Origin of the sequence: Micromonospora sp. NPDC005215 (assembly GCF_040607915.1) — a bacterium.
Taxonomy (GTDB): Bacteria; Actinomycetota; Actinomycetes; order Mycobacteriales; family Micromonosporaceae; genus Micromonospora.
Genome location: NZ_JBEXHQ010000010.1, coordinates 1 through 55,516, shown reverse-complemented (window position 1 = coordinate 55,516; position 55,516 = coordinate 1). Strand labels below are relative to the sequence as shown.

The following is a 55,516-nucleotide window of genomic DNA, read 5'->3' as shown; positions in this document are numbered from 1 at the left end:
CCGCGGCGGCGGCAGGCTGGTCAGCGTCGCGCTGGAGAAGGTCCAGGTGTCCCTGCTCGCCGAGAAGCTTGAGGAGCTGCTCACCGAGGCGCAGCGTCGCTTCGGGGTGGATCTGCCCGAGCTGGCGCCGGTGATCGGCGACAACGAGCCGCTGGACACTCCGGTCGACGAGGAGTTCCGGGTCGGGACCCTCGGGCTGGCCTTCGACGTGGACACCGCGACAGTGGTGATCGAGGCGATCGCCGCGGGCGAGGTGGAGCCCGAGGTCGAGCTGGGCGACGAGGACGACGAGGACGAAGACGACGACGAGGACGACGAGCCGGACGAGGACCTGGACCGGCTCCGGGTCCGGCTCACCCCGCAGGCGACCCGCCAGTTCATCGAGCGGGCCCGGCGAGTGGTCAACGCGGGCCGGCCGCCGTGCCCGCTCTGCGGCCAACCGTTGGACCCCGCCGGGCACCTGTGCCCGCGGCACAACGGTTATCACCGGTGACCTCGTCCGGCCTCCAGCCTCGCCAGGACGGCGACGCCGCGCTGCGGCTGCTGCGTGACGGTGTGCTCGACCTGGAGGGTCGGCTGGTCGACGCGTCCAACACGACGTTGCGCGGCATCCTGACCCTGGACGGGGCCACCGCCCGCTGCGTCTACAAGCCGGTCCGGGGCGAGCGTCCGCTCTGGGACTTTCCCGACGGCACCCTGGCCGGACGGGAGGTCTCGGCGTACCTGGTCTCCCGGGCGACGGGTTGGGACCTGGTGCCGCCGACCGTGCTGCGCGACGGCCCGTTCGGCCCTGGCTCCTGCCAGTTGTGGATCGACGAGCCGGAGGACGCCGAGCCGCTGGTCGGCTTTCTGCCGGCCGGGGAGCTGCCGCCACGCTGGTTCCCGATCGCCGCGGCCCGCGACGACGACGGCGCCGCGTACGCCCTCGCCCACGCCGACGACCCTCGGCTGGCCCGCCTCGCGGTGCTCGACGCGGTGATCAACAACGCGGACCGCAAGGGCGCTCACGTGCTGGTCGGTGCCGACGACCGGATCTACGGCGTGGACCACGGGGTGAGCTTCCACGTGGAGGACAAGCTGCGGACGGTGCTCTGGGGCTGGGCCGGTAAGCAGCTGCCCACGGACGCCGTGGAGATGCTCGACGGGCTCGCCGGGCAGGTCGCCGGCACGCTCGGCGCGGAGTTGGCCGACCACCTCACCATCAGCGAGGTGACCGAGGTGGCCTCCCGGATCGACAGGTTGCGCGAGACCGGCCGCTTCCCGCAGCCGCCGGAGGACTGGCCGGCGATCCCCTGGCCGCCCATGTGAACCCGTTGTCATCTTGATCACCCGTGGGGCGCTCCGGCGTCGCCGTCGGGCTGGCTAGGCTGATCCCATGGAGTCTTGGGCGGGACACGAGGTGCCACGACTGCCGGGCAGGGGCGAGCCGCTGGCGTTGTACGACTCGGCGCGGCAGGGCGTCCACCCGAGCGAGCCGGCCGACGCGGGGAGCATGTACGTCTGCGGCATCACCCCGTACGACGCCACCCACCTCGGTCACGCCGCCACCATGATCACGTTTGACCTGGTGCAGCGGATGTGGCGGGACGCCGGGCGCCCGGTGCGCTACGTGCAGAACGTCACCGACATCGACGACCCACTGCTGGAGCGGGCCGCCCGCGACGGCGAGGACTGGGTGGTCCTGGCGATGCGGGAGACGGCGCTGTTCCGGGAGGACATGGAGGCGCTGCGGATCATCCCGCCGGCGCACTACGTGGGCGCTGTCGAGTCGATCCCGGACATCGCCGACAAGGTCGAGGTGCTGGTCAAGGACGGCGCCGCGTACCGCCTCGACGACGGCAGCGGCGACGTCTACTTCGACATCTCCGCCACCGGCCGGTACGGCTACGAGTCCAACCTGACCCGCGAGCAGATGCTGGAGATCTTCCCGGAGCGCGGCGGCGACCCCGACCGGGCCGGTAAGCGTGACCCACTGGACCCGCTGCTGTGGCGGGGCGCCCGCGAGGGGGAGCCGTCCTGGCCGGGCGGGGAGCTGGGCTCGGGCCGCCCGGGTTGGCACATCGAGTGCGCGGTCATCGCGCTGAACCTGCTCGGTGACCGGATCGACGTGCAGGGCGGCGGCAACGACCTGCTGTTCCCGCACCACGAGGCGTCCGCCGCACACGCCGAGCGGCTCACCGGCCAGGCGCCGTTCGCCGAGCACTACGTGCACGCCGGGATGATCGGCCTGAACGGCGAGAAGATGTCCAAGTCCCGGGGCAACCTGGTCTTCGTGTCCCGGCTGCGCGCCGACAAGGTGGATCCGATGGCGATCCGGCTGGCGTTGATCTCCGGGCACTACCGCGGTGACCGCACCTGGACCGACGCGCTGCTGGTCGACGCGCAGGAGCGGCTGGACCGCTGGCGGCGGGCCGCCGCCGCGCCCGCCGGGCCGTCCGGGGCTGAGCTGCTGGCCGGGGTACGCGAACGCCTGGCCGACGACCTGGACACCCCGGGCGCCCTGGCGGTAGCCGACCGCTGGGCCGAGGCGACCCTGGCCGGCGCGACGGACGACTCCGCAGCCCCCGCCCTCTTCGCGAACACCGTGGACGCCCTCCTGGGAGTCCGCCTCTAGGGCCTGCCCTCCCAGCGGACACCCGGGTGGGAGTCAGCCCAGGACCAGGCCGGGGTCGGGTTCCGGGTCCGGGGTCGGGGTCGGGGCGGGGATCTTGTACTCCTCGGTGAGGGTGGTCATCGGGCCCGGCCAGGTGGCCTGAGCTACCTCGATGGGCTTGCGGCGGGCGTCGTACGCGACGTGCAGCAGGTGCAGCACCGGGGTGTCCGGCCGGATCTGGAGCGTCTCGGCCTCCTCCCGGCTGGGCTGGCGGGCGCTGATCGTGTCGGTGGCCGAGACGTACCGCCGCCCGGTGACCTCCTCGGCCTCCTGGTAGAGGGGGCGGCCGAACGCCTCGGCGCGCTCCAGCGAGGTGCCCGCCGTGTCGGTGGGCAGGAACCAGGAGGCGCCCACCTCGACGGGGGAGTCGTCGGTGCGCACGAGGTGTCGGCGGCAGAGCAGGTCGGTGCCGTCGGGCACCCCGAACGCGTCGGCGACCTCGGCGGGGGCCGGGGCGCGACCGACCGAGACGAGTTGCTGACGGTACCGGGCGGCCAGGTCGGTGTGGTAGCCGCGGAAGCCGCCGTACCGGCCTCGGGAGAGGCGGTTGAGTCGGCGTCGGGTGCCCCGGACGTACGTACCGGAGCCGGGTTTGGTGATCAGGATGCCCTCGACCCGCAGTTGGTCGACGGCGCGTTGCGCTGTCTGTTTGGCGACGCCGAACATCTCGGCGATGGCCGGGATGGACGGCAGCCGCTCGCCGGGTCCCCAGTCGCCGCGGCGGACCTGGGCCTTGAGCTGTGCGGCGATCTGTCGGTGCGGGAACTCGGCGGCCCCGGGGTTGATCTGCACACCCACCTCCTTGATCACATCTAGGTTCCTAGGATGCCCTAGAGGGTGTGACGGCGCTACCCCGGACACGCGAAAACGGGCCCTCGGACCACAAAGGTCCAAGGGCCCGCAGCGAGCGGTGTTACCAGGAGCCGGCGGTGGGGCCGGCCGAACCGCCCCGGCGGCGCAGGTACTTCTCGAACTCCTGAGCGATCTCGTCACCGGTCAGCGGGGTGATGCCCTCGTCGCCGACCCGTTCCTCCAGCTCGCGGACGTACTCGCCGAGCTCGGCGTCCTGCTCGGCGGCGCTCCGCACCCGCTGCTCCCACTCGGCGGACTCCTCGGCCAGGTCGGCCATCGGCACCGGCAGGTCGACGACCTCCTCCACCCGGTGCAGCAGGGCGAGGGTGGCCTTGGGGCAGGGCGGGTTGTTGGCGTAGTGCGGCACGTGCACCCAGAACGAGACGGCATCCACGTCGGCGCGGGTGCAGGCGTCGTGCAGCACGCCGACGATCCCGGTCGGCCCGTCGTAGCGGGTGGGGGTGAGCTGGTAGCGCTCGGCGGCCTGCGCGTCGGAGGCGCTGCCGCTGATCGGCAACGGCCGAGTGTACGGAACATCGGCCAGCAGCGCGCCGAGCAGCACCACCCGTTCCACCTCGAGGCTGTGGCAGATCTCCAGCACCTGCTCACAGAAGGTCCGCCAGCGCATGCTCGGCTCGATGCCGCGGATCAGCACCACGTCGCGGTCGGTGCCCTCCGGGCTGGCCACCATGAACCGGGTCGTCGGCCATTCCACCCGGCGGGTCTCCCCGTCGGCCATGGTGATGGTGGGCCGGCTGACCTGGAAGTCGTAGAAGTCCTCCGGATCCAACTCGGCGATCGGCCGGGCGTTCCAGACCTGCTCGAGGTGCTCGACGGCTGCGGTGGACGCGTCGGCGGCGTCATTCCAGCCCTCGAACGCGGCGATGGCCACCGGGGACCGCAGCACCGGCAGCCCGTCGAACTCGGTCACGCCGTCACCTCACCCTGCTCGTCGCGGCCGGCGCCGGGATGGCGCCCGGTCGTCATACCGTGGGGCACAGCGGCGTCCCTGTTGTCCTTCACGTCCGTCAGCCTACGTCCCGAGCGGAGGTACGGCCCGCCGGCCGCGCCGGTCGGCCGCTTCCAGGCCCGGTCATACACGAACGGACCGGACAGCGTGATCCCGCTGACACAATCTGGGATCGGGTGCCGAGGGTCGGTGGGCGGGGCGGCTGCCGCACTAACCTGGACGGGTGCGGACTTCGTTGATGGATGTGCTGGCCGACCGGATTCTCATCGCCGACGGGGCGATGGGCACGATGTTGCACGCCGCAGACCTCACACTCGACGACTTCGACGGGCTGGAGGGGTGCAACGAGATCCTCAACGTCACCCGACCGGACGTGGTGCGCGGGGTGCACGACGCCTACCTGTCCGCCGGCGCGGACTGCGTGGAGACCAACACCTTCGGTGCCAACCTCGCCAACCTCGCCGAGTACGACATCCCGCAGCGCATCCGGGAGCTGTCCGAGGCGGGCGCACGCATCGCCCGGGAGGCCGCCGACGCGGCCAGCACCCCGCAGCGGCCCCGCTTCGTGCTCGGCTCGATCGGGCCGGGCACCAAACTTCCCACCCTCGGGCACACCGGCTACGCGACCCTGCGCGACGCGTACCAGGAGAACGCCGCCGGTCTGATCGTCGGTGGCGCGGACGCGTTGATCATCGAGACCTGTCAGGACCTGCTCCAGGTCAAGGCGGCGGTGGTCGGGTCGAAGCGGGCGATGGTCGAGCTGGGCCAGTCGGTGCCGATCATCTGCCAAGTCTCCGTGGAGACCACCGGCACCATGCTGGTGGGCAGCGAGATCGGTGCGGCCCTGGCGGCGATCGAGCCGCTCGGGGTCGATCTGATCGGGCTCAACTGCTCCACCGGCCCGGCCGAGATGAGCGAGCACCTGCGCTACCTGTCGCAGCACTCCCGCATCCCGCTGTCGGTGATGCCGAACGCCGGCCTGCCGGTGCTGACCGCCGACGGGGCGTATTTTCCGCTGACTCCGGTGGAACTGGTCGAGGCCCTGGAGCGGTTCATCACCGAGTACGGCGTGGGGCTGATCGGTGGCTGTTGCGGCACCACCCCGGAGCACATCCGGGTGCTGTCCGAGCGGCTGCACGGCGTCTCCGCCCCGGCCCGCGAGCCCCGCCACGAGGCGGGCGTCTCCTCGGTCTACCACCCGGTGCCGTTCGCCCAGGACGCGTCGGTGCTGATGGTGGGGGAGCGCACCAACGCCAACGGCTCGAAGGCGTTCCGCGACGCGATGCTCGCCGGCGACTGGCGGGCCTGTGTGGAGATCGCCCGCAGTCAGGCCCGCGACGGCTCGCACCTGCTCGACCTGTGCGTGGACTACGTCGGCCGCGACGGCACACAGGACATGCGCGAGCTGGCCGGCCGGTTCGCCACCGCGTCGACGCTGCCGATCATGTTGGACTCTACCGAGCCGCCCGTCGTCGAGGCGGGGCTGGAGATGCTCGGCGGGCGGTGCGTGGTCAACTCGGTGAACTTCGAGGACGGTGACGGCCCCGACTCCCGGTACGCGCGGGTGATGCCGATCGTCCGTGAGCACGGCGCGGCGGTGGTGGCGCTGCTCATCGACGAGGAGGGGCAGGCGCGTACCCAGGAGTGGAAGGTGCGGGTCGCGGCGCGGCTGATCGACGACCTGACCGGCCGGTGGGGCCTGGACCGAGCCGACATCCTGATCGACGCGTTGACGTTCCCGATCGCCACCGGGCAGGAGGAGACCCGCCGCGACGGCATCGAGACGATCGAGGCGATTCGGGAGATCACCCGCCGCTACCCGGGGGTCAACTTCACGCTCGGCATCTCGAACATCTCGTTCGGTCTCAACCCGGCGGCCCGGCAGGTGCTCAACTCGGTGTTCCTGCACGAGTGCGTGCAGGCCGGTCTGACGTCGGCCATCGTGCACGCCAGCAAGATCCTGCCGATGTCGAAGATCCCCGACGAGCAGCGCGAGGTCGCGCTCGACCTGGTCTACGACCGGCGGCGCGAGGGGTACGACCCGGTGCAGCGCTTCCTGGAGCTGTTCGAGGGCGTCGACGTGACAAGCGCCCGCGCCAGCCGAGCCCAGGAGTTGGCCGCGCTGCCGCTTGACGAGCGGCTCAAGCGGCGGATCATCGACGGTGAGCGCAACGGCCTGGAGGCCGACCTGGACGAGGCGATGGCCGGTGGCCGGTCCCCGCTGTCGATCATCAACGACATCCTGCTGGACGGCATGAAGGTGGTCGGTGAGCTGTTCGGCTCGGGCCAGATGCAGCTGCCGTTCGTGCTCCAGTCCGCCGAGGTGATGAAGACCGCGGTGGCCTACCTGGAGCCGCACATGGAGACCGCCGAGGACGGCGGCAAGGGTCGCATCGTGCTCGCCACAGTGCGCGGCGACGTGCACGACATCGGCAAGAACCTTGTCGACATCATCCTGTCCAACAACGGCTACGAGGTGGTGAACATCGGCATCAAGCAGCCGATCAACGCCATCCTGGAGGCCGCCGAGCAGCACCGCGCCGACGCGATCGGCATGTCCGGGCTGCTGGTCAAGAGCACTGTCATCATGAAGGAAAACCTGGCCGAGATGGCCACGCGCGGGGTCGCGGAGCGGTGGCCCGTCCTGCTGGGCGGGGCGGCGCTGACCCGCGCGTACGTCGAGGACGACCTGCGGTCGATGTTCCCCGGGCAGGTGCACTACGCGCGGGACGCCTTCGAGGGGCTGTCCCTGATGGACAAGGTGATGACCGCCAAGCGTGGTGGCGCGCCGGTGATCGACCCGGAGCGGGAGGCCGCCCTGGCGGCCCGGCGGGCCCGGCGGGAACGGCAGCGGTCGATGGTCAGCGAGTCGCTGCCGGAGCTGCACGACTCCTCGGTCCGCTCCGACGTGGCCGTCGACGTGGAGGTGCCCACTCCACCGTTCTTGGGCACGCGGGTGGTCAAGGGTGTGCCGATGGCCGACTACGCGGCGCTGCTCGACGAGCGGGCCACGTTCCGCGGGCAGTGGGGGCTCAACGGCGCCCGGGGCGGCAACGGCCCCTCCTACGACGAACTGGTGGAGACCGAAGGTCGACCGCGCCTGCGGTACTGGTTGGACCGGCTGATCGCCGACCAGGTGTTGGAGGCAGCAGTGGTGTACGGCTACTTCCCCGCGTACTCCGAAGGCAATGACCTGGTGGTGCTCGACGAGAACGGGCACGCGGAGCGCGCCCGGTTCTCCTTCCCCCGCCAGCGCCAGGAGCGGCGGCTCTGCCTGGCGGACTTCTTCAAGCCCAGGGGCGACCAGCTCGACGTGGTCGCGCTGCAACTGGTCACCGTCGGCCAACCCGTGAGCGAGTACGCGGCGAAGCTGTTCGCCCGCAACGAGTACCGCGACTACCTGGAGGTGCACGGGCTGTCCGTGCAGCTCACCGAGGCGCTCGCCGAGTACTGGCACCGGCGCGTCCGGGCCGAGATGACCCTGCCCGACGGCCGTCCGCTGGGCCACGACGACCCGACGGACCTGGCCGGAATCCTGCGCAACGACTACCGGGGCTGCCGGTACGCGTTCGGCTACCCGGCCTGCCCGGACCTGGAGGACCGGGCGAAGATCGTGGACCTGCTCGGGTCGGAGCGGATCGGCGTGGAGTTGTCCGAGGAGTTCCAGTTGATGCCGGAGCAGGCCACCGACGCGATAGTGGTCCACCACCCGGAGGCAAGCTACTTCAACGCCAAGTAACCGGCGCAGTTGCGCTGACCTGCACCTGAGGTCGCTCGGAAGGCCGCTGATCCGTGACTCATGCCGTCAGCGGCTTCCGGGCCGTCATTGGCGGCCTGGTCCCCACCGAACGCGGTGTCGATGGCGCGCCGCGTTCGGTCCTCGCGGGTCGGCAGGAGATGCGTGTAGGTCCGCAGGGTGAATCCGGGGTCGGCGTGGCCGAGGTAGGTCGACAGGGCCTTGACGCTCTCGCCGGCGTCCAGGAGGACCGAGGCGTAGGTGTGCCGCAGGACGTGCATGCCGTTGTGACGGTCGGCGGGGATGCCGGCGGCCCGGATGGCGCGCTTCCAGACTCCGGGGTTGAACTTCGAGCGGCTGAGCGGCAGGCCGTCGGCGGTGGTCAGGTAGAGCGTGACAGTCGTGGGGTCGCCGACGCCAGCGCGAGCCAATGGGTCCAGATCGCCGACCTCGCGGCGTGGACCGGGTATCGGTCTCTACGCCCTGCCGGTCAAAGAGACAAGAGCACCGCGTGGTACGGCCAAATCCTGCGGCCCCTTGACAGAGACGGAGGGCCGGTTGAACTCTGAACGCTCGGCAACCTATCGCGGCATCCATGAGTGGGCGGTTGGCGCCCACAGCTGGTCGGCGTCACCGGCGGCGAGCCGGCCTCGGTAGACGTCGATCTTGTGATGGATGATCTTGAGGTTTTCCTGTAGGTCAGCGAGCTTGGCGCTAACGTCGGCACGGTGGGCCTCCATGAGGGCAAGGCGTTCCTGCTCGTTGCCGCGCCCGGCCGCGACGAGCTGGGCGTAGCGCCGGATGGTCTTGATGGGCATGCCGGTGGCGCGCAGCCTGGTGCAGACGGTGATCCAGTCGAGGTCCAGCTGGTGGTAGCGCCGTGTGCCTCCGGCGGTGCGGTTGACAGGGGTGACGACCAGGCCGGCGCGTTCGTAGTAGCGAAGGGTGTATGCACTGACCCCGGTGCGACGAGCGGCCTCGGCGATGCTCACACCTGCCTCGGCGGCAGAGCGAGTGAGCCCGGATGCCGGCTGCGGCTTGACTTGGAGCACGCTCTAAATCCTAGCGTGGTGGTCATGAGTGCTTTAACACTGTTGAAGACCGCGGTCGAGGACCGCAGGCTGGCCGTTGGTGGGACGGGAGTATCCCGATGAAGGTGTTGGTGACCGGAGGGACGAGCGGGCTGGGACTCGCCATGGCCTCCGCCCTGGCCACCGCGGGAGCGACGGTCGCGTTGACCGGCCGATCCGGCGAGCATGCGAGCTCGGTTGCCGGTGAACTTCCCGGGGCGTTCGGCATCGAACTGGACGTGCGAGACGAGTCGTCGGTAACAAGGGCGGTCGACCAGGCGTGGTCGCGGCTCGGTGGCATCGACATGCTGGTGAACAATGCCGGGATCGGCATGCGCACGGTCAACCCGCGCTTCATGACGCACCCGCAGGCATTCTGGGAGGTTCCCGCCGACGGCTTCCGCGCGGTGGTTGAGACAAACCTGACCGGCTACTTCCTGGTGGCGCGCGAGGTGACGCCGCGGATGCTGGCCGCTGGCGGCGGACGGATCGTCAACATCTCGGTGAGTGAATCGACCATGCAGCGGGCTGGATTCGTCCCCTACGGGCCGTCGCGCGCCGGCAGCGAGTCGCTTTCCCGGATCATGGCGGCCGACCTGCGGGACACGGGCGTCACCGTCAACCTGCTGCTGCCCGGGGGCGCGACCGTCACGGGCATGTTGCCGCCCGGCACCGTGTCCGAGGGACGGCGATTCTTGGAGTCGGCGGTGATGGGTCCGCCCATCGTCTGGCTGGCGTCCGACGACGCAGCCGGCGTGCACGACGAGCGGATCGTCGCCGTCGAATTCGAGCGTTGGCTGCGCGACAGGAACGGCAGGAGGTAAGGCGGGACTGACGGCCCCCTTCGACCGGTCAGGCGCCATCGCTGAGCCCAGAAGGTCGGGCAGGCCGCTAACGATGACACGTACCTGCCCGACCAGGCGACGTTCGTGAGGCGTCAGCCGTACCCAAACGTCGCGCGGCTTGGAATGATTCCTCATTTCCAGCGGGCGCCCGGCGACCGTGACCAGGTTGCTGGGCGTCTACCCGGTATCCGGCAGCTACCGCCGCGGCACGGTCAGTCCACGCAACCGCCCAGGATCGACGGTGGCTGCTTTCCTGCCCGGACCGCATTGGGCCCCAACCTGGATTCCGGTGACTCGTCGAGGATTCGCCATGGCGATACTCACACTCGCTGCACGATGGGCCGTAACTCGTCACGCACATGCGAGCATCGATGCACGTTACGTAAGTACGGGCGTTGGGTGGTGGGGGGAGCATGCCCAAGAGTCAGGTGCGGCGTGACCAGTTCGGGGGCCTCCTCAGGACCCTCCGCTTGGAGCGGCGGCTGACCCAGGAGGAGCTTGCCGAGGCGTCCGGTTCCAGTGTCCGCGGCATCCGGGAGATGGAGCGCGGCCGGGTGCGCAGCCCGCAACGGCGGACGGTGGTGCTGCTCGCCGACGCCCTGCGGCTGGCCGGGGCGGACCGCGACCGTTTCGTCGCCCTGGCCCGGGTCGAGCGGCAGCCGCACGACCGAGCGGCGGTGCCGGACGACCGCGTCGCGGTGCCGGACGACCTCGCGGAGGTGCCGGACGACCGCCAGGCGGTGGTCGTACCCGGGGAACTGCCCGCCGCCGTTCCGGACCTGGCCGGCCGGGCGGAGATCCTGGAACGGCTTTCGGCGCTGGCCGCCGACGTCACCGCGGGGCGGCCGGACACCGCCTCGGTGGTGGTGCTGCACGGGCCGCCGGGGATCGGCAAGACCAGCCTCGCCGTCGCCGCTGGACATCGACTCAGCCCGGCCTTCGCCGGCGGACAGCTCTTCGTCGACCTGCAGGGCGCCTCGCCAGACGGCCCGGTCGACCCGGCCGAGGCGCTGGCCGGATTGCTGCGGTCGCTCGGGGTGCCGGACAGCCGGGTGCCGGTGTCGCCGGCCGAGCGGGGTGGTCTGTTCCGCACCCTCACCCGGGACCGGCCGCTGCTGGTGGTCCTGGACAACGCCGCAAGCGAGGCACAGGTACGCCCACTGCTGCCGGCCGGGCGGGGATGCCTCGCGCTGGTCACCTGCCGGCGTCCACTGACGGGTCTTGCCGGTGCGGTCCGCCTGCCGCTCGACGTGCTCGCCCCGGCAGCCGGTCGACTGCTGCTCGCGGCGATCGTCGGTGCCGACCGGATCGCCGCCGAGCCGGTCGCGGCCGACCAACTCGTCAAACTCTGCGGCCGGCTGCCGCTGGCCGTCCGCATCGCCGGCAACCGCCTGGCCAGCCGACCGCAATGGTCGGTCGGTTGGCTGGTGGATCTGCTCCGCGACCAGCGTCGGCGGCTGACCGTGCTGACCGCTGGAGACCTGGACGTCCGATCCGCGTTCGAGGTCTCCTACCGGCAACTGGACCCGATGACCGCGCGAGTGTTCCGGCGGGCCTCGCTGATTCCCGGCACCGACTTCGAACCCGCGCTGGTCGCCGCCGTGGCCGGCACCGGCGAGGAGACCGCGGCGGCGGCCCTGGAGGAGTTGGTCGAGGCCGGTGTCCTTCTGACCGTGGGGGACCGGTACCAGTTCCACGACCTGGTCCGGCTCTACGCCCAGGAACGCCTCGACGCCGAGGAACAACAGGCCTGCCGGACGGCGGCGCACGATCAGATGGTCGGCTGGCTGCTGCGGCGTACCCGGCAGGCCGGCTTGATGTTCGAACCGGTCGCCTGTCGGGTCGACTCCCCGTTCGACGACGATCGGACGGCGGCGTACTGGTTGGATCGGGAGTCCGGCAACTGGCTGGCGGCGCTGCGCGACGCGGCCCGGCGCGGTCGGCACGCCGACGTGGTCGCGGTCACCAGGGCTCTGCACTGGTACTCGGACGCCAACAGTCACCGGCACTCCTGGGACGAGATCTTCTCGCTGGGAGTGGCCGCGGCCCGGGCCGCCGGCAGCCCCCGCGACGAGGCCGTACTGCTGAACTTCCTGGGCTGGGCCCGGTACTTCTGCCGGGACCGCAACACCGACGGGCTGGCCGCCCTGGCCCGGGCGCTGGAACTGGCCCGGCGGATCGAGGACCGCCGGGAGGAGGCGTGGGCGCTGACCTACACCGCCGCCATCCTTATCCGGATCGGCCGCGGCGGGCCGGCCATCGACCATTGCCGCCGGGCCGTGGGCCTGTTCCGCGAGATCGGGTACGCCCTCGGCGAGCACAGCGCGGCGAGCGCGCTGGGCGGAGCGCTGGCCGCGCTCGGCCGGTTCTCCGAAGCGGCCGAGTTGCACCGCGACGTGCTGGCGTTCTACGTCCAGGGCAACGGTCTCAGCCGTACCGGCGCGGCGGTGGCCCGGGCCGGCGCGATGATGAGTCTCGGCGCGGATCTGGCCGGGATGGGCCGTTGGCGGAACGCCGCTGACGAGTACGCCCGCGCCCGGCGGGTGTTCAACCTGTGCGGCGCGACGTTCAGCGAGGCCATCGCCATCCATCGCTACGGGCTCGCGCTTCAGGCGTTGGGCGAGGTCGCCGCGGCGGCCGAGGCGCTGCGGGCGGCGCTGGCCCTGTATGCCGCGCTGTCCTGCCCGTGGTGGGAGGCGCAGACTCTGTCCGCGCTCGCGGCGCTGGCCGGCTCGGCTCCAGGCCGGGCCGCCGACGCCCGCCTGCTGCGCCAGCGGGCGCTCGACCGGTGCGGCGAACTGGACGCCCCGGAGGTGCGGACCCTGCGCGCCACCCTGCGACGCGAACTGGCCGAGTCCTGATCCCGGACACGCACCGGGCCCCGCCGACGATGCGGCGGGGCCCGGCGTGCAGGGACAGGGGTCAGTTGCAGGTGGTGCCGTTGAGGGTGAACGGTGCCGGGGTGGCGGGCGAGCCGTTCGCGGTGAAGCCGAAGTTGACGGCGCCGCCGGTCGGGATGGTGGCGTTGTGGTTCTCGTTGGTGACGGTCACCGCCGAGCCGGCCTGCTGGAAGACGCCGTTCCAGTGGCCCTGAACGAGTTGTCCACCCGGGAAGGCAAAGCCCAGCGACCAGCCGTTGGTGGCCGGGCCGTCGTTGTAGACGGTGACGCTGGCGCTGTAGCCGGTGCCCCACGAGTTGGTGACGACGAAGGAGACCCGGCAGGTGCTGGCGATCGGCGTCGCCGGCACGAGGTTGCCGTAGTCGTCGCGGGCGGTGGCGAAGTCCTGGAACCCGAAGCCCGGACCGGCCGATCGGGTGGTGGTGCCGGCGGCGAGCACGGTGCCGTTGGCGTTGACGGCGTAGACCGGGCCGCCACTGTCGCCGCCCCGTGCGGACTCGTCGCCGTCGAGCTGGGTGGCCTCGACGAGGTCCTCAATGTCGTCGTAGTGGTAATCGACCCGCAGGTTGCAGACCGGACCGCCGATCTCACCCGCGGAGGTGTACCCGGACTGGCACAGCAGTTGGCCGGGGAAGACCTCGGTCCAGCCGACCACCTGGGCGCGGACCTCGTCATGCTGACCGCCGACGTAGAGGTGACCGCCGGGCGTCGACGTCGAAATGATCATCGTGTCGTGGTCGTCATTGCTGTCGACCGCGTAGCCGACCAGGGTGCCGGTGCCGGTGGTGGTGTTCCAGCCGACGTGCCAGGGCGAGCCGATGGCTCCGCAGTGTTCGGCGGTGAGGATGTAACCGGCGTTGGTGTCCGCGTTGCGGACGCCGAAGCCTGCGGTACACCCGGGCGTGGTGAACCCGATGCCCGCCCCGCCGTCGAACGGCGCGGAGTCGTTGGCCCGTGACCGTTCGACCATCCGGTCGCGTTCGACGAAGCTGGTACGGACGCCGGTGACCGGTAGCTTCGGCAGCTTGGCGCCCGCGGTGTGGTCGACGGCGATCTCGATGCCGGTACCGTCTGTGCGCAGCCTGACCGAGTGGCTGGCGTCCGCCGGGTCGGCTTCCACCACCGGTGTGAGTCTGGCGGCCGCCTTGCGCAGTTCGGCGCGGGAGTAGGTGGCGTTGGCCACCTCGACCGGCGCGGTGCGGCGGGCGGCGGTGACGGCTGCGGCGATGTCGGTGGGCGGCGCACCCTTCCACCACAGGGTGACGTGGTCGTCGACCAGGCCGATGCCGGCATAGCCGCGTGCCGGACCGCGATCCACCGCGGTACGGATGACATTGGCCGCGTCGACAAGTGGGGCCTGGGCGACCATCTGGTCCAGGGTCTGTGCCGGGATGATGTCGAGGAGGGACTTGGCGGCCCCGGCTGCCCCCGGTTGGCCGGACTCCGCGTACGCGGAGGTGGGACCGGTGAGCGCCGTCGCGCCGACCAGTGCCCCGACGACCACCGTACGGGTGATCGCTTTCCGTATTGATGTCATGCCGCTGAGTCAAGCAACGTCCGCTACCGGGAGACAGGCAGGACGCCCGGCAGGAGTCAACATGCCGGCGGTCCTGCCGGCAGGTGTCCGTGGGTTGCCTCCCACACGTGCTCAGCGTGCCCGGATTGGTGCTCGGGCTGAACGCCGCTGATTTGTGTGGCTACGCTGACCTGCACCGCGTTGACGAGCCGGTCGACCTCGACCGGGGTGCGGGCCTGGATGGGGCCGGTGGTGCTGGACGGTGGCCCGGCGGGGTGCCGTCGTCGGCGCCATATCGGACCGTGGTGGGCCTTCGTCGCCGGTCTGGGCAGGATGAGGCAACGGTCTACGGAGACGGCTGTGGTGGCCGGATGAACTGGCGATCGTGGTCACTGACTGTGGTCCGAGGGCCGGCGGCGCGCAGGACGACGTCGAGCACCAGGTCAGGGTCGGCTTGGTAGGCTCCGCTGGCCCAGGCCGCGTTTGGCTCGATCACGGCCCAGTGGCCGTCGATGACCCCCACATCCACGACGATGGCGGTGGGAAGCGTGTGACCGAATCCGGCCAACAGGTCAGCGCCGAAAGCGAGCGCGTCGGCTGTTGCGGGGCCGAGGCGCAGCCTCCCCTGCTCGGCGTACTGACTGCCGGCATGGACCGCGCCGTCGAGCAGGTGCAGCCGGTACTCGGCGGCAAAGTCGACGATGTCGCTGACGAGGACGGGAGTCTGTCGGTCGACGGCATCGGGACCCGGCAGGCGGGAGCCGTCCGTATAGATCATGGCCCGGATGGTCTTGTCGTTCGGTGACTTGACGAATGCGGGTCGACGGAGTTCGTACGCCTCGCCGATCGTGACCACTGTGATCTCCCGGTGCGTGAAGTCCCGGGGCAGTCCAGCGAGCCAGTCGTGTGGGGCCTCCAGCGGGGCGATCCCGAGCAGTGGGGCGACGGCGTCGGCGAAGGTCGGCCCGGCGTGCAGGTGGTCGGCCTGCAGACCGGCGGGCACCTCGAAGGTGGCGAGCTGCACAGTGGGCAGCCCTCGTCGATGGGCGGCATCGCGCAACCGCTGGGCGGACGCGGTCAGTCGCGGTGGCAGGACGAGTGTCACGGACGAGGATCCTGCCGTATCGGGTGGCGCGGCCACAGTCGTTATCCGTGGCTTGTGCCGTCGCGCTGCTGGGGCTGGCCCTGTTCGCATGCGAGGATCCGTGGCCATGGGCCTAGACGAGTGAGTCCGAAGTCGGGTCAGTGGTCGTAGGCGATCAGGGACCTCGTCACGGGTTGGCCGGTGGTCCGGTTGTGCCAGATGGCGGCGGTCATCGCGAGGAGTCGCTGGGCGACCCGGGCGGCTACCCCTTCGATAGTTCGACCGCCGTGTAACTCAAGGTCGCGTTGGCCCTTCAACGTGTCGTTCGCCGACTCGATGAGCTGGCGGACCGGCTTCAGCAAGTGCTCGTCCGGGGCGTGGGGTGCGGTTGCGATACGACGGTCGCAGCAACCGCACCCCACGTTCGGCCAGCCACCGGTCCAACTCGGCGAAGACGTATCCCTTGTCCGCCACGATCAGCAGGCCCGGACGGTCGGTGACAAGGTCCGGGTCATGTTCGAGGACCGCGGTCAGCACCTGCCGCTCGTCGAGCTTCGGCGTCGCGAGCGCCCAGGCGATCGGCAGACCGGACGGGGTGCAGACGAGATGCGGGCGCAGGCCCCAAAACCTCGAGTGCGAGGCGCAGTACCCGTCCCGGCCCACCCCGCCAGATCCGAGCGTTTCACCGTCGGCCTGGACCGGCCGCATTCCACCGGTGTCGAGTCGATGACCCAGGTCGGATCGGACCACAGGTCGGTGTCCGCAGCGACCACCCGGATGGCACGCTTGAGTAGCGGCAACGCCGCCCGCAATCGCTTGTTGTAACCGGACTGCCCGGGCAGGTACGGGCACGCCCCGGGCAGATGCCCGGGGACGAACCGCAGCCAACGGGCCTCGGAACGCACCCCGAGCAGCGCCTGCGCGACAGCCAGGGTCAGCAACTTCGCGTCGGACAGCTTTGGTGGCCTACCGGTCCGGCGAGGACGCCCGAGCCAGTCATCGATCTTCACGTACAGTGCGGTCAGAAGGGTGTTGAGGTCTGTCGTCACAAACGGATCATCAACACCCTTCGTCTATGCCCACAGCCCCGGGGCCGTCAGGACTTACTCGTCTAGACGAGTAAGTCCTGACTCAGGACGGGGCTGCGGGCGCAGCGAAGGGCGCTCGCCAACCGCTGTGGCTGGCCGACCATGTGATGTGCTGTTGAGCGGTATACCTCTGAGGTATGAATATGACTCAGAGGTATACCGCTCACTACCGCATCCGCCCCCACCGAGGTGACCGACGGTTACCGCCGGCCGCCGGCTGCGTCCACAGCCCGAGCCAGGGTTAGGAATTACTCGTCAGCACCGCCGGCTCTCGCTGAGTGGACGGACGTGGACGGCGCCCAGTATGAGTTGGGCAGGACGGTGGGCCTGTTCACGGATCGCACGTTTTTGCAGGTCAAGTGGGTTTTCTGGTCGGACATTCCGGTCGGTGAGGCGCTCTTCGAGATGCTGCACGCGTTGGTGAAGGCGGGCGTTCTGGAGCACCGCGACGAGCCTGACCACCAGTTTCCATGGAAGACGGCGGCACCGCTCGCGTGAGGTCGTGCGTGTACGGGCACAGTGCGCCGCGAATCACGGCCAACCGCCACCGCGCCGCCACCGCGAGTGGCCAATGCGTTAGACCATTTCGGCGCACACGGTCTGCTGATTCCCGGAATTTCTGGTACGGCCAGCCGGTGGACGTCGACAATCGGGCTACGACCGTGATCCTGCGGTAGCCCGCCCCTTGTGTCGTTGGGGTTCCAACTGTCCCCGTTCAGTGGTGTCTGCGCACAATCCCCTCCCGCAGACTCCGGGGGGTGACCACCTACCCTGCGAAGAAGAAGATCGGGAATCTCGGTGCCGTCGGTATCGCCGCCGCCATTTCCGTCTTGTTGTGCTGCGGCGTCGGCACCATTGGGGCGCTCACCGACAATGACAGCGACAAGAAATCCGTCGCGGTAGCTACTGCGACCGCTTCGACTGTCGGCGACCGTATTGTCGACAACGCGACCGCCACCGCCAGTCCTGCTCCGGGTGCCCAGGCGTCCGCCACCCCGTCGCCTTCGCTGAGCCCGGCACCCGGTCCGCAGCGCACCACTGGTACGCCGACGTCGCGTCCGGTCGCCAAGCCGACGACCACCAAGCCGAAGCCCAAATCGACGACGGCGGCACCGAAGCCGAAGTCGACGACGGCGGCGCCGAAGCCGAAGCCGACCACCGCGAAACCGAAACCGCCTCCGGTGTCGACGGTGCATCCCGGCTCGTTCTGCTCGAAGCAGGGGGCGCGTGGGGTGACGAAAACTGGTAAGCCGATGGTGTGCACGACCACCGCGACGGATGCCAAGAAGCGGTGGCGGGCAGCCTAATCCACCATCACGACAAGCCCGGCAACCTGGAATGGCGCCGGGCTTCGTTGTCGCTGCGGAACCGGGGCATGAACCGCCGGTCCGCACGACAGGTGGATGCCGCGCGGTGTGTGCGTGGGAAAATGCCTGCGATCCGGTGTCGCATGCGGATGTCGAGAACGGCGGGGCGGCTCCGTCCCAGGGGCGGATGCGGCAACAGCACCGCACCAGACCCAGGGAGTTCCAGCATGGCGATCCAGCGGATGGACAACGTCCTCATCGTGGTCGACGACCTTGACGCGGTCATCGCGTTCTTCGTCGAACTCGGCATGGAGGTGGAGGGCAGGGGGCCCGTCGAGGGGCGGTGGGTGGAGCAGGTAATCGGGATCGATGACGTTCGGCAGGAGGTCGCGATGCTGCGGACGCCGGACGGCCACGGCAAGGTCGAGCTGGCGATGTTCCACACGCCGGAGGCGATCAGGGCCGAGCCGAAGGACGCCCCGGCGAACACGCTGGGCATTCGTCGCATCATGTTCGCCGTCGACGACGTCGAGGACGTCATCGCCCGCCTGCGTACGCATGGGGCCGAACTCGTCGGTGAGCTGACGCAGTACGAGAACATCTACCGGCTCTGCTATGTCCGCGGCCCGGAGGGCATCATCGTCGGACTGGCCGAACAGCTCAGTTGAGGGCCAGCGCAGCGCGGGTCAGGCCCGCATTTCGGCGATCATCGTGTCCGCGTTCTCGAACGACTCGACTGTGCGGAACCCTTCGGCGGCGTAGAACCCCGCGGCGAAGTTCGCCCGCTCCACGCTCAGCGACACCCGATGGATGCCGCGTGCGCGCGCGGCGTCCAGGACGGCGCGCAGCAGCATCCGGCCCACACCCCGGCTGCGCCACGACTCCACCACGCCGATGGTCAGCTCCGGCACTTCGTCGCTCACATACCCGTAACCCGGATCAGCGGCGCTCAGGTGCCGCAACCAGGCCGCGCCGACCGGCTGACCGACCGGCTCCACCGCGACCACCCCGATGTCGTCGGGCCGCATCCACCCGGTGACATAGTGCGCCAGCGCGCGGTCAGCCAGGATCCGCTCGCGAGACCAGTTGCGTTCCGGCAGCCAGTTCACGGCCTCCATCAGCATGTCGACCAGGAACGGGTGATCGGTCGCGGTGGCGGCACGGATGTCGACGTGATGCACCGCCACACCCTGCCACACGTCCAGACCCCGCCGCCGCTGACAGACTGCCCTGTCGGCGGACGGGCTCAGGCGACCAGGGTGCCCCCGTCGACGGTCACCATGGTGTGTCGCGGTGTGAGACGCGGCTACCGTTAGCGGCGCAGGCCGCGCGGAGGCAGCGCCTGGCTTCCTGGTTACGCTCAGGGCATGTTCCGTGCGGCCCGGCCTGATGACTTCGCGCAGATCATCCGCCTCTACCGGCAACTGAACCCGGACGATCCGGTGCTCGACGACGGCTCCGACGAGGCGGCCTTCCAGCAGATCATGGGCACACCAGGGCTGCGTCTGTTCGTCCTCGAACTGGACGGGGTCGTCGTCGCCACAACGTACCTCAACCTGATCCCCAACATCAGCCGGTCCGCATCGCCCTACGCGGTCATCGAGAACGTGGTCGTCGACGAATCGCGGCGCGGCACCGGGCTCGGCCGGCAGATCATGGCCGGCACACTCCAGGCGGCCTGGGACGCGGGCTGCTACAAGGCGATGCTGATGACCGGGTCGCGCAACCCCGCGACGCACGCCTTCTACCGCGCCTGCGGGTTCTCGGCCGACGCCAAGACGGCGTACCTCGCGCGACCACCGGCATCCGGAAGCTAGCTAGGCGGGGAAGGTCTCGCGCAGCGCGGAGTCCAGTGGCCGGCCGGTCGTCGGCTCGACGAACAGGTCGGTGAGCAGCAGTTCGGCGAGGTAGGTGGGGTTGATGCCGGACTCCTTGCCCCCGAGGCCCTGCAACGCGCCGCCGAGTCGCAGGGCGGCCCTTGCCGCGCCGGCCGGCAGTCGGGTGACCCGGCGGCGTCGGCCGACCGCCTCCGCGATGCGCCCGATCATGTCGGGCCAGGTGAGGTTCTCGTCGGCGACCGGAATGTCCGCGCCGCTGGCCTGCTCCAGAGCGTCCGCCGCGACCTCGGCCACGCTGCGCGCCGAGGCCGCGGCGCTCCCGCCGGTCGGCGCGACCAGCGGGGTACGCGACCGCGCCCACCGGTCCAGCGGCCCGGCCCAGTTCGGCAGCCGGTCACCGGCCCGACCGAAGACGAAGGGCAGTTCGAGGACGGCGACCGGCAGGTCCGGACCGGCTGCTGCCCGCCCCTCCCGGGCCTGCTCGATGCGGCACCGGATGTACGTGTGCCGCTCGGCGAGCCGCCACTGCGGATGCAGCCTGTCGAAATAGGTGTAGTACGACCCCAGCACGACCGCGCGGGTGAGACCCTCCAGGCGGGCGGCGGTGCACAGGCGTACCACCGGTTCGACGTTGTCGCGGCGGAACGCCGGGTAGATCGGCTTGGGCAGCGGCCGCTGCTCGTCGGTGCGGGTGGCGTACACGACACCGTCGTGGCCGGCGAGCAACGACCGCAGCTCGTCGATCGAGGCGGACCCGACATCGAGCCGGTGATCGACCCCCGGCTGGGCGGTCCGCGCCACAGTGGTGGTGGCATGGCCGCGCTCGCGCAGCACGTCCACGACATGAGCGCCGATCAGGCCACTGCCACCCACCACGAGAATCCGCACGGCACATCGTCCATTCCGGAGCCCTGCCCTTGTCAACCCACGACCACCGCCGGGCCGGTCACTGCTTGTTCTTCGCCACGTTGTAGATGTCCAGGACGTCGTCGTCGAAGTAGGGGCCGGGCCGTACATGTTGCCGGCGAACGTGTACGACATCACCGAGTTGACGTATCCGAACCGCAGGTTGTTGTTCCAGGCCCGCAGGAAGGGCCCCCCCGCTGGCACCACGGTTGAGCGGGCAGTCCGTCAACTTGCCCCGCTGCACCCCGGTGGCCTTGATGTTGCCCTGGGCGAAGAACTGCGACTTGCCGTCGAACGGTGGCTCCGCCGGGTAGCCGAGCAGCATCGCCAGCAGGGACTCGGACTTGTTGACGCTGAGCCACTGCCCGCCGGTGACGTGCACGAGCCGGTTGCCGTTGAGCGGGTGCATGCTGACGAACGCGAAGTCCCACCAGAGGTAACTTCAGTCGACCCACCCCTCGACAGAGGTGAACTCCTTGGCGAACCAGAGGCCGTGCGATGCCACGCCGTTGGTGAACTCCGACGCGTACGCCCAATTGTCGAACCAGACGGACCCGCCGTCACCGGGATGCAAACAGTGCCCGGCGGTGGACACCAGGTTCGCCTGCGGGTTGTTGATGGTCGCGCCGGAGCAGAAGAAGTCCTCGTCGTTGTGGGTGAAGAAGACCGGCCCTACCCCGGGTGGGGCGTTCACCGCCCGGTCGGCAACCTCCCGTCGGGGGCGTCGACCCCGTCCGGCATGGGAGCGGGTCGTGCCGCCCGCATACGCCCAGGCGTCCAGTAGGCGTTGCCCGCCAACGCCGCGGTGGCCGCGTCGGTCGACGGCCGTCCGTTGATGGTGGCGCGCCCTGCGGCCACCGTCGCGGATCCGCGCGCCGCGGTGGTGCCGGCCCGGGCCGGGGCCTGCGCGACGGTGACACTGGCCAGCAGCATGATGCCCAACGAGGCGATTCCGATGTTCCTGCGCACGAGACCTCCCGGAGGCGGTCCGCTCCGCCGTCGCGCCGCCCACGCCAGGTGGCCCCCTTCGATCCGTAGTGGTCGTGTCGCTTGCGTTACCTGACGGGTGCCTGACTGCGCGACGCACCGGTGTGGACGCGGGGCGCGAGGTGCGACCGGAGCGAGGTGCGGCGACAATGGGCAGCCGGAGGTGGATCGAGGATGGCTGATCAGGAGAGCGTCCCCCGACTGGGTTCGGTGGTGCTGGACGGCACCGACGCGCGGGTGTTGGCAGAGTTCTACCGCCACCTGCTCGGCTACGTCTACCGGCCCGGCGACGAGCCCTCGGCGGCCGGTCAGGACGACGAGCGTGGACGTGACTGGCTGGTGCTGAGGTCCCCCGACGGCGGCGCCCAGCTCGCGTTCCGGCAGGTGGATCACCTACCGGAGGCGACCTGGCCGAGCGACGACGTGCCTGCGCAACTGCACCTCGACCTCACCGTCGAGTCCGTCGAGGAGCTGTTGGTCCAACACGTTCGCGTCCTGCGCCTCGGTGGCCGGCTGCGCTACGACCGCGTCGAGGATCCCGTCGAACCGCTGCGCGTGTACGCCGACCCGGCGGGTCACCCGTTCTGCATCCTGGTGGGGTAGGGGCGGCGAGGGGACCCTCCGCGCCGGCACCTGGCATAGGTTCGAGGTGCTGGACATCATCGTCGGGAAACGGGGACTAGCATGCCGGAACCACGGGCCTTCTGGCTGGACGAACAGTTCGACCGCGAGCACGGCAGCGACGGACGCGGCCGGTACGAGGCCGAGGTGTACAGGCGGATCGACGACTTCGCCGACAGCTGGGGGGACATCTCGCCGGTCGGGTTCGCGGCGACAGCCTGGCGGGTCGCCATCGAGCTGTCGCCCGGCTTCGTCCGCTGGCATCGGCGCATCGTCTCGGCGACCTGCGCGAGAAGCCCGTGGGACGGCAGCATGGTCGGCGCGGTGACAGTGATCTCCCGCTGGCCGGCCGAACTCACCTGGACCAGACAGTGGCAGCGCGACCGCGGCTGGCGAGACTGGCCCCAGCTGTTCGGCCAGTACACGACCCCGACGGAGCAGGATCAGACGCGCAGCCCGCACCTGCGGGCGATGCTCCAGGTCGAGGCGCCCGTGCCGCTCGACGATCTGCCGCCGGCCCCGCCGGGCCCGGATGACGACGTCGCGACCACGGCCCGCCGAGCCACCGTGGTGCTGGCTCGGGAGCTCAACGACCTGCTCGCACCGATGATCGGTCAACTCGAGGCAGGGGTGCCCGCGGAATCCTAGGCCGTCCGTCATAAGGGCTTTTCGACGTTGCGCGGGTTGAGGTGCCCACGGTGGCGGCGGAGGGTCGTCGGGCAGTGCCAGCGGCCCAGCAGCCGAGTCGTATCGTCGACCATGCCCGCAGCTGTTTATCTGTGACTATCCGACCCAGACACTCAGATGACCACGATGGGCCACAGAACCCTTCACACTCGGGTCGGCTTCAGCCACGAACCCTGCTCCACTTCGACGAGCCAACAATTGACCCCATCGCCGATAGTGGAATTCACGATATTCTGGCGACGACCGTTGAGATGGTGTGGGGGGATATGGGGTGAACGAGGAAGAGGCCCAGGAGAGTACTCCACCTGGCAGCTCAGATGATGTCTCCGACAAAGACGCGTCGCCCCCGGCCATAGGAGGTGGCGAAGGGCGGCAACCCCGCTCTCCGTCGCGGCTGTGGGAAGCCGTGGTCGGAGTCTCTACCGCTGCCGGGGTGATCGTGGCGCTCGCCGTCGGCCTGCCGAATCTTCTGTCGGACAGGTCTGCCGAGTCCGACCGCCTCCCGGCGTCCGCGCCCCCGGCGTCGGCGCCGTCGCCCAGCCCTCCACCGCCTGTCATGATCCTCACGCCAACGTCAACAGGTGGCGCAACCGTGGAGTGCGTGAAAGACGCCTGCGCCATCGAGGTGCGCGGCAGGACGCGCGCTGCGACCGGGCTGCATTCGTATGTGTTGATCGCGCGCGAATGCTGCCCCGGAGACGCGCCGCGGTACTACGTCCAGTGGGATTCCACGAAAGAGGTCCCGGGTGGAGACTGGGTCGCTCTGGCGTACGTTCAAAAGCCGCCCGTCAATGCTACGTTTCAGATCAAGGCGATTCTCACGACGTCCGCCATCCGGGCGACGCCCGGACCCGATGACCTCATTGTCTGGTCCGACGACATGGCGAAGGCCGTCGGACTCGTCGCGGAGACGCCGACGGTCACCGTGAAAGTCGCGGGCATCGTCCAGGCGACCGCGTTCTGCGACTGCTCATAGCGAGGGTTCCGTGCTCGATCCGGCCGACGCCCACGGCTTTCGCAACCCGGAGAATCAGCGCCTACGGACCCGCACGCGGATCGACCTGGGTGTGGCTGTCGCGGCGACACACCGACCTGACAACGCACTACTAGGTCCACGGGCTCAACGGCCACGAGAACCGGGGCGGGCGATTTTCACCGCCCGCCCCGGACTCCCTCCGTTCGGCGGCCCGGCCGCCGACCAGGCCGGGCACCACCGCTCAGCCGGTGGTCAGGATGAACCTCTCCCAAGCCCCCACCGACGTACGGTTGGCGATCAGGGAACCGGCCCCGGCGTTCTCGGCGCACACGATCTGGTTGTTGACCGTGGCGCGCAGGCTCACCGTCCCATCCGTGTTGGTGATGAGTTGGAACGTCTCCCACGATCCGATCGACGTGGCGTTGGCGACCAACGGGTTGGCGCCCGCGTTCGCGGCCGAGACATAGAGCCCGTTGGCGCGCGACCGCAGCGCGATGTTGCCGTTGCCGGCGTCCACCCGGTCGAACTGCTCGGTGCTGCCGACGCTGGCCTTGTTGGCGATCAACGCGGTGCTGCCGACCGCCGACACGTACTGGCTGTTGATCTGCGCCCGCAGGGTGCTCACCGGCGTGCTGCCACCGGTGCCGGTGGTGAAGGTGAACGCGTCGACATCGAACAGGTAGCCCGACCCGCCCTTGAACACCAGGTACAGCGTGGTCGACGCGCTCGGCGGGTTGCTGATCGTGGCGGACGAATCGACGAAGGTTTCCCAGTTGCCGGTGACCGGCACCGTGACGGTGCCCAGCAGGCTGCCGGTGGCCGAACCGGCCCGGACCTCGATCGTGCCACCGGCGCCGGCCGACGACGCCCGCACGGTGATGCGGTTGGCATTGGCCAGGTTGTACGGCTGGTACGAGATCCAGTCGTTGTTCTCGATGAACCCGGCGGTACGACCACCCTCGGCGCTGGTGTGGTCGGTGGCCTGGACGCCGGACTGGGCGCCGAAGTGCTCACCCTGGCGGTGCTTCGGTTGCAGGGTCTTGATGCTGTGCGTGGTCAGTCCGCCGTTGTCGGTGTAGGCGGCGTCGAAGACCCCGTAGATGTTGGCCGCCGAGTCGTGCTCACCGTCGGTCGGGACGGTGATCGAGCCGCTGCACCCGGTCTTCGAGGTGATCTGGTGGGCGTGGCTGTCGTGGCCCAGCGCGTACGTCAGGCTCACCTTGGAGCAGTCGATAGTGCCGTCCTGCGGGTCGCTCACCGAGATCTGGTACGACACTGTGTCACCGAAGCTGAACAGCTGTCCGTCGGTGGGCGAGGTGAGCGTCACCGTCGGTGCCGTGTTGCCCACTGTGATGACCAGGCTCGCCGTGCCGGACAGGCCGGTCGGGTCGGTGACCTTCAGGGTGGGGGAGAAGGTGCCGTTGGTGGTGTACGTCTTCGTGGGGTTGGCCGCCGTCGACGTGGTGCCGTCGCCGAACGTCCACAGGTAGCTCAGCGCCCCGCCCTCCGGGTCGGAGCTGCCGGACGACGAGAAGTTGACAGTCAGCGGGTTGGCACCCGAGGTGGGGTTGGCCGAGGCGACAGCGATCGGGTTGCGGTTGCCTCCACCGATGTACTCGATCCGGAACAGCGCCTGGTTGTTCGAGCCGGTGCCGTAGTCCAGCACGTAGAGCGCGCCGTCCGGGCCGAAGGCCATGTCCATGACCTGCGTGCCGCTCCACGGGAAGCTGGAGATCTCCCCGCGGGAGCCGTCGGAGTTGATCGCGATGGGCTTGATCCAGCGGCGGCCGTACTCGCCGGCGAAGAACTGGCCGTTGAGCGACTGCGGGAACTTGATGCTGGAGTTCAGCGAGGCGTCGTACCGATAGACCGGCCCCGCCATCGGCGACTCGGAGCCGCTGCCGAACTCCGACGGTGAACCGGAGTCGCCGGCGTACTTGATCCAGGCCGGCTTCGCCGCGGGCAGCGTGCCGAGCCCGGTGTTGCGGAACGAGTTGTTTGTCGGCCCGCCGGCGCAGTTGTACTTCGACTGCGACGGCCCGGACGGGAAGGTGTATTCATTGTATGTTTCGGTGCTCGTGTTGCTGCCGGTGCAGTACGGCCAGCCGAAGTTGCCGGGCGCCGTGATGCGGTTGAACTCGACCTGACCGGAGGGGCCACGGCTGGAGTTCGTGGACCCGGAGTCGGGGCCGTAGTCGCCGAGGTAGACGACGCCGGTTGCCTTGTCGACGCTCATCCGGAACGGGTTGCGCAGACCCATCGCGTAGATCTCGGGACGGGTGTTCGCCGTGCCGGACGCGAACAGGTTGCCCGACGGGATCGTGTACGTCCCGTCCGCCTGCGGCTTGATCCGCAGCAGCTTGCCCCGCAGGTCGTTGGTGTTGCCCGCTGAGCGCTGGGCGTCGAACTGCGGGTTGCGGTTGGTCCGCTCGTCGATCGGCGCGTAGCCGGACGACTCGAACGGGTTGCTGTCGTCGCCGGTGGTCAGGTACAGGTTGCCAGCGGCGTCGAAGTCCAGGTCACCGCCGACGTGGCAGCACTGCCCACGGTCGTTGGCGACCTGGAGCACGATCTTCTCAGTGCTCAGGTTGAGCGTGTCGTCGCTGTTGAGGGTGAACCGGGACAGCCGCAGGTGTCCCTTCCACCGGTCCCAGTCGGACTGTGAGCCGGTGGTGGGGGCGTCCCCGGACGGGGTGCTCAACGTGGGCGAGTAGTACAGGTAGATCCACCGGTTGGTGGCGAAGTTGGGGTCGACGGCGACGCCCTGCAACCCCTCCTCGTCGTGCGTGTAGACCGACAGGGTGCCGGAGACCTTGGTGTTGCCGGCCACGTCGGTGACCCGCAGGACGCCGTTGCGCGCGGTGTGCAGCACCGAACGGTTGGGCAGCACGGCCAGGGACATGGCCTCACCCAGCTCAGCCGAGCCGGTGGCAAGTTTGACCTGCTGGTAATCGCTGGCGGGGATCACCACCGCCTGGGCGGCGGTGGAGGGTGCGGCCACGGCCAGGGCCACACTCGCGACGGTGGTGACCGCCGCGACGAGTGCCCGGGACCAGCGCCGGGGGTTCGAAAGCATGATCGTCCTTTCTCGACGACCGGGGGACGGGCGCGCGGGGGCGCACCACGACCAGGTGGGGGTGGTGACGAGCGAGCCGCGGCGCGCTCAGTTGGTGACGAGGTCGAACTTCTCCCACTGACCGATGGAGGTCCGGTTGGCGATCAGCGGCGAGGCGCCCCCGTTGTCGGCGGCCACGTACCGGCTGTTCACGTTGGCCCGCAGGCTCACCGTGCCGTCGGAGTTGCGGATGAGCTGGAACGTCTCCCAGGCACCGGCGGTGGCCCGGTTGGCGATCAGTGCGGCGGCCCCGGCGTTCTCCGCCGCGACGAACTGCCCGTTGCTCTTGGCGCGCAGCGCGACGTTGCCGTTGGCGAGGTTGACCAGTTCGAACCGCTCGCTGGTCCCGGCGGAGCTCTTGTTGGCGATCAGCGCGGTGGTGGCGTTGGGCGCGCTCACGTACTGGTTGTTGGCGCGGGCCCGCAGGGTGGAGCCGGTGGCGGCGGGCGGCGGGGTGGTCGGCGGCGCGGTGGTCGGCGGGGCCGTCGTCGGCGGCGCGGTGGTCGGCGGCGCGGTGGTCGGCGGGGCCGTCGTCGGCGGCGCGGTGGTCGGCGACGTCCCCGGCGAGCAGTTGGCGCTCACCGAACCCGCGGCGACCTGGAGGCCACCGAGCAGCATCCGGGTGAAGTTCGGGTCGGTGTACGACGCCTCGGTGTGCCCGAGACCCGTGTACCAGGCCCGACCGCCGCCGAACGCCTTGCACCACGTGATCGGGTGGTCGCCGTTCATGTTGCCGCCGCTGTAGGACGACTCGTCGAGGCTGGCGAGGACCCGTGCGCTGGACCGGGGGTTGGTGCGGTAGTTGTACCACTCGTCGGAGCGGACCCAGGTGGCGCCGAGGTGCGCGGTCGACGGGTTGCTCCGGTCCTCGATCTTCACGGTCGCGGTCTGGATCGCCGGGTGCGAGTCGAACCACGCGCCGACCAACTGGCCGTACCACGGCCAGCTGTACTCGGTGTCGGCCGCGGCGTGCACGCCGACGTAGCCGCCGCCGGCGGCGATGTACGACTCGAAGGCCGTCTGCTGGCTGGAGTTGAGGACGTCGCCGGTCGTCGACATGAAGACCACCGCCTGGTACTGGGCCAGGTTGGAGGTGGTGAACTGACCGGAATCCTCGGTCGCGGTGACGGTGAAGCCGTTGGCCGAGCCGAGCTGCTGGATCGCGGCGATGCCGTTGGGGATGGCCGAGTGGCGGAAGCCGGCGGTCTTGCTGAACACCAGGACCTTGGTCAGCGCTGCGGCCGAGGATGGTGTGGGAAGGACCAGCAGGCTGGCCATCAACACGGCCAGGCCGATGACGAAGGCCAACAAACGGGGACGGGAACGCATGGTCTTGCTCCTCTGCTGAGCGTCGACCTCAGGCTGTGCACGGGGGCAGGCCGGGGCCGCAGTGGCGGTGGTGCGGAAGCCGGGCCGCCGATGCTCGGCTGAGGTGGTGCGGGGGTGGTGGGGGATGGGGCGCTGCGCCAGTCGGTCACCCCGACCGACACTGTGGACGATCAGATTGTATCGACTGGTATCGCTGACGCAGTAAACCTCCGATGTCTGGCCCTCGTCAAGCCCACCTGCTCTGGGCCGGGTGCCCGGTGGCGCGGCCGGCGCAGGCGGTGCGGCACGCCGCGTGCCCGGCGGCAGGTCCACCCACTAAGACGGGAACGTCGCGCGGTACAACGCGCGGCGCTGCTGGTTTACCCACCAACCCCGCTGCGGCTCGGGCGGTCAGCCTCGGCCGTTGGACGTGCGATCACGAGTTCCCCGGGTCGCCATAAGGATGAGATCGGCGATCGTCTCGGGATGGGTGACCATGGCAAGATGCGATGATTCGACCTCGATCGTCGTCGCGTTCATCCGATCGGCGAGGAACCGTTCCAGCTCCGGAGCGCTCGTGCGATCCTGCGTGGAGATCGAGTAGTAGCAGGGCCGGTCCCGCCAGGCGGCTGCCGTCGTGCGGCCCTGGAACAGGTCCCCGGCGATGGGCCCCTGCACCGCGTAGAGGGCGCGGGCGCGGGTCTCCTCCACCCCACCGGCGAAGTCGGCCAGGAAAGCGCTCTCGCTGAGTTGTGCGTACCCGTCGTAATGCACGAGACCGGCGTTCGCCGGCGGCGTGGGGTACTTCGCCGCGAGCGCGGTGAAGTCCTCACCGGCGTCCGGCGCGCGAGCCGCCACGTAGACCAGGGCGGTGACCCTCGGATGGTTGCCGGCGTCGCTGATGACCGTGCCGGCCCAGGAGTGGCCCACCAGCACCGTCGGCCCGTCCTGGCGGTCGAGGGCACGGTTGGTGGCGGCGACGTCGTCGGCCAGGGAGGTCAGCGGATTCTGCACCGCGGTGACGGTCAGCCCGGCCCGCTGCAGGAGGGGGATGACGTCGGACCAGGAGGAGCCGTCGGCGTACGCGCCGTGGACCAGCACGACGTTGCGCGCGGGCGTGGCCGGGGACATGTCGCTCATCTGAAACCTCCGCGGGCGGGGCGACGCCGGGCCACCGCTGGGTCGTCGACGACAGCTCTCGCCTGCCACTCTTCCGCACGCCGGTGCGCCCGGTGGGCAAAACGCCGACGGCGCACCGGGTCCGGTTCGACCGCCCGCCAGTCGAGGCGGTCGCGGTCCAGCGGAGCCCCGAGCGCCAGCCGTCAGCGACCGAGGACGAGGTAGGCGAGGCCGAGGATGCCCCGGTAGCCGCCGACGTACTGGCGCAACCGGTCGTCGAGCTGCGTGCGGACGTCGGCCGCGCGGGGATCCTCCGGGTACGCCAGCAGCCACTCCTGGCGGCCCGCGAGCCAGGTGGACTCGAAGTCGTCCCACTCCCGTTGGTCGGCGGTACTCAGGTGCAGCACCCGCCAGCCGCGCTCCCGGGCGGCCTCGACCAGCTCCGGAAGGGACACCACCGCCCGGCCGAAGATCTGCTCGACCTCCGGTGTCGGGGGGCGGTCCCAGTACGCGTCACCGAACAGGAGCCGGCCACCGGGTCGGACCACGGTGGCGAGCGCGTCGAGCGCGGCCCGGGTGCCGCCGAAGGCGTGCGCCGATCCGATGCAGAGGACCCGGTCGGCCGGCTCCTGCCAGGCCGCCACCTCGCCCTTGACGAAGGCGACGTGTCGGTTCAGCGACCGATCCGCTGCCAGCCGCCGCCCCCGGTCGAGGGCGGCGCCGTCGGTGTCGACGCCGACGCCCCGCGTCGCGACCGGGCCGGACACGCCCCCGGCGGCGACCGCCCGCAGCAGCAGCTCACCCCAACCGCAACCGAGATCGAGTACGCGCGCGCCGGGGCGGACATCGAGTCGCTGCAGCAGCAACGCCGCGTGCTCCGGTGCCAGTGGCGTGTTCCAGCGCATCCGGGCGTAGCGGCTGGCGGCGAGGTGGTCGGCTGACTGCATCCGTTGAGGGTGCCAAGTCGTGATCGTCGGCGTGCGCCGGGTCCGGTGCCCGCGCGTACGGCAGGATTGATGGGGTGGACGCGCAGCGGTCGGGGCCGTTTCGGCGGCCGACCCCGCAGGAGGTGGCGGCAGCGGCCGGGCGGGGCCTGGCCGACGTGATCGGCCCCGGCCTGCGGGTGCTGTTCTGTGGCTTCAATCCGGGTCTCTACTCCGCCGCCGTGGGGCTGCCCTTCGCCCGCAGGGGCAGCCGGTTCTGGCCGGCTCTGCACGGCGGCGGTTTCACCGACCGGGAGTTGCACCCGTGGGAATCCGACGAGTTGCTGCGCCAGGGCTTGGGCATCACCAGCCTGAGCAACCGCGCCACCGCCCGCGCGGACGAGCTGACCTCGGCGGAGTTGGTGGCCGGGGTCACCGGGTTGGCGGTGAAGGCCGAGCGCTACCGGCCGCGCTGGGTGGCGATTCTCGGGGTGACCGCGTACCGGATCGCCTTTGTCCGACCGAAGGCCGGGCTGGGTCCGCAGCCGGATCGGCTGGGCCCGGCCCGGGTGTGGGTGCTGCCCAACCCCAGCGGCCTGAACGCGCACTTTCCGCTGCCGGCGTTGACCGCCGAGTTCGCCAAGCTGCGGCGCGAGACCGGCCCCTAGGGCCTGGCCTCGTCGGTCGCCAGCCCCTGGTAGTAGGGCTGCATGGCGGGGCGTCGCCGGGGCTCGCACGCGTCGATGTGGACCTCACACCAGGGCTGCTCCTCCTCGTACGCCGTCTGGACCCGGATGGTCCGTCCGGGCGTGGCGTCGCCCTCCCACGGGCCGAACCAGCGGGCCGTGCGTTCCGACTCGGTCAGGCTGGCCCAGACGTCGGCCGCCGGGGCGCGGAAGGTCCGGGTGAGGACGAGATCGTGGCCGGTGGCGGTGCGAAACAGGCGTCCGGCGGGTGTGCGGGTCATGCCGTGTGCTCCCTTCGGTGCTCCACCGGGCCGCGAGCGCGGCGCTCACGGCGGGTGCGGTAGATCTCGGTTTCCAGCGCGTCGAGGTGCCGCTCCCACCGGTCGGCGGTGGCGAGCCCGGCCAGCCAGTCGGCCAGCGGGGCGAGCGGGCCGGGGTCGAGGCGGTAGATAGGGTGGCCCGGCTGCGTCGATGGTGGGCACATGATCAGCTGGCCTGGCACTCTGTACGGCATGGCCACCCTGCTTCGCTCCCGGATGACCGACTGGACCGTCGCCGTACCCGTGCTCGCCGTGCTGGTGCTGATCGTCACCTGGGGGCGGAACCTGCCCGGCCCGATCATCGTGGTGGTCGCGGTGCTGCTGGGAGGTGCGGTGCTGGCGGCCGTGCACCACGCGGAGGTGGTCGCCCACCGGGTGGGGGAGCCGTACGGGTCGCTGGTGCTCGCCGTCGCGGTCACCGTGATCGAGGTCGCCCTCATCGTCACGCTGATGATCAGCGGGCCGGAGAAGACCCAGTCGCTCGCCCGCGACACAGTGTTCGCCGCTGTCATGATCACCTGTAACGGCATCCTCGGCCTGTCGCTGCTGCTCGGGGCGCTGCGCCGGCGCGTCGCCGTGTTCAACCCGGAGGGCACCGGCGGTGCGCTGGCCACCGTGGTCACCCTGGCCACGCTGAGTCTGGTCATCCCGACCTTCACCACGGCCCGGCCCGGCCCGGAGTTCAGCCCGGCCCAGCTCACCTTCGCCGCCGTCGCCTCGCTGGCCCTGTACGGGCTGTTCGTGCTCGTGCAGACCGGCCGGCACCGCGACTACTTCCTGCCGGTCGACAGCCAGGGCCGGGTGATCGACGCCGAGGAGCACGCCAAACCGCCGACGACCCGCGCGGCGCTGATCAGCCTGGGGCTGCTGCTGGTGGCGTTGGTCGCCGTGGTGGGCGACGCGAAGACCGTCTCGCCGACCATTGAGGCCGGTGTCGCGGCCGCGAACCTGCCGCACGCGTTCGTCGGTGTGATCATCGCCCTGCTGGTGCTGCTGCCGGAGACCCTCGCCGCCGCCCGCGCCGCGCGCCGCGACCGCGTCCAGATCAGCCTGAACCTCGCCCTCGGCTCCGCGATGGCCAGCATCGGCCTGACCATCCCGGCCATCGCCATCGCCTCGATCTGGTTGGACGGCCCCCTGCTGCTCGGCCTCGGCGGCACCCAGCTCGCCCTGCTCGCGCTGACCGCGGTGACAGCGGTGCTGACCGTCGTGCCGGGCCGGGCCAACGTCCTCCAGGGTGGCGTACACCTGGTGTTGCTGGCCGCCTTCGTCTTCCTGGCCGCCACCCCCTGACCCCGCCGTCACCGACTCTCGTCACCCCGGGGTGTCCGCCAGGCGGTCCGCGCGGGCGTTCAGGTAGCGCTGCTGTGCCAGGTTCGTCGAGCACGTCGCCGCCATCCGGTACGCCTCCCGCGCCGCGACCCGTTCACCGACCTGCTTCCACAGGTGGGCGCGAACGGCGGGCAGTCGGGGATCGTCGGCGAGCCGGGCGTCGTCGGCCAGGACGGCGAGCAGAGCCAGACCCGCCAACGCGCCGGCCTACGCGTTGCCTGGTCCGGCAGCGACCCACTCGGCGACAACGCCAGCACCACCCGCGCGGCCCTCACCGAATACGCCGTCACGAACGGAATGTGACCATGCTTCGCCGCACCCACCCGTCCGCGCCTGGATCGCCCTACCGGCACCGCCGCGCGCCCCAGGCGCAACGTTGGAACGGCCGCCTGATCAAACACAGCTCGCGACCAGGTGCAGTTCGCGACCAGGTGTCGGTGGAGCCCAGCTTGTACTCCCGCCTGCGGCCGCTTGGCGCGTGCTCGGCGTTGCTCCTCGGCCACCCTGCCCGCCGCCGTGGCAACCGCAGCGACCGGCACGGCGCCGAGCCGGTGCCGGGGGTCGTCTCAGGAGAAGACGCGACAGCGCGACGTGTGCTGGCCCAGCACCTCGGCCAGCTCGTGCAGCGCCGTGAACCGCTCGACCGGCAGCGCGTCACCACATTCGCCGCACTCGATCCGGTCGGTCCGGACCGGCCACCGCCACACATCGACATTGACTGGTACCTGCATCGGCTTTTCTTCGGACAGCATCGGCAACCACCTCCGTACGGCAAGGGGCGGGGCGCCCCGCCCCTTGCCAGGGGTCGGGACGCCCCATCAATCGGCAGCGGCTCGCACCGACTCGCTGTCCACCACGGGCCACGCCTTGCCCCTCGCAATCTAGTGCCAGTAGTGCAATCAGGGCAACCAGTGCCAGGCGTGTCAACAGTGCCCGTCCGGGTAGACGGCACCATGGCGCCCGTGCCCATCCCGCACTCTGCGCGAGAGATCACAGACGACCTGGCCCGCCGCATCGGTACCGGGGAGTTTCCGCGCGGGTCGCGCTTGCCGACCTACGATGCGCTGGCCGAGGAGTACGGGTCGGCAAGGCGGACGGTCGCCCGAGCAGTCGACACACTCAAGGCGCGCGGTCTGGTCGTAGGCGTGCCCGGCTCTGGTGTCTACGTAGCGGAGTAGCTCCGACCAGCGGTCACCCCACCCCACCCCACCCCACCCGATTCGATCTCACCCGATTCGATCCGTTGATCATGAAGTTATTGCCCCGACACGCTGGGTGGTTTCTAGGCTTCAGTGCAACTGATCAGTGTTGGGCTGGAGGTGCTGGCGTCGAAGGCGATAACTTCATGATCAACGGGGAGGTGTGGGGGTTGGGAGAGGAAGGGGGTGGGTGGTGGGGGGTGGTTAGGTTGGCTGGTATGACGGTGGTTTGGGTCGTGGTTGGAGTTTTTGCGGCGGTGGCTGCTGCCGCGTTCGGGGTTGTGGCTCGGCGGGGGCGCGGGGTGCGCGAGGTCGGCGGCGACGAAGGGGCGGCCGGTCGGGATGCCCGCGGCCGGCAACAGCGCTACGAGGCCGAGCGACACGGCGACCAGGGCGACACCTGGCAGCGCGGCCGTGAGTCCAGCGGCTGACGGGTCACTGGCCGTAGGAGCGGCGGAGCCGGTCGTTGATCAGGTAGTTGAGCCGGTGCCGGAGGTACCCGAGTGTGCTCTCGCTCGGCACCTCTCCGTCGGTGGTGAGCGTCCACCGCAGCGCGCATTCCGGGCCGGGTGGGTGGGCGGCCAGGTCGAAACGGATCCGGTCCAGCGGCCGGTGCGGCCACAGCGACGACCAGATCAGCAGTACCGGCGCGTAGCCCGCCACCACCCGCGGCGGCACCTCGTCGTCACGTAGCTCCAGCCAGGGCCGGCTACCGACCTCGTACGGGTCGCGCAGCGAACGCCACACGACGTGCGGCGGGGCCGGCTGACGCCGAAGGCGACTGCCCAGCTCGTGCACGACGACCCTCCTCGCCGGACGGATGCACCCGCCCCGGGTCATTCTGGCCGCACGACACCGGTGCGGTGAACCATCCGCGGCCCGCGCACGTGAAACGGGTGCGTGGGCGTGGCGGTCGTATCGTCGGGGTACTGCGCAGCGCAGCACCGGCGCCAGCAGCGCGGCACCGACGCCAGGGGAGGGCACAGTGGGGGCACGGTCGGGACGTGACGCCCGAGGCCCGTTGGCGGGCCTGCTGATCGCCGCACTGGTGTCGCTCGCCTGCTCCGCAGGTGGGCTGACCGAGCCGGAGGGCGAACGCCCGGCGCCGGAGGTGTCGCAGGCGCCTGCGGGGCCGAGCACCACCCGGGCTGACAGCACCACCAGCGTCGCGGAGTTCGAGCAGGACGTCGCCGACGCGCAGACCATCGCCGAGCGGTACTGGGCGGCCCAGTTCAAGGAGTCCGGGCAGCGGTTCCAACAGATCCGGCGGATCACCCCGTACCAACGGGCGGGCGAGGTGTCCTGCGGGGGCCAGCCGCTGCCCCGCAACAACGCCGTCTACTGCTCGCAGGGCGATTTCATCGCGTACGACGTCGCCTGGTCGGTGGCGGCGTTCCGCCAGGTCGGTGACGCGTTCGTGTTCTACCTGCTCGGCCACGAGTACGCCCACGGCATCCAGGTGCGCCTCGGTATCAACTACAGCTTCACCATCCAACAGGAGTTGCAGGCCGACTGCATGGCCGGTGCGTTCCTCGGCGACTCGGTGCGCGCCAAGGCCCTGACCCTGGCCGAAGGTGACCTCGACGAGTTCCGCGAGGGGCTGGCGGCCGTCGGCGACGACCCGGACCAGCCGTGGTTCGCGGAGGGCTCGCACGGCACCGCCGAGCAGCGCACCGACTCGTTCTTCCGCGGCTACGAGCGCTCGCTGGAGGCCTGCGACCTGGGCTGAGCGGGTTGCCCGGATCACGTCGGCGCCCATCGCGGTCACCGGTGGTGTTCCGGCCTGGCAGGATCGCCGGTGTCGGCCACGACCCTGGAGGATCCGCTGAGCAGCCACCACCCCGCCGCCGTGCTCTTCGACATGGACGGCACGCTCGTCGACAGCGAGAAGCTGTGGGACGTCGCGCTGGAGGAACTCGCCCGGGAGTACGGCGGGGAGCTCTCCGCCGCCGCTCGCGGGTCGATCATCGGCACCAGCATGGCGGAGTCGATGCGGATCCTGCACGACGACCTGGGGCAGCCCGAGCGGGACCCGCAGCTCAGCGCGGCGTGGATCAACGCCAGGATCCTGGAGCTGTTCCGCAGCGGCCTGCGCTGGCGGCCGGGCGCGTTCGCCCTGCTCGGTGCGGTCCGGGCGGCGGGAATCCCCACCGCGCTGGTGACCTCCAGTGGCCGGGCCCTGGTCGAGATCGCCCTGGACACCCTGGGCCGGGACAACTTCGACGTGGTGGTCGCCGGCGACGAGGTCGTCGCGGCCAAACCGCACCCCGAGCCCTACCTGACCGCGGCGCGGCTGCTGGGCGTGCCGATCGAGCGGTGCGTGGCGATCGAGGACTCGCCGACCGGGGTGGCCAGCGCGCTCGCCTCCGGCGCGGCGGTGCTGGCCGTACCGGCGGAGGTGGCGCTCGCGCGCACTGCCGGCGTACACCAGGTGGAGAGCCTGACCGGCGTGGACCTGGCGCTGCTCGCGGCGCTGCTGGCCGACCGGGCCGCGGCGACCGGCTGACGGGTTGGCGCGGGTCAGGCGCGTTCGGCGAAGAACGCCCCGGCCCCGCAACCTGTCGAACGCCCTCGCCGCCGACGCGTAGCCGGCCCAATCGGCCAGCCCGGGACGGCCGATGCCCCCGATCGCGCTGGGCGACCGGGGGCATCGGTGGCGCCGATCAGTCGTGGGCGATCGCGCCCAGGACGTTGATCCGGGCCGCGCGGATGGCCGGCAGCACAGCGGCCACCACCCCGATGATCGCGGCGAGACCGAGGAAGACACCCATCTGCCCCCAGGGCAGGATCAGGTCGGTGATGCCCTCGTCCTTGAGTGCCTCGACCACGGCGGCGCCGAGGCCGGTGCCGACCGCCACGCCGAGCAGCGCGCCGAACACGGAGATCACCACCGCCTCCACGGTGATCATGCCCATCGTCTGGCCCCGGCGCAGGCCGATCGCCCGCAGCAGACCCAACTCGCGGGTCCGCTCCAGCACCGACAGCGCCAGGGTGTTGATGATGCCGAGCACGGCGATCACGATGGCCAGGGCCAACAGGATCTGGATCATCGTGAGCAGCCCGTCGAGCTGACCGGTCTGCTGCTTGATGAACGCGTCCCGGTCGGCCACCGACACCTCGGGGCTGTCCGCCAGCAACGTCTCCACCTGGGGCTGCACGTCGGCGACCCGGGCACCGGGGGCGAGCTGGATGAAGCCCTGGATGGGCTGCGGGATGGTGAAGTCCTTCGCGGCCTGCGCCGGCAACGTCACCGGGTTGGTCAGCTGGGACGACTCGTAGATGCCGCTGACGGTGTACGCCCGTGCCTCACCCCGGGTCAGCTGCACCTTGACCGTGGAACCCACCGACCAGCCACGCGAGGTGGCCGTGTCCGAGCTGGCCAGCATCTGGGTCGGCCCGAGCCGGTCGATGTCACCGGCGGTGGCCTTCGCCCCGAAGATCTGCCGCAGCGACGCGACGTCACTGCTCGCCGCGACCCAGGTGCTCTCGCCGTCGACCTTCGCCATGTCGCCGTACTCGCCGTCGACCAGCTGCACGCCGGGCAACGCCTTCGCCTGGTCCAGCACACCCGGGTCGAAGCTCGGTGGACGCGGGCCACCCTGCTGACCGGAGATCACCAGCTCGGCCTTGATGGTGTCCTGGGCGAGCGTGCTGATGCTGCCCTTCGCCGAGTCGAGGATCACCGTGACGCCGGTGACCAGCGCGATGCCGACCATCAGCGCCGCGGCGGTGATCGCGGTGCGGCGCGGGTTGCGTCCGGAGTTGAGCCGGCCCAGCTTGCCCGGCACCGACCAGGAGAAGATCGCGCCGAGCAGGTTCACCACCGGCCGGCTGATCAGCGGGGTCAGCAGCGCCACGCCGATGAAGGCGAACAGCACCCCACCGAGGATGGTGGACAGCGTCTGGCCGCCGGCGTTGCCGCTGAGCCCGAGGAACAGCAGCACCGCGCCGATGCCGGTGACCACCGACCCGGTGACGGTGATCTTGGTCAATGGCCGGTCCGGCGTGGCCACGTCCTGCATGGCCGCGATCGGCGGAATCCGCGACGCCCGCAGCGCCGGCAGCAGCGCCGCCACCACCGTGATGACCAGCCCGACGGCGAACGACCCGATCACCGCCGCCGCCGGCACACCGATCCCGGCCAGGGTCAAGCCACCGGCCAGCTTGCCGAACAGGAACGCCAGCAGCGCCCCCACACCGATGCCGGCGGCGAGACCGAGCACCGAGGCGATCAGCCCGACCGCGATGGCCTCCAGCACCACCGAACCGATGATCTGTCGCCCGCTGGCCCCGATGGCGCGCATCAACGCCAACTCCCGGGTGCGCTGGGCCACGATGATCGAGAAGGTGTTGAGGATCAGGAACGTACCGACCAGCAGCGCCACCGCGGCGAAGCCGAGCAGGATCTTGTTGAAGAAGGACAGGCCCTCCTTCAGGCTGGCCGAGGCGTCCGCGGCCACCTGCTTACCGGTCTTCACCTCGAAGTCAGCGCCCAGGGTGCGGGCCACGTCGTCGCGCAGCTTCTCGTCGGAGACGCCGTCGGCGGCGCTCACGGTGATGCTGCTGAACGTGTCCGGCTCGCCGAGCATCAGCCGCTGCGCCACCGGAGTGGTGAAGATGACCTCGTTGACCCCACCGATCGAGTCCCGGTCACCGCTGTAACCGAGGATGCCGACCAGAGTGAAGTCCCGCTTCTTCGACTCGAACGCGGTGAGCACGCCGACCTTCTGACCGACCTGCAGCTTCGCGGTCGTCGCCAGCGACTTGTTGACCACGATCTCGTCCTCGGCCTGCGGCGCGCGCCCCTCCCGCAACTGCATCAGGTCGCTCTCGCCGGTCCAGTTCTCGCCCAACTGCGGCGGACCGAACGAGGTGACCACCTTGCCGTTGCTGCCGATCACGCGGGCGCCGTCGGCGTTGACGATGCCGGTCGCCGAGGCCACCCCGGGCACCTGCTTGACCCGCTCCACCACGGCGGCGGGCAGCGGGGCGGAGGTCTGCTCGCCCTCCATCTCGCTGAGCTCCACCTTCGGTTTCGCCGCCACGTTCACGTCGATCTCGGAGAAGCCGTCGGCGAAAACGGAGTCGAACGAACGGCCCAGCGTGTCGGTCAGCACGAAGGCGCCGGAGACGAACATCACCCCGAGCACCACCGCCAGACCGGACAGGATCAGCCGGACCTTGCGGGCCAGGAGACTCTTCAGTGTCGCCCGGAACATCAGTTGCCCACCTCGGCCGGAGTGTCCAGCTTCTTCATGGTGTCCAGCACCGTCTCGGCGGTCGGCTCGATCAACTCCGAGACGATCTCCCCGTCGGCGAGGAAGACCACCCGGTCGGCGTACGCGGCGGCGGTCGGGTCGTGGGTGACCATCACGATGGTCTGGCCGTGCTCGCGGACCGAGTTGCGCAGGAAGCCGAGCACCTCTGCGCCGGAGCGCGAGTCCAGGTTGCCGGTCGGCTCGTCCGCGAAGATCACCTCGGGGCGGGAGACCAGGGCCCGCGCGCACGCCACCCGCTGCTGCTGCCCGCCGGAGAGCTGCGCCGGCCGGTGCTCCAGCCGGTCCTGCAGACCAACCGTGGTGATCACCGTGTCGTACCACGCCGGGTCCGGCTTGCGCCCGGCGATCGACAACGGCAGCAGGATGTTCTCCTTGGCGGTCAGCGTGGGCAGCAGGTTGAACTGCTGAAAGATGAAACCCACCTTGTCGCGGCGCAGCTTCGTCAGCCCCGCGTCGCCCAGCCCCGTGACGGTCGTCTCACCGATCGCCACCGTCCCCCGGGTCACCGAGTCCAGGCCGGCCAGGCAGTGCATCAGCGTCGACTTGCCCGAACCGGACGGTCCCATGATCGCGGTGAACCGGCCCCGTTCGAACTCCGCGCTGACCCCCCGCAGGGCGATGACCTGAGCCTCGCCGGTGCCGTACACCTTCCACACGTCGTTCGCCCGGGCCGCGGCCTGCGCCTGCTGGCCTACCGTCGCGGTCACGTCATCTACCTCTTCCGTCTGTCCGTATGTTCACGCCGCCCCCCGATGGTCCGGCGCGACTGTTCCATCATCGGCGCTGCTCACGCCCGTTCCGTCCGTCCACGGGGGGACCCGGCGCGGATTTCCCGCTGCGGGTGGCCCCCGATGTCGGATCAGGGTTGCCCCTGACCTGACGGCCGGTCGACCCCTTTTCCCGCGACCGGCGACAGCGCCGAACACGACTTTGCCCCCGCACGCCACAGGAGGGTCAACCGCGCCGAGCCGTCTCCGGTCACGGTAGGTGACCACGGCAACCGTGCCGTCCCCCCGCGGAGGGATTCTTGGGTACGCCAGGTGGGGTAGCCGCCGGACGCCGGCTACGTCCTGGGGCGGATCAGGCCCGACTCGTACGCCAGCACCACGGCCTGCACCCGGTCCCGTAGTCGCAGCTTCGTCAGCAGGCGCCCGACGTGGGTCTTCACAGTGGTTTCGCTTACCGACAGCACCGCCGCGATCTCGGCGTTGGACAACCCCCGGGCCACCTGCACCAGCACCTCGCGTTCCCGGTCGGTGAGCGCGTTGAGCACCGGCGCGGGCGTCGCCGCCGGATCGGGCAGCAGCTCGGCGAAGCGCTCCAACAGCCGCCGCAGGATCCGCGGCGAGACCACCGCGTCCCCACCGGCCACCGTGCGGATCGCCGCGATCAACTCCTCGGCGGGCACGTCCTTGGCCAGGAACCCGCTGGCGCCCGCGCGCAGCGCCCCCACCACGTACTCGTCCAGGTCGAACGTGGTGAGCACCAGCACCCGCACCGGCAGCCGGGAGTCGACGATGGCCCGGGTCGCCGCCACCCCGTCCATCCGGGGCATCCGGATGTCCATCAGCACGACGTCGGGCAGCAGCCGCCGGGACAGCTCCACCGCCTCCACACCGTCGCCGGCCTCGGCCACCACATCCAGGTCACCCTCGGCCCCCAGCACCATCCGGAAGCCGGTGCGCAGCAGCGGTTGGTCGTCGGCGAGCAGGATCCGCACCGGCCGCGCCGAGGCCACCCGATCCGTCATCTCGTCCCCCGTTCCGCCGACGTCGTGCCCGCACCGCCCATCCTCGCGTACGGCGGCCGGTGCGTCGCGGACCACGCTGGGGCCTGTGTCAAAGCCCCTGGCCGGCCGAGGACTTTGACACAGGCCCCAGGGCCGACCCGGGTGCGAGTCCCGACCGACACGGCACCGCTTCGGTCGGGACTGCCGGCGAGGCCGGGTGTCCACGACGGATGGGCGAGGGCCGGGACCGACCACGCCTGCGGCGGGCACGACCGACCACGCCGCCGGCGGGCACGAGCGGCCCGCCGCGGGTCGTCACTCGTCGGCGCCGGGCACCACCGGAGCGGACCGGGCGTCGCGCAGCGGATCGGCGGTCGCCACCGTGACCGGGAACGGCGGCGGGGTGCCGCCGAAGCTCGGGCACAGCGCCTGGTGGCTGCACCAGTCGCAGAGCCGGCTCGGCCGGGGTCGGAAATCCTGCCGGGCGGTGGCCTGCTCGATCGCCCGCCACAGCGCCACCACCGTGCGCTCGAAGCGGACCAGCTCATCGGCGTCCGGTGTGTAGTCCAACACCTCGGCGTCGCGCAGGTAGAGCAACCGCAGCACCCGGGGCACCACCCCCCGGGTGCGCCACAACACCAGGGCGTAGAACTTCAGCTGGAACAGCGCCCGCGCCTCGAACGCCTCCCGTGGCGCGCCCCCGGTCTTGTAGTCGACCACCCGCAGCGCGCCGTCCGGAGCCACGTCGAGCCGGTCGAGGTAGCCCCGGATCAGCAACTCCTCGTCGACCACCGCCGAGATCAGGCTCTCCCGTTCGGCCGGCTCCAGCCGGGTCGGATCCTCCACCGCGAAGTAGCCCTCCAACAGCCCCGCGGCCGAGCGCAGGAACTCCACCGGACCGGCCGGCTCCGCGTCGTCGAAGATCCCGGCCAGCTCCGGCTGCTCGGTCACCAGCCGGTCCCACTGGGGAGCCACCAGGTCGGCCGCCGCCGCCGGCGTGCGGCCCTGCGCGGGCAGGTCGAACAGGCGCTCCAGCACCGCGTGCACAAGCGTGCCCCGGGCCTGCTCGATCGTGGTGCGCTGGGGCAGCCGGTCGATGCTGCGGAACCGGTAGAGCAGCGGGCAGGTCTTGAAATCCGCCGCCCGCGACGGCGACAGCGAGGCCCGCACCGTCGGCGGCGCCTGCGCCGGGGAGGAGGGCTGGGAGGTGGTGACCGGTTCCGCCGTCATGTCGGCAAAGGTTAGGGCACCGGTGTGACACCGACCGCCGCCCGCCCCGCACGGCGACGGTCCGTAGCATCGTGGCGATGGAGCAGACATCCCGCCCGCCGCGCCGACCCGACCGGCGTCTCGGCCTGAACGTCGGCCGGGTGTTCGGGGTGCCGCTGCACCTCAACGGCTCCATGGTCCTGCTCTCGGTGCTCATCGCCGTGCTGTACGCCGAGTTCGCCCGCCGACAGCTCGACCTGCCGCAGATCAGCGGCTACCTGATCGGCTTCGGGTTCGTGGTGTCGTTGCTCGGCTCGGTGCTGCTGCACGAGCTGGGCCACGCCCTCACCGCCCGCCGGCACGGCATCGGTGTGCGCGGAATCACCCTGGAACTGCTCGGCGGCTACACCGAGATGGACCGGGACGCCCCGTCGCCCCGCGTCGACCTGCTGGTCTCGCTGGCCGGTCCGGCGGTCTCCGCGGTGCTCGGAGTCCTCGCGGTCGCCGCCACCCTCGCCCTGCCCGAGCGGACGGTGGCGCACCAACTCGCCTTCCAACTCGCGGTCAGCAACGTCATCGTCGCGCTGTTCAACAGTCTGCCCGGGTTGCCACTCGACGGCGGCCGGGCGCTGCGTGCCGCCGTGTGGGGGCTGACCCGCGACCGGCACCTGGGCACCGAGGTCGCCGGCTGGGCCGGCCGGGTCGTCGCGGTCGGCACCGCCGCCCTGGTCGGGCTGCTGACCGTCGCCGACTACCTGTCGCCGCTGGCGCTGCCGCTGATGCTGCTGGTCGCCGTCACCCTCTGGCGGGGCGCCGGGCAGGCGATCCGGGCCGCCCGGGTCAGCCGCCGGTTCCCGCTGATCGACCTCTCCCGGCTGGCCCGCCCGGTCTGGCCGGTGCCCACCGGTACGCCCCTGGCCGAGGCCCAGCGCCGACGCGCCGAAGGCGGGCAGCCCGCCGCTGCCCTGCTGGTCACCGACTCCACCGGCCGGCCGGTGGCGCTCGTCGACCCGGCCGCCGCCGACGCGGTGCCCGTCGACCGCCGACCATGGCTGGCGGTGGACGCCGTCGCCCGAGCCCTGGGCACACTTCCCGCGCTGCCGGTCGGCTGGGACGGCGAGCGGGTGATGGAGGCCGTACAGACCCACCCGGGCGCGCAGTACGTGGTGACGTCAGGCGAAGATGTCGTCGGCATTCTGCACATCGCGGACCTTGCACAGCTCCTCGAACCCAACCGGAAGATGACACAGTGACCGCAACTCCCTCCACCGTCGGAGCCGACCCCACCACCCCGGCGCTGACACCCGTGCACCGTGGGCCGTTCCGGCCCGGCGACCGGGTTCAGCTGACCGACCCCAAGGGGCGGATGCACACAGTGACGCTGGAGCCCGGCAAGGAGTTCCACACCCACCGCGGCATCCTGGCGCACGACACGCTGATCGGGCTCCCCGACGGCAGTGTGGTGACCACCGCCGGTGGCGGCACCGCGTTCCTCGCCCTGCGGCCCCTCCTGTCGGACTATGTGCTGTCCATGCCGCGCGGCGCCCAGGTGATCTACCCGAAGGACTCGGCGCAGATCGTCGCGATGGGTGACATCTTCCCCGGCGCGAAGGTCCTCGAGGCCGGCGCCGGCTCCGGCGCGCTGAGCTGCTCCCTGCTGCGGGCCGTCGGCACCGAGGGCGAGCTGCACTCGTTCGAGCTGCGCGACGACTTCGCCCAGATCGCCAAGCGCAACGTCGAGGCGTTCTTCAACGGGCCGCACCCGTCGTGGCACCTGCACGTCGGTGACGTCGCGCAGTGCCAGGAGACCGGCTTCGACCGGATCATCCTGGACATGCTGACTCCCTGGGAAACTCTCGACATGGTCGAGCGGGCGTTGGTCCCCGGCGGTGTGTTCATCGGCTACGTCGCCACCACGCCGCAGCTGTCCGAGCTGGTGGAGGCGCTACGCGAGCGCGGCGGCTGGACCGAGCCGCGCGCCTGGGAGTCCCTGGTGCGCGACTGGCACGCCGAGGGCCTCGCCGTCCGGCCGGATCACCGGATGATCGCGCACACCGCGTTCCTGGTGTCCGCGCGCAAGCTGGCCCCCGGGGTCACCGCGCCGCCGCGCCGGCGCAAGCCCAGCAAGGGCACCGAGGCGTACGTGCAGCGCCGCCAGGACCTGCGCGCGGCGGAGGCGGCCCGACAGGCCGCCGCGCTGGTGGCAGGTGCGCAGTCCGACGGTACGGGGGAGATGGACAGGCCGTGACCATCGAGCTGGCCGGCGGCACCGCCGAGCAGGGGGAGGCGCTGGCATGAGCCGACCGGGCTACGGCGGCGGTGACCTCCCCGCGGTCTTCCCCGACTGGTCGCCCTACCAGGATCTGGAATCGGCGGCGCGGGCCTACCTGCGCGACCCGGACGTCGCCCTGGAGGCGCTCGGCGGCGTGCTGCGCGGCGCGTCGGTGCTCGGTTTCACCCTGGAACGCTTCGTCAACGAGGTCAACGGCGTGTGGCAGGAGGTCGTCGTCTGCGACGGCAGCCGGCTGATCCTCTGGCACGGCGAGGACGTACCGCCGGAGGAGGGCCCCCCGGGCTCGATGACCTCGTCGTTGCGGGTCGTGCCGGTGTCCACCGTCACCGAGGTCGGCTGCCGGCGGCGGCTCAACCGCGCCGACAGCGGCGAGATCCGGGTCGACAGCATCGACGTCTACCTGCTGCTCACCTCACTGGACGAGGCGCCGCCGAGCGAGGAGATGGTGGGCACGCCACGGCACGACGCGCTGCGCTTCGGCAAGACCCTCGACGACGGTGGGGCCGGGCAGATCGCCCGGTTGGAGGAGTTCGCGCGGCTGGTCGCGTCGGTGGTCGGCCGTCCGATGCTCTGAGGCGTACCCCTCCTGGGTCCGGCCGGGCCGCGCGGCCCGGCCGGCGGACGGCTCAGTCTTCCTCGGCGTCCGGACCGGCGATCTCGACACCGTCGCCGCGCACCACATGGATGCAGTCGCCCGGGCATTCCTTCGCGGAGTCGATCACCTCGAGCCGCAGGTGCTCGGGCACGTCGACGCGGCTGCCCGGCGTCGCCAGCAGCTCACCGTCGGCGCCCTTGACGTACGCCAGACCGTCGATGTCGAACTCGAAAACCTCCGGCGCGTACTGCACGCAGAGCCCATCGCCCGTGCACAGATCCTGGTCCACCCAGACCTGCAGCTGATCGGTCGCGACCTCGGTCACCGGCGCACCCCCCATGTTCTCCCGTCCTACACTCCGACGGTACCCGAACGCCGGTAACCGCCCGTCAGGCCACCCTTGGCGATCAAGGTTCGGTGACGAGGGTGTTGCGTGGGACCGAATCGGCCTCATAGCGGCTAGTGTTAGGGCAGAACGTTCAAGCCCCCCGGGGAGGTGGGACGTGGCAGCACGCAGCGACGACGCGGACTCGCGCGCCGCACGGTGGGAGAAGGAAGCCCACGATCTCTCCACGCAGGTCGCGTTCCTTCAGGAGGAACTCGCTCTGGTGCGGCGCAAGTTGACCGAAAGCCCCCGACACGTCCGGCAGCTCGAAGAGCGGCTGGCGGCCACTCAGGCACAGTTGGCGCGGCTGACCGAGAACAACGACCGGCTGGTGAGCACCCTCAAGGAGGCTCGCACGCAGATCGTGACGCTCAAGGAGGAGATCGACCGGCTCGCGCAACCGCCGAGTGGCTACGGCGTCTTCCTGGCCAAGCACGACGACGGTTCGGTGGATGTCTTCACCGGCGGTCGCAAACTACGGGTCGCGGTCTCGCCCTCGCTGGACGTGGGTGACCTGCGCCGTGGCCAGGAGGTCCTGCTCAACGACGCGCTCAACATCGTCGACGCGTTCGGCTACGAGCGGGTCGGTGAGGTCGTGATGCTCAAGGAGATCCTGGAGGGGCCCGGCGGCGGGCCGGGCGACCGGGCGCTGGTGGTCTCGCACTCCGACGAGGAGCGCATCGTGCACCTCGCCGAGACCCTCATCGGCTCCGCGATCCGGGCCGGCGACTCGCTCATGATCGAGCCCCGCTCGGCGTACGCGTACGAGCGGATCCCGAAGAGTGAGGTCGAGGAGCTGGTCCTGGAGGAGGTGCCCGACGTCGACTACGGCGACATCGGTGGCCTCCAGTCGCAGATCGAGCAGATCCGCGACGCGGTGGAGCTGCCCTTCCTGCACGCGGACCTGTTCCGTGAGCACCAGCTCCGCCCGCCCAAGGGCATCCTGCTCTACGGCCCGCCCGGCTGTGGCAAGACGCTCATCGCCAAGGCGGTGGCCAACTCGCTGGCCAAGAAGATCGCCGAACGGCAGGGCAAGGAGAAGCACACAAGCTTCTTCCTCAACATCAAGGGCCCCGAGCTGCTCAACAAGTACGTCGGCGAAACCGAGCGGCACATCCGGCTGATCTTCCAGCGGGCGCGGGAGAAGGCCGGCGAGGGCACCCCGGTGATCGTGTTCTTCGACGAGATGGACTCGATCTTCCGGACCCGTGGCTCCGGTGTCTCCTCCGATGTGGAGAACACCATCGTCCCGCAGCTGCTCAGCGAGATCGACGGCGTGGAGGGGCTGGAGAACGTCATCGTCATCGGCGCCTCCAACCGGGAAGACATGATCGACCCGGCGATCCTGCGCCCCGGTCGGCTCGACGTCAAAATCAAGATCGAGCGGCCGGACGCCGAAGCGGCCAAGGACATCTTCTCCAAGTACATTCTCGCCGGGCTGCCCCTGCACCCGGACGACCTGGCCGAGCACTCGGCCGACCCCCAGGCCACCGTCGCCGCGATGATCGACGCCGTGGTGCTGCGGATGTACTCGGAAACCGAGGAGAACCGCTTCCTCGAGGTCACCTACGCCAACGGTGACAAGGAAGTCCTCTACTTCAAGGACTTCAACTCCGGCGCGATGATCCAGAACATCGTCGACCGGAGCAAGAAGATGGCCATCAAGGAATTCCTCACCTCCGGTCGCAAGGGGCTGCGCCTGCAGCACCTGCTCGACGCCTGCGTCGACGAGTTCCGCGAGAACGAAGACCTCCCCAACACCACCAACCCCGACGACTGGGCGCGCATCTCCGGCAAGAAGGGCGAGCGGATCGTCTACATCCGCACGCTCGTCTCCGGTGGCAAGGGCGCCGAGGCCGGCCGGTCCATCGAGACCGCCAGCAACACCGGCCAGTACCTCTGACCGCCAGCGGCGGCACCGGACCCGTCCGGTGCCGCCGCTGCGTGCGTCCCACCGCGACCGTCCCACCGGCCCGTCCGGACCCCGCGCATCCTGCGGCGTCGCCCCCGCCCCCGGCGGCTCCTTCGTGGCCCACCCGGGCGCCCAGCAGGCCATCGACGGAATCCACGGGCGCGGTGCGCCGGCTGAGCGTGGTGCCACCGGGAGCCGCCACGGCACGGTAGCCGCGCCGCGCCGACCGGCAGGGCCGCGCGGTAGGCCACCGCGCAGACTAGTCTCGATGGTGTGAGCGGCGGGTACGCCGGCTCCAGGGGCGAGCGAAGCGAGTGGTCGCATGACGGTACGTCGGATCATGGGCACCGAAGTCGAGTACGGCATCTCCGTGCCCGGTCAGGCCGGAGCCAACCCGATGGTCACCTCATCACAGGTGGTCAACGCCTACGGCGCACGTCCTGAGCTCAACCGGGGTGGTCGAGCCCGCTGGGATTACGAGGAAGAGTCGCCGCTGCGCGACGCCCGCGGTTTCACCTACTCCGGGGCCGCCTACGACCCGGCCGAGGCGTTGGCCGACGAGGACCTCGGCCTCGCCAACGTGATACTCACCAACGGTGCCCGTCTCTACGTCGACCACGCCCACCCCGAATACTCCACCCCGGAGGTCACCACCCCCCGCGACATCGTGCGCTGGGACAAGGCCGGCGAACGGGTGATGGCCGAGGCGTCCCGCCGGGCCGCCACCATCCCGGGCAGCCAGCCGATCCACCTCTACAAGAACAACACCGACAACAAGGGCGCCAGCTACGGCGCTCACGAAAACTACCTGATGCGTCGGCAGACCCCGTTCGCCGACATCGTGGCGTACCTGACGCCGTTCTTCGTCACCCGCCAGATCGTCTGTGGCGCGGGCCGGGTCGGCATCGGCCAGGACGGCGGGCAGAGCGGCTTCCAGATCTCCCAGCGCGCCGATTTCTTCGAGGTCGAGGTGGGCCTGGAGACCACCCTCAAGCGGCCCATCATCAACACCCGCGACGAGCCGCACGCCGACGCCGACAAATATCGCCGGCTGCACGTGATCATCGGCGATGCCAACCTCTCCGAAATCTCCACCTACCTCAAGGTCGGCACCACCTCACTGATCCTCAACATGATCGAGGAGAAGGCGCTCGGCGCCGACCTCGGCATCGCCGACCCGGTCAGCGAGTTGCGCGCGGTCAGCCACGATCCCGGCCTGTCGCACCTCATGCGACTGCGCGACGGTCGCCGGCTCACCGCACTTGACCTGCAATGGGCGTACCTGGAACGGGTCCGGTCCTTTGTCGACGACCGCTACGGCACCGACGCCGACGAGCAGACCGTCGATGTGCTCGACCGCTGGGAGAGCGTGCTGGACCGGCTCGGCCGGGACCCGATGCTCTGCGCCGACGAGTTGGACTGGGTGGCCAAACTGCGGCTGCTCGAGGGTTACCGGGAGCGCGAGAAGCTCGGTTGGGGCGCGCACAAGCTCCAACTGGTCGACCTGCAGTATTCCGATGTCCGGCCGGAGAAGGGCCTCTACAATCGGCTGGTTACCCGGGGGGCGATGAAGACGCTGCTCACCGACGACGAGACACGCACCGCGATGACCGAGCCGCCGGAGGACACCAGGGCCTACTTCCGGGGCCGCTGCCTCGCCCAGTACGCGTCCGAGGTCGTCGCCGCGAGCTGGGACTCGGTGATCTTCGATATTGGCAGGGAGTCGCTGGTCCGGGTGCCGATGATGGAGCCGGAGCGCGGCACGCGCGCGCACGTCGGGGCCCTGTTCGACCGTTGCGCCAGCGCGAAGGATCTGCTGGAGACGTTGACCGGCGGCTGAACGTACGTCCTTATGCCCGTCGCGTGCCGTAAGCCGGCGCGCGGCGGGCTTTTCGTCGCCCGCGCGAGGTAAGTTCATCGCAGACGATCGTGGAGGAGGCAGCAGTGGCCACTCATGACAGCGGCGGCCAGTCGCAGTCCGGCAAGTCCCGTCAGGGCGAGGAAATCGAGGACGTCACCACCGAGGCCAACCCCGAGGTGGCCGAGCGGCACGCCGAGATCACCGAGGACGTCGACGACCTCCTCGACGAGATCGACTCCGTCCTCGAAGAAAACGCAGAGGAATTTGTGAGAGGCTATGTCCAAAAAGGGGGCGAATAGGGCATAGCTGCATAAAACGGACATGCCTCGTCCTTTGGGTGACCGGGATGGCCACCGCCGCTGCCGCGACTGCGGCGAGTGGCTGCCCCTTGATCAATTCTGCGCGAACAGCAAACGGCCGGATGGTAAAGGCAGCTACTGCAAGCCCTGCTTCAACGTTCGCTCGAAGGCGAGCTACGCGAAGCGCCTGAAGGAGCAGCAGGGCAGGGATGTACGGCAGTTGCCGCTGGTCCCAGCGGGCCACCGGCGATGCCCGGACTGCGGTGCCACGAAGCCCTTTGAGGACTTTCCGCGGAACCGCTCCGGTCGTGGAGGTTACGGCCGATACTGCAAGCCTTGCCACAACGCGAAGGGCAAGGAGAGCAAGCTTCGCCTACACGGCGGGACTCGCGAGTACCACCTGCAGCGGCGGTACGGCGTGGGGGAGAAGGAGTTTCAGGAGCTCCTGGCCGAGCAGGGCGGGGTGTGTGCGATCTGCGGCGGCGCGGACCCGCAACATCTGGACCACGATCATCGCACCGGGTGGGTGCGCGGGATACTCTGCTTCAACTGCAACGGTGGTCTTGGCCAGTTCCGTGACAGTCCCATGAGGCTGGCCAGGGCGATCACGTATCTGAGAGGAACCACGTGGCAGCGGGCTTTGATCCATCCGGGCGTCTACCAGATGTGTTCACCAACGCGGGGACGTCCTCCTTCACGACGTTCCTGAGTCGGGTGGCCCCGGAGATGCTGCCCGGCCGGCGGCCGTTGCCGCCGGGTATGGCAGCGGACCTGGCGCCGCACGCGACCACCATCGTGGCCATCTCGGCCGACGGTGGTGTCGTGATGGCCGGCGACCGGCGGGCCACCATGGGCAACCTGATCGCCCAGCGTGACATCGAGAAGGTGCACCCGGCCGACGCGTACTCCCTGGTGGGGATCGCCGGCACGGCGGGCATCGGGATCGAGCTGATGCGACTGTTCCAGGTGGAGCTGGAGCACTACGAGAAGATCGAGGGCGCCATGCTCTCGCTCGACGGCAAGGCCAACCGGTTGGCGTCGATGATCCGCGGCAACCTGGGTGCGGCCATGCAGGGCCTGGCCGTGGTGCCGCTGTTCGCCGGGTTCGACCTGGCCGCCGCCGACCCGGCGCGGGCTGGTCGGATCTTCAGCTTCGACGTGACCGGCGGTCCGTACGAGGAGACCGGCTACGACGCGATCGGCTCCGGTTCGCTCTTCGCGAAGTCGGCGCTGAAGAAGCGGTTCCGGGCCGGTGTGTCGGTCGACGACGCCACCCGCCTCGCGGTCGAGGCGCTCTACGACGCGGCGGACGACGACACCGCGACCGGCGGACCGGATCTGACCCGTCGGATCTATCCGGTGGTGATGACCGCTACCGCCGAGGGCACCCGCCGGTTGACCGACGCCGAGACGGCGGCGATCGCCGAGGGCGTGGTCGCCGGTCGGATGGAGAACCCGGGCGGTTGAGCCTCGTCCACCCCCACCAGTCAGCAGTCGTCAGCACCGCGCCGTAAGGAGAACCGCCGCCGTGGCCATGCAGTTCTACGCCTCGCCCGAACAGATCATGCGCGACCGCTCCGAGTTGGCCCGCAAGGGCATCGCTCGGGGTCGCAGCGCGGTGGTCCTCAGCTACTCCGGCGGGGTGCTCTTCGTCGCGGAGAACCTCTCCAGCGCCCTGCACAAGGTCAGCGAGATCTACGACCGGATCGGGTTCGCCGCGGTCGGTCGGTACAACGAGTTCGAGAATCTGCGCCGGGCCGGTGTGCGGATGGCCGACCTGAACGGGCTCAGCTACGACCGGCGTGATGTCACCGGGCGGGCCCTGGCCAACGCGTTCGCGCAGACGCTCGGTGCGATCTTCACCGAGCAGTCGAAGCCGTTCGAGGTGGAGATCTGCGTGGCGGAGGTCGGGGCGACCGCGGACGATGACGAGCTGTACCGGCTGACGTACGACGGCTCGGTCAACGACGAGCCGGGGCGGATGGCCATGGGTGGCCAGGCCGAGGCGATCACCGGTGTGCTGAAGTCGCAGCACCGCGCGGACATGTCCCTCGCCGAGGCGGCCCGGGTGGCGGTGCAGGCGTTGAGCACGGTTGGTGGTGAGGGCGGGGCAGCCCGGACGATCGCCGCCAACCAGTTGGAGGTGGCGGTGTTGGACCGCCACCGGGTGGGCCGTTCGTTCCGCCGGATCACCGGTGCCGCGCTGACCGCGTTGCTGGACGGCGATGTGTCCGCCGCCGAGCAGCCGGCGGAGGCGGGTGGCCCGGACACTCCGGCGCAGCCCACCACGGAGTCGCACAAGCCGACGACGTCGGCGGCGTCCGCGGACCTGGAGGACAAGCCGGCGGACGGCAAGTAACACCGGCGGATGCGGCGGGCGGCCCTGGAATCAGGGCCGCCCGCCGCAGCACGTCCAGCACCTGTGGCGGGCGGGCCACCCCGAGCGCCGCGGGTCGCTGTGACAACGATGCGCGGGGGTGCGGCCCGGATCAGGCCCCGCCGGTCACTCCCGGTGCGGCAGTCTCGAAGGTAGGGGCGTGGGTGGGTGCTGCCGGGTGGGTGGCGCGGGTGCGCAGCAGCACGGCCATGACGGCGGCGACCACGACGGAGCCGATGGCGTAGCCGAGTTCGACTCGCAGCGCGGTGGAGACCGGGGCGAGCGTCGCGACGACGAGTGCGGCCACGCCGATGGCCCAGGCGAGGGCCTGTGCCCGGTGCCGGTCGAGGGCGAGCAGTGCCTGGCCGAGGACCATCGCCCACAGGTAGGCGAGGGTGGCGACGGCGAGCCAGGCGAAGTCGGCGTAGCCGAGGACGCCGGGTGCGTCGAAGAGGGTCTGCACCAGCCGTGGGCCGAGGAGCACGGCGAGTACGGCGCCGGTGAGGCCGAGCGCGGTGACGATGCCCAGGGCGCGGCGCAGCAGGTTGTAAAAACCGGTGAGGTCGCCGGTGCTGGCCGAGGTGGAGAGGCCGGGTAGCAGCGATGCCTGCAGTGAGGCGAAGACGAACAGCGGGATCCGGACCAGCACCAGCGCGGAGAGCAGTGCGCCGGCGGTCGCCACGTCGGACGGGTCCAGCACCTTGACGTTGATCACGCCGATGTTGACGACGACCTGGGCGAGCAGGCTGGAGGCGGTGAGGAGGCCGAGGCCGCGCAGCAGGGTCGCCCAGGCGACGGGGACGCCGCCGCCGATGGCTCGCAGGACCGGTGGTGCGGTGAGGATGGCGCCGGCGACGGGCGCGATGACCAGAACCGCGCCGTACCAGACGGGGTTGGTGACGCCGTTCAGGCCGAGCACGGCGACGATGACGATCCGCAGGCCGCCGTCGATGCCGAGTTGGGTGCCGTACCAGGGGAACAGTTGCAGGCCGGAGAGGACGCCACGGGTGGTGTGCGCGACGGCGAGCCCGGCCAGCGCGCCGATCAGGACGGTGACCATGGTGCCGTCGCCGGCGAAGAGCCGGTCGGCGAGCGTTCCCCGGAAGGCGATGATCAGCGCGATCACGGCGGCGAGCAGGCCGGCGGCCAGGGCCGCCCCCCGGGCCAGTACCGGCCCCGGGGGAAGGCCCTGGCTGTGCCGGGCGGCGACGAGTCGGGCGACTTCCTGCTCGACCGGCATGAACAGGCCGATGCCGAGGGTGAAGACGATCGACCAGAGCACCGAGAGCGAGTTGTAGTCCGCTTCGGTGAGGCTGTGCCCGGCGACCGCCAGGTGGACGTAGGAGGCGAGCCCCAGCAGGGCGAGGCCGGCGCCGACGGCGACGGTGCCCGGTGGGACCAGACTCAGGAGCCTGCGGATCACCGGCGAATGAGCGCCAACGTGAGGACGGCGAAGGCGCGGCCGAGGTAGATCATGGCCTTGGCGGGGGAGTGGCTGGGGGTGCCCGCCATCCGCTTGCGCATGGCCACCGGCACCTGGCGGATGGTGTAGCCGCGTCGGGCGGTGTGCACAAGCGTCTCCACGGTGTCGCCCAGGTATTCCACCGGGTACCAGGTGGCGAACATGTCGATCACCCGACGGTTGGCGGCCCGGAACCCGGAGGTGGTGTCGGTGAGCTTGGTGTGGGCGACGCGGGACAGCACACCGGAGAGCATGACCATGGCCCAGCGGCGGGGGCCGCGGACGTTGTAGTCACCCTCGCCGGCGAACCGGGCGCCGATCACCAGGTCGGTCTCGTCGAGCAGGTCGACGAGCTTCGGCACGTACCGGGGGTCGTGCTGGCCGTCGGCGTCGATCTGGATGGCGACGTCGTAGTCGTGGTCGCGCGCGTACCGGTAGCCCACCCGCATGGCGCCGCCGACGCCGAGGTTGTACGGCAGCTTGGCCACGAGGGCGCCGGCTGCGGCGGCGACCGCGGCGGTGCGGTCGGTGGAGCCGTCGTCGACGACGATCACGTCGACGCCGGGCAGCTCACCGCGGACCTCGCCGACCACGTCGGCGATCGAGCCGGACTCGTTGAGCGCCGGGATGATGATCAGGACCCGCTTGCCGTTAACCATCGTGGGACACCAGTTCGTTTCGGGCCGCCCGGTCCGCGTCGATCTCGGTACGGAGCAGGGCGAAGTCTTCGGCCAGGGTGCGGGTCTCTTCTTCCAGGTGGCTGACCTCCCAGCTGAGGTGCACGCAGACCAGCAGCAGGAAGATGATGCCGAGGAAGAGCACGAGGCTGACGCCGGAGGCGACGCCGAGCAGCTCGGCGACGTTGTCCAGCAGGCGGGGGAAGAGCGACAGGGGGATGACGATCACCAGGACGCCGAGCCAGAGCATGCCGTACTTCTCGCGGAGCTGCCGGCGGCGCAGCAGCTCGACGATGGTGGCCAGCAATATCAGGCCGGTCAAGCCGGTGACGAGGGTGAGCTTCATGCGACCTTCCACGGAGCGGGCGGAGCGGGGGAGTCGAACGCGTCGACGAGGGTGGCATGCCAGTCGGGGAGCGACGGCAGGCCCGCGGCCGCCCAGCGGCTGTGTGCCAGCACACTGTACGCCGGACGGGGAGCAGGACGAGGATACCGGTCGCTGGTGGTGGGTCGGATCCGGTCCGGGTCCAGACCGGCCAGCGTGAACGCCGCGCGGGCCAACCCGTACCAGGTGGTCTGGCCGGCGCAGGTGCTGTGGTAGATGCCGGCGGCGGCCTGGCCGTCGAGGGCGGCTTCGGCGAGCGCGACGAGCTGTTCGGCGAGCCGGTAGGACCAGGTGGGTTGCCCGTGCTGGTCGTCGACCACGTCGATGTACTCCCGCTGGGTGGCGAGCCGGAGCATGGTGGCCACGAAGTTCGGGCCGTGCGCGCCGTACAGCCAGGCGGTGCGGACCACGTAGCCGGTGTCGGGCAGTAGCCGGGCGACGGCCTGCTCGCCGACGAGCTTGCCCCGGCCGTAGGCGTTGACCGGCGCGGTGGGGGCGTCCTCCGGGTAGGGGGCTCGCGCGTCGCCGGCGAGGACGTAGTCGGTGGAGACCTGGATGAGCCGGGCACCGCTGGTGGCACACGCCGACGCGAGGTTCGCCACGCCGTGGCCGTTGACGGCGGTGGCTGCCGCCTCGTCGGCCTCCGCGCCGTCGACATTGGTCCACGCCGCCGTGTTGATCACGATGTCGTGTTCGGCGACCGCCGCCCGCACTGCGCCGGGGTCAGTGACGTCGAGGTCGGCGCGGCCCGCGGCGGTCACCTTGAGGTCGGACCGGGCGTGCAGCACGGTGACCAGGTCCCGGCCGAGCATCCCGCCGGCGCCGGTGACGAGTAGTCGGGTCATGCGGTGGGTGTGGTCTTGAGGGGTTCCCACCAGGTGCGGTTGTCGCGGTACCAGGTGACGGTGTCGGCGAGGCCGGCGTCGAGGGTGATGCTGGGGGTGTAGCCGAGTTCTTGGTGGATTTTGGTGATGTCGAGGGAGTAGCGGCGGTCGTGGCCCTTGCGGTCGGTGAC

General features: G+C 70.5%; 57 protein-coding genes and 2 pseudogenes (1 of these 59 cut by a window edge). 28 read left to right on the top strand and 31 right to left on the bottom strand.

Annotation, left to right across the window (positions count from 1 at the left end; all coding sequences use genetic code 11):
- From ABZU25_RS10705 to mshC, 3 genes are all read left to right on the top strand, one after another.
- A protein-coding gene (locus ABZU25_RS10705) for a DUF3090 domain-containing protein (RefSeq protein ID WP_355029098.1) crosses the window boundary here: on the top strand, positions 1–493 show its 3' portion. Its footprint begins 92 nt before the window's first position; 493 of the gene's 585 nt are visible here — the last part of the coding sequence; the start codon falls outside the window, past its left edge; it ends in the stop codon at positions 491–493.
- The gene (locus ABZU25_RS10700) at positions 490–1,308 is read left to right on the top strand and encodes an SCO1664 family protein (RefSeq protein ID WP_355029097.1); all 819 of its coding nucleotides are present in this window, start codon (positions 490–492) and stop codon (positions 1,306–1,308) included. Before ABZU25_RS10705 ends, ABZU25_RS10700 begins: the two co-directional genes overlap by 4 nt.
- Before the next feature lie 67 nt (positions 1,309–1,375).
- On the top strand, positions 1,376–2,614 hold the full coding sequence (mshC, locus tag ABZU25_RS10695) for a cysteine--1-D-myo-inosityl 2-amino-2-deoxy-alpha-D-glucopyranoside ligase (RefSeq protein WP_355029096.1): 1,239 nt from the start codon (positions 1,376–1,378) through the stop codon (positions 2,612–2,614).
- A 33-nt stretch (positions 2,615–2,647) separates the two neighbouring features.
- Here mshC and ABZU25_RS10690 read toward each other — a convergent pair whose 3' ends face one another.
- Both ABZU25_RS10690 and ABZU25_RS10685 read right to left on the bottom strand, forming a co-directional pair.
- Positions 2,648–3,445, bottom strand: coding sequence for a GntR family transcriptional regulator (locus ABZU25_RS10690; protein ID WP_355029192.1), 798 nt, complete (start codon positions 3,443–3,445; stop codon positions 2,648–2,650).
- A 121-nt stretch (positions 3,446–3,566) separates the two neighbouring features.
- On the bottom strand, positions 3,567–4,436 hold the full coding sequence (locus ABZU25_RS10685) for a PAC2 family protein (protein ID WP_355029095.1): 870 nt from the start codon (positions 4,434–4,436) through the stop codon (positions 3,567–3,569).
- A 262-nt stretch (positions 4,437–4,698) separates the two neighbouring features.
- Here ABZU25_RS10685 and metH point away from each other — a divergent pair, with 262 nt between their 5' ends.
- Positions 4,699–8,214 (top strand): methionine synthase, encoded by a 3,516-nt coding sequence (gene metH / locus ABZU25_RS10680; protein ID WP_355029094.1) that lies wholly within the window; start codon positions 4,699–4,701, stop codon positions 8,212–8,214.
- On the opposite strand, the gene ABZU25_RS10675 is transcribed toward metH, so the two are convergent.
- Positions 8,196–8,642 carry a tyrosine-type recombinase/integrase gene (locus tag ABZU25_RS10675; RefSeq protein WP_355029093.1) on the bottom strand — a complete coding sequence of 149 codons (447 nt, stop codon included), beginning with the start codon at positions 8,640–8,642 and terminating at the stop codon, positions 8,196–8,198. The genes metH and ABZU25_RS10675 overlap by 19 nt on opposite strands.
- A gap of 150 nt (positions 8,643–8,792) precedes the next feature.
- A complete protein-coding gene (locus ABZU25_RS10670; protein ID WP_355029092.1) occupies positions 8,793–9,263 on the bottom strand; it encodes a MerR family transcriptional regulator in 471 nt (156 codons plus the stop codon).
- A gap of 98 nt (positions 9,264–9,361) precedes the next feature.
- Here ABZU25_RS10670 and ABZU25_RS10665 point away from each other — a divergent pair, with 98 nt between their 5' ends.
- Together ABZU25_RS10665 and ABZU25_RS10660 are read left to right on the top strand one after the other, a co-directional pair.
- Positions 9,362–10,105, top strand: a complete 744-nt coding sequence (locus tag ABZU25_RS10665; RefSeq protein WP_355029091.1) for an SDR family oxidoreductase — start codon at positions 9,362–9,364, stop codon at positions 10,103–10,105.
- A 434-nt stretch (positions 10,106–10,539) separates the two neighbouring features.
- A complete protein-coding gene (locus ABZU25_RS10660) occupies positions 10,540–12,987 on the top strand; it encodes a helix-turn-helix domain-containing protein (RefSeq protein ID WP_355029090.1) in 2,448 nt (815 codons plus the stop codon).
- Between the two features lie 61 nt (positions 12,988–13,048).
- On the opposite strand, the gene ABZU25_RS10655 is transcribed toward ABZU25_RS10660, so the two are convergent.
- The 3 genes and pseudogenes from ABZU25_RS10655 to ABZU25_RS10645 all read right to left on the bottom strand — a co-directional run bounded on the left by ABZU25_RS10655 (position 13,049) and on the right by ABZU25_RS10645 (position 16,675).
- Positions 13,049–14,563 carry a cellulose binding domain-containing protein gene (locus ABZU25_RS10655; protein ID WP_355029089.1) on the bottom strand — a complete coding sequence of 505 codons (1,515 nt, stop codon included), beginning with the start codon at positions 14,561–14,563 and terminating at the stop codon, positions 13,049–13,051.
- Positions 14,564–14,888: 325 nt separating this feature from the next.
- Entirely contained in the window at positions 14,889–15,647 is a 759-nt protein-coding gene (locus tag ABZU25_RS10650; protein WP_355029088.1) for an ATP-grasp domain-containing protein, read from the bottom strand.
- A gap of 137 nt (positions 15,648–15,784) precedes the next feature.
- A pseudogene (locus tag ABZU25_RS10645) lies at positions 15,785–16,675 on the bottom strand (IS982 family transposase).
- Between the two features lie 327 nt (positions 16,676–17,002).
- Between ABZU25_RS10645 and ABZU25_RS10640 the strand changes: the two are divergent.
- The 3 genes from ABZU25_RS10640 to ABZU25_RS10630 all read left to right on the top strand — a co-directional run bounded on the left by ABZU25_RS10640 (position 17,003) and on the right by ABZU25_RS10630 (position 18,689).
- Positions 17,003–17,212 (top strand): hypothetical protein, encoded by a 210-nt coding sequence (locus ABZU25_RS10640; RefSeq protein WP_355029087.1) that lies wholly within the window; start codon positions 17,003–17,005, stop codon positions 17,210–17,212.
- Between the two features lie 260 nt (positions 17,213–17,472).
- Entirely contained in the window at positions 17,473–18,021 is a 549-nt protein-coding gene (locus ABZU25_RS10635) for a hypothetical protein (protein ID WP_355029086.1), read from the top strand.
- 227 nt (positions 18,022–18,248) lie between these two features.
- Complete coding sequence (locus ABZU25_RS10630; protein WP_355029085.1) at positions 18,249–18,689, top strand: VOC family protein; 441 nt, start codon at positions 18,249–18,251, stop codon at positions 18,687–18,689.
- Between the two features lie 18 nt (positions 18,690–18,707).
- Here the strand turns inward: ABZU25_RS10630 and ABZU25_RS10625 are convergent, their stop codons facing one another.
- Positions 18,708–19,202, bottom strand: a complete 495-nt coding sequence (locus ABZU25_RS10625; RefSeq protein ID WP_355029084.1) for a GNAT family N-acetyltransferase — start codon at positions 19,200–19,202, stop codon at positions 18,708–18,710.
- 186 nt (positions 19,203–19,388) lie between these two features.
- On the opposite strand from ABZU25_RS10625, the gene ABZU25_RS10620 reads away from it, so the two are divergent.
- Positions 19,389–19,838 (top strand): GNAT family N-acetyltransferase, encoded by a 450-nt coding sequence (locus tag ABZU25_RS10620; RefSeq protein ID WP_355029083.1) that lies wholly within the window; start codon positions 19,389–19,391, stop codon positions 19,836–19,838.
- Here the strand turns inward: ABZU25_RS10620 and ABZU25_RS10615 are convergent, their stop codons facing one another.
- From ABZU25_RS10615 to ABZU25_RS10600, 4 genes are read right to left on the bottom strand one after another with little or no spacing between them, the layout of a single operon-like run.
- A complete protein-coding gene (locus tag ABZU25_RS10615; RefSeq protein ID WP_355029082.1) occupies positions 19,839–20,747 on the bottom strand; it encodes an NAD(P)-dependent oxidoreductase in 909 nt (302 codons plus the stop codon).
- A 58-nt stretch (positions 20,748–20,805) separates the two neighbouring features.
- Positions 20,806–21,174 (bottom strand): hypothetical protein, encoded by a 369-nt coding sequence (locus ABZU25_RS10610; RefSeq protein WP_355029081.1) that lies wholly within the window; start codon positions 21,172–21,174, stop codon positions 20,806–20,808.
- Between the two features lie 33 nt (positions 21,175–21,207).
- On the bottom strand, positions 21,208–21,459 hold the full coding sequence (locus tag ABZU25_RS10605; protein ID WP_355029080.1) for a hypothetical protein: 252 nt from the start codon (positions 21,457–21,459) through the stop codon (positions 21,208–21,210).
- Positions 21,456–21,734 carry a hypothetical protein gene (locus tag ABZU25_RS10600; RefSeq protein WP_355029079.1) on the bottom strand — a complete coding sequence of 93 codons (279 nt, stop codon included), beginning with the start codon at positions 21,732–21,734 and terminating at the stop codon, positions 21,456–21,458. The genes ABZU25_RS10605 and ABZU25_RS10600 overlap by 4 nt, the downstream gene beginning before the upstream one ends.
- Before the next feature lie 192 nt (positions 21,735–21,926).
- On the opposite strand from ABZU25_RS10600, the gene ABZU25_RS10595 reads away from it, so the two are divergent.
- From ABZU25_RS10595 to ABZU25_RS10585, 3 genes are all read left to right on the top strand, one after another.
- Positions 21,927–22,355: a VOC family protein gene (locus tag ABZU25_RS10595; protein ID WP_355029078.1), complete on the top strand. Its 429-nt coding sequence runs from the start codon at positions 21,927–21,929 to the stop codon at positions 22,353–22,355.
- Between the two features lie 81 nt (positions 22,356–22,436).
- Entirely contained in the window at positions 22,437–23,021 is a 585-nt protein-coding gene (locus tag ABZU25_RS10590) for a hypothetical protein (protein WP_355029077.1), read from the top strand.
- Between the two features lie 472 nt (positions 23,022–23,493).
- Positions 23,494–24,036 carry a hypothetical protein gene (locus ABZU25_RS10585; protein WP_355029076.1) on the top strand — a complete coding sequence of 181 codons (543 nt, stop codon included), beginning with the start codon at positions 23,494–23,496 and terminating at the stop codon, positions 24,034–24,036.
- A 241-nt stretch (positions 24,037–24,277) separates the two neighbouring features.
- Here ABZU25_RS10585 and ABZU25_RS10580 read toward each other — a convergent pair whose 3' ends face one another.
- The 4 genes from ABZU25_RS10580 to ABZU25_RS10565 form a co-directional block, all read right to left on the bottom strand.
- Positions 24,278–27,112: a PQQ-dependent sugar dehydrogenase gene (locus ABZU25_RS10580; RefSeq protein ID WP_355029075.1), complete on the bottom strand. Its 2,835-nt coding sequence runs from the start codon at positions 27,110–27,112 to the stop codon at positions 24,278–24,280.
- 87 nt (positions 27,113–27,199) lie between these two features.
- On the bottom strand, positions 27,200–28,480 hold the full coding sequence (locus ABZU25_RS10575; RefSeq protein ID WP_355029074.1) for a ThuA domain-containing protein: 1,281 nt from the start codon (positions 28,478–28,480) through the stop codon (positions 27,200–27,202).
- Positions 28,481–28,870: 390 nt separating this feature from the next.
- Entirely contained in the window at positions 28,871–29,599 is a 729-nt protein-coding gene (locus ABZU25_RS10570; RefSeq protein WP_355029073.1) for an alpha/beta hydrolase, read from the bottom strand.
- Positions 29,600–29,781: 182 nt separating this feature from the next.
- Positions 29,782–30,525: a methyltransferase domain-containing protein gene (locus ABZU25_RS10565; protein WP_355029072.1), complete on the bottom strand. Its 744-nt coding sequence runs from the start codon at positions 30,523–30,525 to the stop codon at positions 29,782–29,784.
- A gap of 74 nt (positions 30,526–30,599) precedes the next feature.
- Between ABZU25_RS10565 and mug the strand changes: the two genes are divergently transcribed.
- Positions 30,600–31,169 (top strand): G/U mismatch-specific DNA glycosylase, encoded by a 570-nt coding sequence (gene mug, locus ABZU25_RS10560; RefSeq protein ID WP_355029071.1) that lies wholly within the window; start codon positions 30,600–30,602, stop codon positions 31,167–31,169.
- Here mug and ABZU25_RS10555 read toward each other — a convergent pair.
- Positions 31,166–31,468 (bottom strand): SRPBCC domain-containing protein, encoded by a 303-nt coding sequence (locus tag ABZU25_RS10555; protein WP_355029070.1) that lies wholly within the window; start codon positions 31,466–31,468, stop codon positions 31,166–31,168. The genes mug and ABZU25_RS10555 overlap by 4 nt on opposite strands.
- Positions 31,465–31,701, bottom strand: a complete 237-nt coding sequence (locus ABZU25_RS10550) for a hypothetical protein (protein WP_355029069.1) — start codon at positions 31,699–31,701, stop codon at positions 31,465–31,467. The genes ABZU25_RS10555 and ABZU25_RS10550 overlap by 4 nt, the downstream gene beginning before the upstream one ends.
- On the opposite strand from ABZU25_RS10550, the gene ABZU25_RS10545 reads away from it, so the two are divergent.
- Positions 31,700–32,800 carry an ionic transporter y4hA gene (locus ABZU25_RS10545; RefSeq protein ID WP_355029068.1) on the top strand — a complete coding sequence of 367 codons (1,101 nt, stop codon included), beginning with the start codon at positions 31,700–31,702 and terminating at the stop codon, positions 32,798–32,800. The genes ABZU25_RS10550 and ABZU25_RS10545 overlap by 2 nt on opposite strands.
- A gap of 21 nt (positions 32,801–32,821) precedes the next feature.
- On the opposite strand, the gene ABZU25_RS10540 is transcribed toward ABZU25_RS10545, so the two are convergent.
- A complete protein-coding gene (locus ABZU25_RS10540) occupies positions 32,822–33,037 on the bottom strand; it encodes a hypothetical protein (protein ID WP_355029067.1) in 216 nt (71 codons plus the stop codon).
- A gap of 368 nt (positions 33,038–33,405) precedes the next feature.
- On the bottom strand, positions 33,406–33,591 hold the full coding sequence (locus ABZU25_RS10535) for a hypothetical protein (RefSeq protein ID WP_355029066.1): 186 nt from the start codon (positions 33,589–33,591) through the stop codon (positions 33,406–33,408).
- Positions 33,592–33,792: 201 nt separating this feature from the next.
- Between ABZU25_RS10535 and ABZU25_RS10530 the strand changes: the two genes are divergently transcribed.
- Positions 33,793–34,017 (top strand): winged helix-turn-helix domain-containing protein, encoded by a 225-nt coding sequence (locus ABZU25_RS10530; protein WP_355029191.1) that lies wholly within the window; start codon positions 33,793–33,795, stop codon positions 34,015–34,017.
- Positions 34,018–34,256: 239 nt separating this feature from the next.
- Positions 34,257–34,469, top strand: coding sequence for a hypothetical protein (locus ABZU25_RS10525; protein WP_355029065.1), 213 nt, complete (start codon positions 34,257–34,259; stop codon positions 34,467–34,469).
- A 4-nt stretch (positions 34,470–34,473) separates the two neighbouring features.
- Here the strand turns inward: ABZU25_RS10525 and ABZU25_RS10520 are convergent, their stop codons facing one another.
- The gene (locus tag ABZU25_RS10520) at positions 34,474–34,836 is read right to left on the bottom strand and encodes a hypothetical protein (protein ID WP_355029064.1); all 363 of its coding nucleotides are present in this window, start codon (positions 34,834–34,836) and stop codon (positions 34,474–34,476) included.
- Positions 34,837–34,858: 22 nt separating this feature from the next.
- Between ABZU25_RS10520 and ABZU25_RS10515 the strand changes: the two genes are divergently transcribed.
- Together ABZU25_RS10515 and ABZU25_RS10510 are read left to right on the top strand one after the other, a co-directional pair.
- Entirely contained in the window at positions 34,859–35,767 is a 909-nt protein-coding gene (locus tag ABZU25_RS10515; protein ID WP_355029063.1) for a neutral zinc metallopeptidase, read from the top strand.
- 120 nt (positions 35,768–35,887) lie between these two features.
- Positions 35,888–36,544, top strand: a complete 657-nt coding sequence (locus tag ABZU25_RS10510) for an HAD family phosphatase (RefSeq protein WP_355029190.1) — start codon at positions 35,888–35,890, stop codon at positions 36,542–36,544.
- Positions 36,545–36,701: 157 nt separating this feature from the next.
- Here ABZU25_RS10510 and ABZU25_RS10505 read toward each other — a convergent pair whose 3' ends face one another.
- From ABZU25_RS10505 to ABZU25_RS10490, 4 genes are all read right to left on the bottom strand, one after another.
- Positions 36,702–39,257 (bottom strand): FtsX-like permease family protein, encoded by a 2,556-nt coding sequence (locus ABZU25_RS10505; RefSeq protein ID WP_355029062.1) that lies wholly within the window; start codon positions 39,255–39,257, stop codon positions 36,702–36,704.
- On the bottom strand, positions 39,257–40,024 hold the full coding sequence (locus ABZU25_RS10500) for an ABC transporter ATP-binding protein (RefSeq protein WP_355029061.1): 768 nt from the start codon (positions 40,022–40,024) through the stop codon (positions 39,257–39,259). Before ABZU25_RS10500 ends, ABZU25_RS10505 begins: the two co-directional genes overlap by 1 nt.
- A 356-nt stretch (positions 40,025–40,380) precedes the next feature.
- A complete protein-coding gene (locus ABZU25_RS10495) occupies positions 40,381–41,067 on the bottom strand; it encodes a response regulator transcription factor (protein ID WP_355029060.1) in 687 nt (228 codons plus the stop codon).
- Between the two features lie 294 nt (positions 41,068–41,361).
- A complete protein-coding gene (locus tag ABZU25_RS10490; protein WP_355029059.1) occupies positions 41,362–42,276 on the bottom strand; it encodes a PD-(D/E)XK nuclease family protein in 915 nt (304 codons plus the stop codon).
- A gap of 77 nt (positions 42,277–42,353) precedes the next feature.
- Between ABZU25_RS10490 and ABZU25_RS10485 the strand changes: the two genes are divergently transcribed.
- The 3 genes from ABZU25_RS10485 to ABZU25_RS10475 are packed head-to-tail and all read left to right on the top strand — an operon-like array spanning position 42,354 to position 45,122.
- A complete protein-coding gene (locus ABZU25_RS10485; protein WP_355029058.1) occupies positions 42,354–43,508 on the top strand; it encodes a site-2 protease family protein in 1,155 nt (384 codons plus the stop codon).
- Between the two features lie 44 nt (positions 43,509–43,552).
- Entirely contained in the window at positions 43,553–44,503 is a 951-nt protein-coding gene (locus ABZU25_RS10480; RefSeq protein ID WP_355029189.1) for a tRNA (adenine-N1)-methyltransferase, read from the top strand.
- A 46-nt stretch (positions 44,504–44,549) separates the two neighbouring features.
- Complete coding sequence (locus ABZU25_RS10475; protein ID WP_355029057.1) at positions 44,550–45,122, top strand: hypothetical protein; 573 nt, start codon at positions 44,550–44,552, stop codon at positions 45,120–45,122.
- Between the two features lie 52 nt (positions 45,123–45,174).
- Here the strand turns inward: ABZU25_RS10475 and ABZU25_RS10470 are convergent, their stop codons facing one another.
- Positions 45,175–45,468: a ferredoxin gene (locus ABZU25_RS10470; protein WP_355029056.1), complete on the bottom strand. Its 294-nt coding sequence runs from the start codon at positions 45,466–45,468 to the stop codon at positions 45,175–45,177.
- 178 nt (positions 45,469–45,646) lie between these two features.
- Between ABZU25_RS10470 and arc the strand changes: the two genes are divergently transcribed.
- The 6 genes from arc (at position 45,647) to prcA (ending at position 51,959) form a co-directional block, all read left to right on the top strand.
- Complete coding sequence (gene arc / locus ABZU25_RS10465) at positions 45,647–47,431, top strand: proteasome ATPase (protein ID WP_355029055.1); 1,785 nt, start codon at positions 45,647–45,649, stop codon at positions 47,429–47,431.
- Between the two features lie 331 nt (positions 47,432–47,762).
- Complete coding sequence (dop, locus tag ABZU25_RS10460) at positions 47,763–49,280, top strand: depupylase/deamidase Dop (protein ID WP_355029054.1); 1,518 nt, start codon at positions 47,763–47,765, stop codon at positions 49,278–49,280.
- 104 nt (positions 49,281–49,384) lie between these two features.
- On the top strand, positions 49,385–49,600 hold the full coding sequence (locus ABZU25_RS10455; RefSeq protein ID WP_088948111.1) for a ubiquitin-like protein Pup: 216 nt from the start codon (positions 49,385–49,387) through the stop codon (positions 49,598–49,600).
- A 22-nt stretch (positions 49,601–49,622) separates the two neighbouring features.
- Entirely contained in the window at positions 49,623–50,309 is a 687-nt protein-coding gene (locus tag ABZU25_RS10450; protein ID WP_355029053.1) for an endonuclease VII domain-containing protein, read from the top strand.
- Complete coding sequence (gene prcB, locus ABZU25_RS10445; protein WP_355029052.1) at positions 50,228–51,067, top strand: proteasome subunit beta; 840 nt, start codon at positions 50,228–50,230, stop codon at positions 51,065–51,067. Before ABZU25_RS10450 ends, prcB begins: the two co-directional genes overlap by 82 nt.
- 61 nt (positions 51,068–51,128) lie before the next feature.
- Entirely contained in the window at positions 51,129–51,959 is an 831-nt protein-coding gene (gene prcA, locus ABZU25_RS10440) for a proteasome subunit alpha (protein ID WP_355029051.1), read from the top strand.
- Between the two features lie 130 nt (positions 51,960–52,089).
- On the opposite strand, the gene ABZU25_RS10435 is transcribed toward prcA, so the two are convergent.
- The 5 genes and pseudogenes from ABZU25_RS10435 to ABZU25_RS10415 form a co-directional block, all read right to left on the bottom strand.
- Entirely contained in the window at positions 52,090–53,400 is a 1,311-nt protein-coding gene (locus ABZU25_RS10435; RefSeq protein WP_355029050.1) for a polysaccharide biosynthesis protein, read from the bottom strand.
- Positions 53,397–54,098 (bottom strand): glycosyltransferase family 2 protein, encoded by a 702-nt coding sequence (locus ABZU25_RS10430; RefSeq protein ID WP_355029049.1) that lies wholly within the window; start codon positions 54,096–54,098, stop codon positions 53,397–53,399. The genes ABZU25_RS10435 and ABZU25_RS10430 overlap by 4 nt, the downstream gene beginning before the upstream one ends.
- A complete protein-coding gene (locus ABZU25_RS10425; protein ID WP_355029048.1) occupies positions 54,091–54,462 on the bottom strand; it encodes a DUF2304 domain-containing protein in 372 nt (123 codons plus the stop codon). Before ABZU25_RS10425 ends, ABZU25_RS10430 begins: the two co-directional genes overlap by 8 nt.
- Entirely contained in the window at positions 54,459–55,346 is an 888-nt protein-coding gene (rfbD, locus tag ABZU25_RS10420) for a dTDP-4-dehydrorhamnose reductase (RefSeq protein ID WP_355029047.1), read from the bottom strand. The genes ABZU25_RS10425 and rfbD overlap by 4 nt, the downstream gene beginning before the upstream one ends.
- A pseudogene (locus ABZU25_RS10415) lies at positions 55,343–55,516 on the bottom strand (dTDP-glucose 4,6-dehydratase); the annotation flags it as partial. The pseudogene ABZU25_RS10415 and the gene rfbD, both read right to left, overlap by 4 nt.

What these genes read in the sequence shown, in the direction of transcription:
- mshC (WP_355029096.1), top strand. Translation starts at nt 1,376, where the DNA reads ATGGAGTCTTGGGCGGGACACGAGGTGCCACGACTGCCGGGCAGGGGC.
- ABZU25_RS10665 (WP_355029091.1), top strand. Translation starts at nt 9,362, where the DNA reads ATGAAGGTGTTGGTGACCGGAGGGACGAGCGGGCTGGGACTCGCCATG.
- ABZU25_RS10660 (WP_355029090.1), top strand. Translation starts at nt 10,540, where the DNA reads ATGCCCAAGAGTCAGGTGCGGCGTGACCAGTTCGGGGGCCTCCTCAGG.
- ABZU25_RS10655 (WP_355029089.1), bottom strand. Translation starts at nt 14,563, where the DNA reads ATGACATCAATACGGAAAGCGATCACCCGTACGGTGGTCGTCGGGGCA.
- ABZU25_RS10630 (WP_355029085.1), top strand. Translation starts at nt 18,249, where the DNA reads ATGGCGATCCAGCGGATGGACAACGTCCTCATCGTGGTCGACGACCTT.
- ABZU25_RS10620 (WP_355029083.1), top strand. Translation starts at nt 19,389, where the DNA reads ATGTTCCGTGCGGCCCGGCCTGATGACTTCGCGCAGATCATCCGCCTC.
- ABZU25_RS10610 (WP_355029081.1), bottom strand. Translation starts at nt 21,174, where the DNA reads ATGCACCCGCTCAACGGCAACCGGCTCGTGCACGTCACCGGCGGGCAG.
- ABZU25_RS10595 (WP_355029078.1), top strand. Translation starts at nt 21,927, where the DNA reads ATGGCTGATCAGGAGAGCGTCCCCCGACTGGGTTCGGTGGTGCTGGAC.
- ABZU25_RS10590 (WP_355029077.1), top strand. Translation starts at nt 22,437, where the DNA reads ATGCCGGAACCACGGGCCTTCTGGCTGGACGAACAGTTCGACCGCGAG.
- ABZU25_RS10580 (WP_355029075.1), bottom strand. Translation starts at nt 27,112, where the DNA reads ATGCTTTCGAACCCCCGGCGCTGGTCCCGGGCACTCGTCGCGGCGGTC.
- ABZU25_RS10575 (WP_355029074.1), bottom strand. Translation starts at nt 28,480, where the DNA reads ATGCGTTCCCGTCCCCGTTTGTTGGCCTTCGTCATCGGCCTGGCCGTG.
- ABZU25_RS10570 (WP_355029073.1), bottom strand. Translation starts at nt 29,599, where the DNA reads ATGAGCGACATGTCCCCGGCCACGCCCGCGCGCAACGTCGTGCTGGTC.
- ABZU25_RS10565 (WP_355029072.1), bottom strand. Translation starts at nt 30,525, where the DNA reads ATGCAGTCAGCCGACCACCTCGCCGCCAGCCGCTACGCCCGGATGCGC.
- ABZU25_RS10555 (WP_355029070.1), bottom strand. Translation starts at nt 31,468, where the DNA reads ATGACCCGCACACCCGCCGGACGCCTGTTTCGCACCGCCACCGGCCAC.
- ABZU25_RS10545 (WP_355029068.1), top strand. Translation starts at nt 31,700, where the DNA reads ATGGCCACCCTGCTTCGCTCCCGGATGACCGACTGGACCGTCGCCGTA.
- ABZU25_RS10550 (WP_355029069.1), bottom strand. Translation starts at nt 31,701, where the DNA reads ATGCCGTACAGAGTGCCAGGCCAGCTGATCATGTGCCCACCATCGACG.
- ABZU25_RS10535 (WP_355029066.1), bottom strand. Translation starts at nt 33,591, where the DNA reads ATGCTGTCCGAAGAAAAGCCGATGCAGGTACCAGTCAATGTCGATGTG.
- ABZU25_RS10530 (WP_355029191.1), top strand. Translation starts at nt 33,793, where the DNA reads ATGGCGCCCGTGCCCATCCCGCACTCTGCGCGAGAGATCACAGACGAC.
- ABZU25_RS10525 (WP_355029065.1), top strand. Translation starts at nt 34,257, where the DNA reads ATGACGGTGGTTTGGGTCGTGGTTGGAGTTTTTGCGGCGGTGGCTGCT.
- ABZU25_RS10515 (WP_355029063.1), top strand. Translation starts at nt 34,859, where the DNA reads ATGCACCCGCCCCGGGTCATTCTGGCCGCACGACACCGGTGCGGTGAA.
- ABZU25_RS10505 (WP_355029062.1), bottom strand. Translation starts at nt 39,257, where the DNA reads ATGTTCCGGGCGACACTGAAGAGTCTCCTGGCCCGCAAGGTCCGGCTG.
- ABZU25_RS10495 (WP_355029060.1), bottom strand. Translation starts at nt 41,067, where the DNA reads ATGACGGATCGGGTGGCCTCGGCGCGGCCGGTGCGGATCCTGCTCGCC.
- ABZU25_RS10490 (WP_355029059.1), bottom strand. Translation starts at nt 42,276, where the DNA reads ATGACGGCGGAACCGGTCACCACCTCCCAGCCCTCCTCCCCGGCGCAG.
- ABZU25_RS10485 (WP_355029058.1), top strand. Translation starts at nt 42,354, where the DNA reads ATGGAGCAGACATCCCGCCCGCCGCGCCGACCCGACCGGCGTCTCGGC.
- ABZU25_RS10475 (WP_355029057.1), top strand. Translation starts at nt 44,550, where the DNA reads ATGAGCCGACCGGGCTACGGCGGCGGTGACCTCCCCGCGGTCTTCCCC.
- dop (WP_355029054.1), top strand. Translation starts at nt 47,763, where the DNA reads ATGACGGTACGTCGGATCATGGGCACCGAAGTCGAGTACGGCATCTCC.
- ABZU25_RS10450 (WP_355029053.1), top strand. Translation starts at nt 49,623, where the DNA reads ATGCCTCGTCCTTTGGGTGACCGGGATGGCCACCGCCGCTGCCGCGAC.
- ABZU25_RS10430 (WP_355029049.1), bottom strand. Translation starts at nt 54,098, where the DNA reads ATGGTTAACGGCAAGCGGGTCCTGATCATCATCCCGGCGCTCAACGAG.
- ABZU25_RS10425 (WP_355029048.1), bottom strand. Translation starts at nt 54,462, where the DNA reads ATGAAGCTCACCCTCGTCACCGGCTTGACCGGCCTGATATTGCTGGCC.
- rfbD (WP_355029047.1), bottom strand. Translation starts at nt 55,346, where the DNA reads ATGACCCGACTACTCGTCACCGGCGCCGGCGGGATGCTCGGCCGGGAC.